Genomic DNA, 48,212 nt, shown 5'->3' with positions numbered 1-48,212 from the left:
AAATCGTGATTGTTTATACAAAGGCAATCACATTACAGTTCTTAGCGAACAAAGATAATGATAAGAATCATACAAACAATAGTTTCTTTTCCTTTTTTATCTCTTTGCGGGTATTCTTATCCATTGATTATCTTTCCTTGTACGAAACATACTTATCTCTTGACAAAACCCTTTAATCAAGAAACAACAAAGGATGTACTTTCACAGTGCACCCTTTGTTATATGATAACCTAATTAATCTACATTTGTCTAAACATCACCTTTTAGTGTCCTTCCATTAGGTAAGGAAGGAACGAATTGTTACTAATCAAAAACGAATCAATACTTAATTATGGAAATTATAATTGAGAAAAGGCTTGGTTAAGGTCGTTCTTAATATCTTCTATATGTTCTATACCTGCAGATATTCGCAATAAACCAGGCACGGCGCCTGATGCGACTTTATCCGTCTCGGATAGTTGTTCGTGGGTGGTTGCTGCCGGGTGAATGATTAATGTTTTCGCATCTCCTACATTTGCCAAATGACTTATCAGCTTGAGTCCGTCTATTACTTTATCGGCAGCTTCACTACCGGCTTTTAACTTAAAAGAAAGCACTCCTCCAAATCCGTTTTTCAGGTATTTCTTTGCTAATACATGATATGGACTGCTTTCCAAACCAGGATAGTTTACATATTCCACTTCCGGACGTTGCTCCAACCATTTCGCCAGCTCTAACGCATTTGCAACATGGCGTTCTACGCGAAGAGACAAGGTTTCAAGCCCTTGCAAAAGAAGAAAAGAGTTGAAAGGACTAATCGTCGTACCCCAGTCACGTATTCCTTCAACTCTTGCGCGCAAGGTAAAGGCAATATTACCCGTAGGACTATCGAAACCGAAATGATCCCAGAACACCAATCCATGATAACTTGGAGAGGGCTCTGTAAAAACAGGAAATTTACCATTTCCCCAATTAAATTTTCCACTATCCACAATCACTCCTCCTAACGCAGTGCCGTGTCCACCGATCCATTTTGTAGCACTTTCCACCACAACACTCGCGCCATGTTCTAATGGACGAAAGATAGCACCTCCAGCTCCGAAAGTATTATCCACAATCAAAGGAATGTCATGTTTATCCGCTACTGCAGCAATCGCTTCGAAGTCGGGTATATTCAGATCCGGATTTCCAATCGTTTCCAAATAAATCGCTTTAGTCTTCTCATCAATCAGCTTTTCAAACTCAGCCGGATCATCGGATGGTGTGAAACGCACTTCAATTCCCAGACGCTTAAACTGATTCTTGAACTGATTATAGGTACCACCATATAAATGAGAGGTGGACACAAAATTATCTCCAACTTCCAATATATTATTTATTGCAATAAATTGAGCTCCTTGTCCGGAGGATGTAGCCACAGCCGATGCTCCACCTTCTAAAGCCGCAATACGTTTTTCAAACACATCGGTGGTCGGGTTCATCAGGCGAGTATATATATTGCCGAATTTACGAAGACCGAATAAATCCGCCCCGTCTTTGGCATCGTCAAATACATAAGATGTAGTTTGATAAATAGGTACCGCTCTCGCATGTGTTGTTGGGTCAGTTACTTGTCCGGCGTGAACCTGCAATGTCTCAAATTTAAAGTTTTCTATAGCCATAATTCTTTACTATTTAATATGGCACAAATATATATTGTCATCAAAATGCAAACAATCACATAAACATGGCATTCCATATACCATATATAAGGTAGATAAACTCAATATGTAATCCGAATCTGGCTAAGGTCAAAGCGATTATTAGTTTGCGTCACCGGATAATTTTCATCATTATAATCATAAGTCCAGACAACTTCAGTAACAGCATCATCTTCCGGCGCAACCTCGTCTATGGTTACACCCAATATATTATTCACATGGCAATCAAACAATTTGTTATAATCTCCAAAATAAGCTCTATTTCTATAAGCTCTATATGCATAATACCAAAGAGGCAAATCTATTTTCGAAATTGCTCCGGGCTTATCGTCATATTCGTAAGTATATGTAGCAACCTTCTCATTTGTTTCCTTATTATAAATGGTTAGCTTCAGCAGACTTTCCATTGTCGGATCGTAAGCAAAATCTCCATAATACAGCCCCTCCTGAAGCGGGCTCTCTGCTTTATCTGGATCAGAAGAGTAAAATCCTAATTCGGTTATTCTCATGGGTAGCCCTCCGAAAACATCAATTTCCCATTTATAAACATCAAAACTGGGTTCACCTGAAGATTCAATCCGGATTTTATTATTATCCATTTTCTGAAATTTCGTAAAGGCATGTCCATCTGCCACAGCCTTATCCTCCGGAGCATAACTCACGGAAACAAGATCATCATTTTCGTATTCATATGACGCCACAGAACCTTTAATTTCTTTAATTTCAGAAAGTTTATCTCCGTCATAATAGAAATAAACTTTGGAACCGTCCTCTTTCTGAATCATACTCGGTTTCCCGTTTTCTTTAGTAAGCTTTAGATTATCGTCGTTTTTATCACAAGACAAAAAACATATAAAAGAGAGAATTAAAAGGGATAGATTAACAGCTGCTCTCATCAGATTATTTTTTAAGTTATACATTAGAGCCTGTTTAAATTTTTATAGGATATTTCTTGAGGGCTTGTTTCGGTCTTCTTTCGTCTTCTTTTTTGCTTATCTGCATCTCCGCATTCAATCACATAGCCCGCTATGCTCATTCATGCGGATATACAACTAAACAAAAAATAAAACGAAATAAGCCACGAATAAAAATTTAAACAGGCTCTATATTAATAGAGATGAAGAAAAAAAGCGACATGCTGCATTGATAGCAAAGATATACTATTCATTTTTTGTACTTTTAGGCCAATTAAATAATTGGATAATCAGAATTTAAATAGATGAAAAAACAGATGAGGCCGGAGACGCTCTGCGTTCAGGCAGGTTGGCAACCTAAAAAAGGAGAACCACGCGTTCTGCCTATTTATCAAAGTACGACTTTTAAGTATGAAACAAGTGAACAAATGGCTAAGCTTTTCGATCTGGAGGAAAGCGGTTATTTTTATACCCGACTACAAAACCCGACAAACGATGCCGTAGCTGCTAAAATAGCCGCTTTAGAAGGAGGAGTAGCCGCTATGCTGACTTCTTCAGGACAGGCCGCCAACTTTTTCACGATATTCAATATTTGCGGGGCGGGAGATCATCTCGTCAGCGCAACCGGAATTTATGGAGGGACGTACAATCTATTAGCCGTCACATTGAAAAAATTAGGTATTGAATGTACTTTTATCGACCAGGATGCTTCTGAAGAAGAGATAACAAAGGCATTCCGTCCCAACACCAAGCTTTTGTTTGGTGAAACAATCTCAAATCCGGGTGTAATGATACTTGATATTGAGAAATTTGCGCGAATAGCTCATTCTCAAGGTGTGCCTCTTGTTGTTGACAATACGTTTGCAACACCGATCAATTGTCTCCCTTTTGAGTATGGCGCCGATATCGTTACACATTCCACGACTAAATATATGGACGGTCACGCGACGAATGTTGGCGGTTGCATTGTGGATAGTGGTAATTTCGACTGGGAGGCATACGCTGAAAAATATCCGGGGCTATGCCAACCCGACCCTTCTTATCATGGATTAACCTACACAAAAACATTTGGGAAACTGGCTTTTATCACAAAGGCAACCAGTCAGTTGATGCGTGATTTAGGCTCAATACAATCGCCACAAAACGCATTCCTGCTTAATCTGGGTCTGGAAACGTTACACTTACGTATGCCTCAACATTGCAAAAACGCTCAGGCAGTAGCCGAATGGTTAGAAAAAAATGAAAAAGTCAAATGGGTTTGTTATCCGGGACTAAAAAATAACAAACACTACCACCTTGCGCAGAAGTATATGCCGAAAGGAACATGTGGCGTAATGTCGTTCGGACTGAAAGGAGATCGCGAGACTGCAACCCGGTTCATGGACAGTCTTGAGTTAGCCGCAATTGTTACTCACGTGGCTGATGCTCGCACTTGTGTTTTACATCCCGCCAGCCACACACACCGACAACTAAGCGAACAACAACTAATTGAAGCGGGCATCGCCCCTGATCTGATTCGTCTGTCTGTTGGTATAGAAAATGTGGAAGATATAATTGCCGATTTAGAACAAGCCTTGGAAAAAATATAACAACCTATTGTAAAAGACGTACTGTTTGTACGTCTTTTACATTTTTCCGAAACATTTCAAAAAAAAGCCTCCATCAATTTCCCTAAAAAAATTGATGGAGGTAATTTTTTCCGCTTTACTCTTTCGCAAGGTCTAATCACGGTGTATTTCTATTATTTTATCACTAGTTCACTTCCATTTATTTCGCCCTCACAGGTTACTTACTTTATTAGAAAAGCTAAGAAGCTACTTATCAAATTTGCTTAACTATTGTTTCATTTTCTGTGTCTGTTATCATATTCCCTTATTTATCATCCACAAGGATCAACAATAACAGCATTTCATTTAGCAGTTAGAATTGGAACAAGAAGTTTATAATCAAAACAATTCTAACTATTTTAATAAAGTTCTAACTAATCTTATATTCTATTTCGAAGATATGCTGCTCTCAGCATTTTTTCTTTTATGACAACAAAGATATAACAAAGTTTCATTATTCCAAACATAAAAGTGTTTTATTTTCGTTTATAGAGTTTTTTAATTCTTCCCGAAACACACACAAACTTATTACAAGGAAATACATATACGACATCACAGCTTTATTTTCAAAGCCAGACATCCAACAACAACAAATATACAAGATAATTTATCGATAGCAAAAAACATCAAAACAAAAACCCGTAAATTTCATTAATTGAAATTTACGGGTTACAAAAGTATCTAAATCCCCTTAAATAGATAAACTTTTACCAAGTCTGGCGATCCAATTAATAAATAGACGGTGAAATAGTCCCAGCGGAATCTCTCCCTGAAGCAAGTCTTCACGAAATTCCCTTAACACAAGCCAGTCAGACTGCTTTACCCAGTATTGGAAATCAGCATTCACCTTGTGATTATCAGACAGTTCAAGCAAAGCATCCATATCAAAAGTATCCGAAACAACCCCTGCTCCCGACTGCATTGCATCGAACGCATTGCATGCTTGTTCAATATGCGTAGGAATCATCAACACGGGTTTCCCAAGGTACATGGCCTCACAAACAGACTCAAAACCAGCTGTTGTTGCATAGGCCTTTGATCTGGCCATATAGTCTACAAACAATTTGTCATCCAGTTGATGAAAAGACAATTTATCGTCATAATCCTCTTTTTTTGAAACTCCTTTTTTGTCCCAGAAAAAATGCAACACAACATCCGGATTCTTTTCATGCCAATTTTTTACTTCTTCGGCAAAACCGCTATTCAAAAGGTAACCATGTAGATAATTTCCTTTTTCGGCTTTCGCGGCAAGCACTTCACTTCTTAAAAGAGGAGGAACTACAACCATACGTGCATTAGGCAATTCCCTCATTTTACGAAAAGAAAGAGCCAGAATTTTTGTTGCTCCAATAGTGGTCATACGTGTAAAAAAACGAAGAGAAGCTAAATGCAAACGGGCTTCATTCGGGAATTCAAAATCGGGATGAAGAAAAAGATATTGATGAGCTATACTAATCATATGTGCCTTAGGAGGTAACAAGAGATAAGCCAGACCGGTCAGCAGTTCATAAAAGTTAACCACAACCTCTGCTTCAGTTTCTTTAATCATGCGCCGGACAAAACGAATCCCGGCAATGTATTTGTGTTGCCTAAGCAAATTATATGCGATAGTCTTCGGCATATTCACCTGCTTATTTTTTGCTGTAGGAAGAAAGTTGGGACTTTCGAAGGAATAAACAGGAGCCTCTATTTTATCTGTAAAGAAAGAAGGGATACGACGAGCCGGACTTTTACCGACTAAAACGCCGACAATTGTATGCCCATCCTTCAATAGTTTTTGCCGTAAGGACAATGCTTGCGTCAGATGTCCCCGACCTTCACCTTGTACAACAAATAGTATCTTCATATTACTGCAGCGTAAGCTGATTGACGTGTTAGTAAATCTTCAGAAGAAAACGCATTCACATTATTATAGTCAACTACAGACCACTCGCCTTGTTCATCCTCCACTAAAGCAGTTAGACTTTCCACCCAGTCTCCCGAGTTTAAATAATGTATTGCCCCATAGTGCATATTAGCCGGACGATGGATATGTCCACAAATCACCCCGTCTGCTTTTTTATCTCTCGCCAGTTTAACCAACGCCTGCTCAAAGTCCGAAATATAAGACACCGCATTTTTTACTCTATGTTTAATCGCTTGTGACAATGAAAAATAGGACTTTCCACGTTTTTCGCGCATCCGGTTGTAATGCTTATTCAGCCATAGTAGAAACGTATAGCCAACGTCACCCAACCGGGCAAGCCAACGCATATTTGTGGTCACGGTATCAAAGACATCTCCGTGTGTCACATAATAACGTTTTCCGTTATCTTCAAGCATATAGTCTTTTACGATAGAAATATTAGAGAAAGTCAGTGGAGCAAGATTATCTAAAAAATCATCATGATTCCCGCGTACATATATAATTTGGGTATTCCGGGTTTCCATCATTTTCATTAGAACTTTAAAAAAGCGAGTATGTTCCTGCTTCCATTTGCGCCCAGGCTTCTGGAGTTGCCACCCATCGATGATATCTCCGTTCAGGATCAATTTATCGCAGTCAATGCTATTAAGAAAATCGGTCACTTCCTGCGTATGGGAATGTTCACTTCCTAAATGAATATCGGAGACCACTACTGTGGGATAATATTTCTTTCTGTCCATAAATCGTCTTAGTTAAGATATTGACAAAGAAACACTTCTCCTATTACAGAGTTAAGACAAAGAAATGAAAAAGAGATGTAAAAGAGGGTGCGTTATCCACACCCTCTTTTAAACAAGTGTCAAAATCAATCCTCTTCCTGAGAGGCTTCGTATTCTTTCAATAACTTATCCTGAACATCAGCCGGAACAAGTTCATAGTTTGCAAACTTCATCACAAACGAAGCACGTCCTCCGGTTATCGAACTTAGCGAAGTAGAATAATTGGACATTTCCTTCAATGGCACTTTCGCCTGAAGTTTTTCATACCCTTTCTCACTACTCATTCCCATAATAAGCGCTCTTCGTCCCTGAAGGTCACTCATTACATCACCCAGAAAATCGGCAGGCACAGAAACTTCCACATCATAAACCGGTTCCAGAATCTTAGGCCCGGCTTCTTTAAATGCTGTACTAAATGCATTACGTCCTGCAAGCATAAACGAAATTTCATTACTATCTACCGGGTGCATTTTTCCATCATACACAAGTACGCGTACATCCCGCGCATACGATCCGGTCAATGGACCTTGTTCCATTCTTGCCATAATTCCTTTTAATATAGCCGGTAGGAAACGAGCATCAATAGCTCCACCAACAATACAGTTAACGAAGACCAGTTTTCCGCCCCAGTCTAAATCCAAAATCTGCGTATCACGTACATTCATCTTATATTCCTGACCTCCGAAACGATACACATCAGGTGCAGGCATACCTTCATAATATGGTTCAACAATCAAGTGAACTTCACCGAACTGACCGGCACCACCGGATTGTTTCTTATGGCGGTAATCAGCACGTGCAGACTTTGTGATCGTTTCCCGATACGGTATTTTAGGTTCGATAAACTCGATCGCAAGTTTTTCATTGTGCTCAATACGCCATTTCAACGTGCGAAGATGGAATTCCCCCTGTCCCGAAACAATCGTTTGTTTCAATTCTTTTGATTGTTCCACAACCCATGTCGGATCTTCCTCACGCATACGCGTTAATATTTCACTCAATTTTTCAGAGTCTGCTTCATTAACAGGCTTAATCGCACGACGATATTTCGAGTTCGGATATTTCACAAAGTCAAACGTATAATCTGCACCTTTCCCGTTTAAAGTATTACCGCGACGTACATCTTTCAACTTTACCGTAGCGCCAATATCTCCTGCCATCATTTCGGGAACACCTGTTCTGTTTTGTCCCGCAGGAACAAAAAGCTGAGCAATACGTTCTTTAGAACCACGATCCGAATTCAGCAGATCGTCTCCTTCTTTCACCTTTCCGGATAGCACTTTAAAATAAGATACTTGTCCGATATGAGGCTCAACCATTGTCTTAAAGAAGAATAAACTGGCCGGTCCCGTTGAGTCTGGAGTTATTTCCTTCCCGTCTGTTGTCACCAAACGAGGCATTTTGTCCGTACAAGGAACTACATTCCCCAGAAACTCCAGCGTACGGCGCACGCACATATCACGAGCTGCAGAAACACAAAAGACAGGAAACATGCCGCGTGCCACTAATCCGGCACGGATGCCTGCACGCATATCATCCTCATTTAATGTTCCTTCTTCAAAGAATTTCTCCATCAACATATCATCATGTTCAGCAGCTGCCTCAACTAATATTTTATGCAAGTCCATAGCCTTGTCGGATTCTTCCGCAGGTATATCCAATACTTCAGGAACACCACCTTCGGGTTTCCAGCGATACATCTTCATCTTCAGGACATCCACGACAGCATTAAAATCAGCACCGGTATTTACAGGATATTGAACAGCAACAACCTTATCCCCATAGCGCTCTTTTAACTGGACAATCGTTCCATCATAGTCGGCCTTATCATTATCCAACTGGTTTACAACAAATATAACCGGCTTATGAAACTTTTCTGTATAACGGAATTGATTGATCGTCCCTACTTCTACTCCATATTGTGCATTCAATACCATTAAAGCCGTATCCGTCACATTCAACGCCGATACCGCGCCTCCGATAAAGTCATCCGATCCGGGGCAATCAATAAAATTCAGTTTCCTATCTTGCCACTCTACACTAAAAACGGTTGAGAACACTGAGTATCCATACTCCTTCTCAACCGGGAAATAATCGCTCACAGTATTTCCGGCTTCGACTGTTCCGCGACGTTTTATAACTCCACCCTCGTAAAGCATCGCTTCAGCGAGAGTGGTTTTCCCAGAGCCAGAACTTCCCAATATTGAGATGTTCTTAATTTCATCCGTTTGGTAAACTTTCATGATATTAGATTTTATTTTGTTTAACTAAAAGAATATTCCCAACAACAGAGCCTGCAAATTATATATTGTTATGGAGAATAACAATTTAAGATCGCTGTTTGAGAACATGTTTTTCACATATGCACTATTCACAAAATGAATAACAGAGTCATAAGGGCAAGGTAAATATATACTAATATACCCCCTCCAACGGAGATCAATTTTATCACCTGAAAATCAACATAAAAATCCACCTAAAATTATAAAGGATATTTTTGCAAAAATATCCTTTATAATTGGAAAAATAACCTTTATATTTTTTTATTCATTCTATCTTTGCACGAAAACGAAAAACGGAATGGCCGGACTTTATATACATGTTCCTTTTTGTGCAAAGCGGTGTATTTATTGTGATTTCTTCACCAGCACAAATCAAAGTACTAAAGCTGCTTATATAGATGCGGTCTGCAAGGAACTCGTTCTGCGGAAAGATTATCTAAATGGAGAAGCTGTTCAGACCATTTATTTCGGAGGGGGAACGCCTTCGCAACTTTCCGCTAAAGATTTTGAACGCATATTTAATGTTATCCATCAATATTATAATACGGCAAATTGTAATGAGATTACAATAGAAGCCAACCCGGATGATATGACAGAGGCGTATGTTACGTCTCTCAGACAACTCCCCTTCAACAGAGTTAGCATGGGCGTACAAAGTTTTCAGCCGGAAGATCTGGTTTTTCTGAACAGGCGCCATGACCGCCGGCAGGCAATTGACGCTGTAGCGATCTGTAAAGCGAACGGGCTTCCGAACATCAGTATAGATCTTATATACGGATTGCCCGGACAAACTCCGGAACAATGGAATCAGAACCTTGAAGAAGCAATTGCTCTGAATGTACCTCATCTTTCCGCCTATCATCTTATATACGAAGACGGAACGCCCTTAAACAAATTAAAAACATCGGGAAAAGTTATTCCTGTCAGCGAAGAGTTAAGCGAAGATTTCTTCGGTCTTCTGATAAAAAAATTAAGAATGGCCGGTTATCTGCATTACGAAATCTCCAATTTCGCCTTACCTGATTGCTTTTCCAAACACAACAGTTCCTATTGGAATGAAACGAAATATTTAGGAATAGGCCCCTCCGCCCATTCGTATGATAAAGAAAGCAGACAATGGAACGTGGCTTCAATGAAACATTATCTGAACGGCATTTCGGCCGGAACGCCGGATATGGAAAAAGAACTTTTGGACAATAATACCAAATATAATGAATACATCATCACCGGATTAAGGACAATGTGGGGAATCAATTTAGAAAAGATAGAAGAAGAATACGGAGCAGAAAAGAAACTTTTTTGCCTGAAACAAGCTGACACCTACATAAAAAACGGACTGATTTTAGAAAAAAACGACTCATTACGCCTTTCTTCGGAGGGAATTTTCATCTCAGATCGCATCATGAGTGATCTTTTATGGGTCTGACTTATGTACAAAACCCATGCTTTATCCAACAAACCTGCCGTTTTTAAGTACATTTAAGGTTAATTATCTTCACAATTATCGAAAAATAGCTTGTCGTATCAAACTATTGTATATATTTGCGCTGTGTAAAATGATGTGAAGGTGCCTTATTTATATATAATATCGGGATGCAATGGTGCAGGGAAAACGACAGCTTCTTACACTATATTACCAGAGATGCTTAAATGTAAGGAGTTTGTAAATTCAGACGAAATTGCCAAGGGGCTTTCCCCCTTTAACTCCGAGAACATTGCAGTTGCTGTTGAGGCAGGTAGAATAATGTATAAACGGATAAAAGAATTAATCGCCGCACAAGAAACTTTCGCATTGGAAACGACTTTAGCCACTCGTTCAGTTGTAAAACTGATGCAAGAGGCACAAAAAGCTGGTTATTATGTTACATTGCTTTATTTTTGGCTTAATACACCTGATTTAGCAGTAGAACGGGTAAAAATGAGAGTAGCAGCAGGCGGACATAACATTGAAGAAAGTACTATCCGCAGACGCTACGAAGCAGGAATACACAATTTGTTTGAGCTCTATTTACCGGCCAGTGATTATTGGATGATAACAGATAACTCAATGACTCCAATGGAAATCGTAGCCAAAGGATTCAAAGATCAAAAGAAAGAAATTTTTAATCCCTTTGTTTTTAAAAAACTTGAGAATCATGAATGAGAAAGAACTTAGAGAATTTGATGAGAATATCCTGAAAGGGGCAAACATCGCTTTCCAACGCTTGGTCACAGAGAAGAAGAAGGTAAATGGTGAGTTGGTCTTTTCACGTAATGGGAAAATATTCCGTGTCAAAGCTTCAGACTTAGACAAGTTCACGTTTTAAAGATTTTATTAGAAATACAAAAAAAGCGGGTAATTCTGAATTGCCCGCTTTTTCCATATATACACATCTGTTTCACTCGCTTAATTCCATTTCGTCCAGCAAATAACCGGCTCCGGCATATTTGTCTATAATAAACAGAACATAACGGACATCTACAATAATACTGCGCTGGTAATCCGGCAGGTATTGGATATCTCCTCCTACTCCTTCCCAGTTACGGTCAAAATTGATCCCAATCAGTTCTCCGTCCGCATTCAGAACAGGGCTGCCTGAGTTACCACCCGTACTGTGTGTTGAAGCGCTAAAGGCTACAGGCATCCGTCCGTCCGGCAAGGCATATCTGCCGAAGTTTTTTTCAGCATACAGTTTTTTTAATTGATCCGGCACTACAAATTCCCAATTGTCCGGGTCTTCTTTTTCCATCACCCCATCTAAGGTTGTTTGGCACTGATAATAAACCGCATCACTTGGTGAATATCCTTTCACTTGCCCGTAAGTAAGTCTTAATGAGAAATTAGCATCCGGAAAATTCGCTTTATCACCATACATTTTCAAAAGCCCTTCTACATATTTACGATGAGCCTGGGCATATCCTGCATCAAAATCAGCTAAAGCTTTTGTCAATGCTGTTTTTTCTTGCTGAACTGCTACGGCAAACTGAATCATAGGATCTTTTTCCAACGCTTTTACAGAGGGAGAAGACTTAAATTTTTCGAAGTTTCTCTCGTTACCAAAAATTGACTTTTCAAACAAGTGATCTACAAACTTATTCACATCTCCTTTAAAACGCTTATCGATAACGGCAAACCATGCCGGCTGAGAGGTCGGAGACACTAATCTGCGGTATTCCGACAACATTATCTTTGCTATTTTACGGTCCACTTCCGGCGAATAGTTTTTATCGTAAAATTTCAGGTAAGCAAGTTCAAATAAATGAAGTTGCTTTTCTTGTTCTGATTTGTTTTTTGAACGCAAAGCATCACACAAGGGTTTAATTTGAGTGGGAACACGAGCAAACTCTATTCCTCGCAACAAAGCTTCATCCAACATCCAACCACGAAAACGAAGATCTTTTCGTTCATAAACAAGTTGCTCCAGACTTAGCAAAGCTTCTTCGTAATCTGGCTGACAATTTTTCTTTCCCCATTCGATAAGCCGGTCTTGTTCCGCTTTCTTTACTTCCTCCAGATGATGTTTATTGATTGCCCAACTACTACCTATGGCATTTTTATAGGCATTCGTAGAACTGGCATATTTACTTGAATACTGAATACGTATTGCCGGATCATTAAGCATTTCTTCAAGCATAGCTTCCTGCCTCAATTCACGAATATTTATACGAACCGTATTATCAATATCCCGTCTTTCTTCGACCTCCCATGACGTATAATATTTATTTGTACGTCCGGGGAATCCCATCATCATGGCAAAGTCATTTTCCTGTACCCCTTTCAAGGATATTTTCAACCATCGCTTCGGACGAAGCGGCACATTTTTGTCTGAATATTCAGCCGGTTCACCATTTGCATCCGCATAGACACGGAATACGGAGAAATCTCCCGTATGGCGAGGCCACATCCAGTTATCCGTATCTGCTCCGAATTTTCCGATTGAAGAGGGAGGTGCTCCCACAAGGCGAACATCGGAATAAATTTTCTTGGTAAACATATAATACACATTTCCACCATAGAAGGCTTTGATTTCTACATCAACACCCGGATTGTTTTGAAGGAAAGCCTCCCCTATCCTCTCTTTAGCTAATCCGTTAAGATACTTGGGCGATAAGAAATTCATACCTGTCGGGTCTTCGTCTTTCGCAAGCCTTCCTTTGACGTAATCGGTAACATCTTCTATTTTATCTATAAACGTAACCTTTAATCCCGGATTAGGCAATTCCTGTTCACGGGATGCTGCCCAGAAGCCATTCGAAAGATAATCATGTTCCAACGTACTATGCATCTGTATCTGACTATATCCGCAATGATGATTAGTCAACAGCAAACCTTCAGGGGAAACCATCTCTCCTGTGCATCCGCCGCCAAAGATGACCACTGCGTCTTTCAGAGCCGATGAGTCGGGACTATAAATGTCATAGTCTTGCAATTTTAAACCTAACGCCTGCATTTCTGCAAACTTCTGTTGCTTCAACAATGGCAATATCCACATTCCCTCATCCGCTTTCACCGAACAAGACAAGATGGCTGCAACAATCACCAACAATCCTTTTTTCATACGTTTATTCTTTTATTTTTCTTCTGCACTCCATTCATTATAGGGTCGTTTAGACAACATGGCATTATAGTAACGTACCTGACCGGTCACTTCCTGTCCCAACCAGGAAGGATGAACAAACGGTTCATTTTCTTCTTTCAATTCGATCTCAGCAACTACCAGTCCTTCATTACATCCATCAAAAACATCGACTTCCCAGACATGCTGTTCATGGGGAACAAGATAACGTATTTTATCAATAACGCCAGGCTCACAGAGCTTTAATAATTCCTCTGCCTCTCTTACCGGAATATGGTATTCAAATTCAACTCGTGCAATCCCATCCTCACCCGAAGGACCTTTGATTGTCAGATATCCTTTTTCGTCACGAATGCGTACACGCACCGTCCGTTCGGGTACGGAGGTAAGATAACCTTGCACGATCCGACCGCCGGATGTCACATGTTTGGAGAAATCTCCGCTAACAAGGAACTTTCGTTCTATTTCCTTAGCCATATCACTTAATCGTTACCATTGTAGCACCAAAACCGTATTCACGGAACGAAGCATCCTGATAATAGTACGTTTTGTATTTTGTTTTCAACTCTTTCTCGATGGCATTCCGCAGTACACCATCTCCTTTCCCGTGTATAAAGACAATCTTCTGTCCTTTTTTGCCGGCATATTGTTTCAGTACTTCGTGAAACTTATCCAATTGATAGGTCAACATGTCGGTATTCGTTAATCCGGCCGTGCTATCCAACAATTCATCAATATGCAAATCCACCTCAACAACAGCAGCTGCGGGTTGTTTTTTCACGATTCGTTGTCGGGCACGTCTGTCTTCTTTGCTTTTCTCCATCATAGCCTCCTGTAGTTCTACGGTAGAGACCAGTAATTCTTTCTCAGGAATATCTTCACGTACAACCGGAAAAACTAACGCATCTTCTTCAAAGAAGTCGTTTTCCATGAAACAATGTATCTTATAAAATTTCACCGTATCGGGGCGTAATTCAACTGAAGCTGCATTTTTCAAAGCAAAAGGTTTATCTTTTTTGAAAGCGACAAACTGCACACAGATGCGCTCCAGTTTATTTAACTCCCCTTTCTCAAACTCTTCCATGAATATTTTGGTATTCGGCTCTACTATACCGTTATACCGACTTATCCAACTATTATTCTCTCTGTACATATAATTTATGAACAAATAATAATTGCTGCTATTAATAAAGTAAGCTTCATATCCCGTTTGCTGAAAAGCTTTCGGGTCAACCGGCAGATAAGCCAAATAAATATTCAATCGTTCTCCTTCAGGAGTTTCCTCTATCAGTTCTTCTTCCGGTTCAGGCTGCCTCACTACAACCTCCTGAACAGGAGGTTTCGGCTTATTTGAACTATGAACCTGAGGAGCGCCATCGTCTATTATAACACATTCACGAATAAAAGTCGGCACTTCAAAACCGTCTTCGTCTTCCACAAGCACTTTGTCTTTCCCAGCAAACCCTGTTACAGTACCGCCTCCTACACTATTCAGGAAACGCACCTTATCTCCTACTTTTATCCCCATATCGTCTCGTTCTATGATTGTTATACGGACAAAGTTCACTAATTTTGCGCAGATAATAAAACAATGACTGTAAAAACTAAGCATATACGTATAGCGGAATATAACTATCCGCTACCCGATGAACGCATTGCCCGATTTCCATTGGCCAAGCGTGACGAATCCAAGCTCTTACTCTATAAAAACGGAGTAATTAATGAAAGTCAGTTCAAACACCTGCCGGACTTTCTTCCGGAAGGTTCTCTGATGGTTTTCAACAACACGCGCGTCATTCAGGCACGTATGTTATTCCATAAAACAACAGGCGCTAAAATAGAATTATTTTGCCTCGAACCGATTAGTCCGCATGACTATGCGTTGGTGTTTCAGGAAACAGAACGCTGTTCATGGCTATGTTTAGTAGGTAATTCGAAGAAATGGAAAGAAGGCACGTTGGAGAAAGAGATCATGTCGGGCGAAAAACGAACGATCATTCGTGCGGAAAAGAAAGACAGTTATGGTGAGAGTCATCTGATTGAGTTTTCGTGGGATAACCCTGATTTTACATTTGCAGAAATTCTGGATGTTGCCGGGATTTTACCTATTCCTCCTTACCTCAATCGTGAAACAGAAGAGAACGACCTCAAAACTTACCAGACGGTATATTCTAAAATAAAAGGTTCGGTTGCCGCCCCTACTGCAGGACTTCATTTTACAGATGAAGTATTAAAAGACTTGGACGAAAAAGGTTTTGGCAGAGAGGAGGTAACCCTCCACGTAGGAGCAGGTACTTTCAAGCCGATCAAAAGCGAAACAATCGAAGAACACGAGATGCATACTGAATTTATTTCGGTAAACCGCTCTGCGATTGAAAAAATCAAAGCAAAAGCAGGAAATATTATTGCCGTCGGCACCACCTCTGTCCGTACTTTGGAAAGTCTGTACTACATCGGAGTCATCCTCTCTAAAAATCCAGAAGCAGAAGGAGAAGAGTTAACCGTCAGTCAATGGATGCCTTACGAGGAAGAGAATAACACATTAAGTGTGAATGATGCATTGCAACATATATTGAACTATTTAGACCGGCATAAAGCGGACAAACTGCTGACGGCCACACGTATTATTATTGCTCCTGGATACAATTTCAAGATAGTGAGAGGCATTATCACTAATTTTCATCAACCTCAGAGTACATTATTACTGCTCATCTCTGCTTTTGTGAAAGGAAACTGGAAACCGATTTACGAATATGCACTCACACACGATTTCCGTTTTCTAAGCTATGGCGATAGTTCCTTGCTCCTATAAGCAATAAGAGTTGATTTCAAGCGTTATAGAATAATAAATTAAGCGTATTAAATGACCTTGCGTACAATTATATCCTATATACTTTTACTCACTGCATTAGCAGGAGGATTGGCTTCATGTAAGACTGCCAAACTTTCTGATGCTGAAGAAAAACAACGGATCGGAGAATACTTTGAAGCGGCAGCCATCTATCGCAAGGTGTATGCTAAGACGAAACCTGTCAAACGTGACCTTCGCGGGTATATTGCGTTTCGTATGGCCGAATGTAACCGACTGATCAATAATACCCCACGTGCCACAAGCGCTTATCTGAACGCTTTAAGATATGAATATCCGGATAGTATAGTCTATCTGCGTGCAGCACAGATGGCACATAAAAGCGGGAAATATACAGACGCGCTTAAATATTATGACGAATATCTTAATTATAAGCCGGATGATCAATTAGCCATTAGCGGAATCAAAGGAGCTGAATTAGCCTCTGAATGGAAAAAAGATCCGACCAAATATATTGTACGACGGATGGATAAGTTTAATTCCCGTCGTTCGGAATTTAGCCCGATGCTTTATGGTGACAAATACGATCAACTTTATTTCGCCTCTTCCAGAAGCAAAGACAAGGAAGCAAAAACGAGTGCAATTACAGGATTAAACAACAATAATTTCTTTCTCGTAAAACAAAACGAGAAAGGAGAATGGACCGCCCCTGAAGAGTTAGAAGACGCGGTTAATACTGAATTCGACGAAGGAACACCGTCTTTTTCGCCTGATGGAAACACAATGTATTATACCTATTGCGCTCAAGATCCGGAAGGCAACAGAACCTCTGAAATATACGTATCTTCACGTAGCAGCGCATCTTGGGGAAAAGGGACAAGGGCATCTATTGTGAAAGATTCTGTAACTGCCTTAGGACATCCGGCAGCGTCACCTGATGGAAAATACCTATATTATGTTTCCGATGCTATAGGAGGATATGGGGGTAAGGACATTTTCCGCTCCCGTTTGATCGGGAACGATTTCGGACCAATGGAAAATCTGGGGCCTGAGATAAACACACCTGGCGATGAACTATTTCCTTATGTACGCGATTCTGTAACGCTTTATTTTGCATCCAACGGGCATCCGGGTATGGGCGGTTTAGATCTATTCAAAGCAACGCAAGATAGTACAGGAAAGTGGACTGTTGAGAATATGAAGGCGCCGGTCAATTCTATGGCTGACGATTTCGGAATAACTTTCGAAGGAAAAAAAGAAAAGGGTTTTTTCAGCTCAAATCGTAATGACGCACGAGGGAGTGATCATATTTATTCTTTTGAATATCCGACATTTATCGTTTATATTGAAGGGTTGGTTTATGACGTAGATGAATACCCAATCGAAGATGCAACGGTCCGTATCGTAGGGAAAGACGGTTTGAATGAAAAAGCAATTGCCAAAAAGGACGGTAGTTACAAAATTGAATTAGAAAGAGACATCAAATACGTCATGATGGCAAGTGCGCGCGGCTACCTCAATCAATTTTTCGAATTAAAAACCGATCCGGAAGAAAAGAGTGAGACTTATTTTGTGGATTTCTTCCTCTCTCCGATCAGTAAACCGGTAGTGATAGAAAACATCTTCTACGATTTTGATAAGGCAACTCTCCGTCCGGAATCAAAACAAGCGTTAGATGAAATGATCAAGATGCTGAACGATAATCCCAACGTCACCATTGAGCTTGGTGCACATACCGACCGCAAGGGAACAGAGGAATACAATGAACGTTTAGCCCAACGCCGCGCACAGTCAGTTGTTGATTATCTGATTGCAGGAGGCATAGCCGCCGACCGCTTAGAAGCAAAAGGATACGGGGAAAGTGTTCCTAAGACCATCAATAAGAAAATGGCTAAAGAAATCGACTTTCTGAAAGAAGAAGACGTACTGACCGAAGAGTTCATCCTCACTCTTACCCCCGAACAACAGGAGATTGCGGACCAGATCAACCGCCGTACCGAATTCAAAGTTCTAAGAACGAATTATAATCTATTCTGATATTACTACGACCCTCTACCACTAAATTCCCTATCTTATACTACAACCCCTAAATCCCCTGAAGGGGACTTTCAACACTCTGCATAGAAGTCCCCTTCAGGGGATTTAGGGGTAGAGGGGATTTAGGGGTAAAAGTACCACCTTTACTTATACTCCTGCCAGCTTTTTATTTGAATTTCGCTTTTATCAATGCTACAGAATGCATCTATAAAGGCACTTGCCAGACGGGCATTAGTGATCAACGGAATATTATGATCGATCGCTGCACGGCGAATACGGTAACCGTTCGTAAGTTCACGTTTGGTATGATCTTTCGGAATATTTACTACTAAGTCGAATTCGTGATTCGTAAACATATCCATGATGTTCAGATCGCCTTCTTCATCCGGCCAGCAAACGGCTGTTGCTGGAATTCCGTTATCATTCAGGAATTTTGCCGTTCCGCGAGTCCCGTAAATCTGATAGTTTTTTGAAGCTAACTGGCGACATGGGTCAAGTAGTTCCACTTTACTTTTTGCTTCTCCGGAGGAAACGAGAACATTTTTCTCCGGCACGTGATTTCCTACAGCTTCCATTGCTGAAAGAAGAGCTTCGTTGAAATCGTCACCGATACAGCCTACTTCCCCTGTTGAACTCATATCAACTCCTAATATCGGATCGGCCTTATGCAGACGTGCGAACGAGAATTGAGAAGCTTTTATACCTATCCAATCGATATCAAAGGCACTCTTATCCGGACGAGAATAAGGCGCATCCAGCATAATGCGGGTAGCGGTCTCGATAAAGTTACGTTTCAAAACTTTAGAAACAAACGGAAAACTACGTGATGCACGCAGGTTACATTCGATCACCTTTACATCGTTGTTCTTTGCTAAGAACTGGATATTGAAAGGGCCACTGATATTTAATTCTTCAGCAATCTTTTTACTCACTCTCTTCACGCGACGTGCTGTCTCAAAATAAATCTTTTGTGCAGGGAATACCAATGTAGCATCTCCTGAGTGGACTCCGGCAAATTCGATATGCTCAGATATGGCATATTCGACCACCTCACCATTCATGGCTACGGCGTCAAACTCGATTTCTTTCGCTCCCTGAAGGAATTCAGAAACAACAACCGGATATTCTTTAGACACACTGGCGGCTAAATCCAGAAATTCCAACATCTGTTCTTTAGTATAACAGACATTCATCGCCGCACCACTCAACACGTATGACGGACGAATCAGAATAGGGAAACCGACCTTTTCGATAAATGCATCAATTTCTTCCATGCTGGTCAACTCCGCCCATTGCGGTTGATCAATACCTAACGTATCAAGCATAGCAGAGAACTTATGGCGATTTTCAGCCCGGTCAATAGATAACGGAGAGGTTCCCAGTATAGGAACTTGCTGACGATTCAATTTCATCGCCAGATTATTCGGAATCTGTCCTCCTACAGAAACAATGACTCCCTTCGGAGTTTCCAGATCGATCACGTCTAAAACACGTTCAAAGGAAAGTTCATCGAAGTAAAGACGGTCACACATATCGTAATCCGTAGAAACCGTTTCCGGATTGTAATTGATCATAATTGATTTGTAACCCAATTTACGTGCCGTTTGAGCAGCATTCACAGAACACCAGTCGAACTCCACCGATGAACCGATGCGATAAGCACCCGAGCCAAGAATAATCACACTCTTCTCGTTCTTATAATAAGGTATATCATGCTCCTTACCATCATAAGTAAGGTATAGATAATTTGTCAGTTCAGGATGTTCAGAAGCAATCGTATTGATTCGTTTCACTGTAGGCAGAACCCCTGTCTTCTTACGCAGATTACGGACACGGATACTTTCTTTTTCCAGATTTCCTGCCGGATTCTCCACAAAACGGGCAATCTGGAAATCAGAAAAACCTAAACGTTTTGCTTCTTTCAATACGTCTTCAGGCAACTCTTCAATCACCTTATACTCTCCTATCTTACGACTATAATCTACAATATTTTTAAGTCTTTCAAGGAACCAGGGCGTAATTTTAGTCAATTCATGAATACGTTCTACAGAATAACCTTCTTCAAAAGCCTTTGCCACAGCAAAAATGCGTAAGTCAGTCGGATTAGCTAATTCTTCATCTAAATTCTCAAACGCCAGTTCTCTGTTTCCTACAAAACCGTGCATCCCCTGCCCGATCATACGAAGGCCTTTTTGCATGATCTCCTCAAAACTTTTGCCGATAGACATGATCTCACCCACAGATTTCATGCTTGAACCAATCAGACGGCTTACACCCGCAAATTTAGTTAAATCCCAACGTGGTATTTTCACAATCATATAATCCACCACAGGTGCTTTATAAGCAGAGTTTGGTGTTCCCATTTCTCCGATCTGATCCAAGGTATATCCCAACGCCAATTTCGCTGCCACAAAAGCCAACGGATAACCGCTCGCCTTAGATGCCAACGCTGACGAACGGCTCAAACGGGCATTGACCTCAATCACACGATAATCATCCGTTTCCGAATTAAACGCATATTGAATATTACATTCACCTACTATACCTAAATGACGGATCGTTTTTACAGAAAGTTCCTGCAGCAGATCTAATTCCGTTTTATCTAAAGAACAGGTCGGAGCGACTACGATACTCTCACCTGTGTGAACACCCAGCGGATCCACGTTCTCCATGCTCACAACCGTAAAGCAATGATCATTCTTATCACGGATCACTTCAAATTCTATTTCTTTCCAGCCTTTTAACGACTCTTCTACTAAAATCTGCGAAGAATAAGCAAAGGCACTTTCCGCCAGGGTGCGAAGTTCGGCCTCATCCTTACAAATACCACTACCTAAACCACCTAAAGCATAAGCCGAACGAATCATAACAGGGAAGCCTATTTTACGTGCTGCAGCAACAGCATCAGCCATACTTTCCACCGCCTGACTAACCGGAGTTTTTACATCGATTTCGTTCAGTTTCTTCACAAACAAGTCACGATCCTCAGTGTACATGATCGCCTCTACGGAAGTACCCAGTACCTTCACTCCATACTTTGCTAAAATACCCGAAGTATAAAGTTCAGTACCACAATTCAACGCAGTCTGACCACCAAAGGCCAATAAAACACCGTCCGGATGTTCTTTTTTGATAACCTCTTCCACAAAAAAAGGCGTGATCGGCAGGAAATAAACCTTGTCCGCTACGCCTTCCGAAGTTTGAATAGTTGCAATGTTCGGATTAATCAATACCGTGCTAATCCCTTCCTCTCGTAATGCCTTCAGTGCCTGAGAACCGGAATAGTCAAATTCACCCGCCTGACCGATTTTCAGCGCGCCGGATCCCAATACGATCACCTTTTTAATTTCAGTCGTTGACTTCGTAGTCATGTTTTTGATTTTATAGAATGTTATACTTACAAATACAACCAAGCAGACGCAACTCATCCTTACTCTCAAAAAAACGAGAATATGATCACAGAGTCCGTCATGTTAACCGCATACCGGCTACAAATATACAGCTTTCCCACATGTAAACCGATCGTTTGTTTTCGAAAAACCATTTGAAACAATAAAAATGCTTTATTTCTATTCCTCTTTTATTAAAAAACGTATCTTCGCCGAAAAGAGAGCGTTTTGTTTACAAAAAAAGAAAGAGAATATCTATGAAAGCAAAAATTTTACCCCTGTTAATCATAACATTACTAATCACTTTATTTTCATCTTGCGAAGGACGAGACGGGATAGACGGTGTTGGCTCATGGGACGTGTTTGAAATAAAAATTGAAGGACGGCAATGGGAATGGGATCCGGAGAGAGAACTGTTTTATTTCTATTATGAAGATCCAGGCATCACCTCATTTATTGCAACTGACGGGTTAGTTCAGGCGGCAATCCGGTATGATGATACCTACTTTCCACTACCATATACCCGTCATTTGTATGACGGAGGCTATCTTACAGAAACAGTAAATTACGAATATGGTGCCGGGTGGATTCGTTTTAATTTCAGCGCAAGTGATTTATTCGATACAGTTGATGATTACCAGAATTATCAACCGGGTACTCACTTTATCAAAGTCACTTTACTTTGGTAAAACCGATAAAGAAAGTTCGTATCCTCTTTAAAAATTCATAAGGAAATCCGTGAGATTCGTTTCGCCATCCAGGTTGAGTCGTTTACGGAGCCTGTAACGACGCAATTCCACAGCGCGAACGGATACATTTAACAAAGAGGCTATTTCTTTCGTCGATAAATTCATACGAAGCAGACAACAAACCCGGATATCACCGGGAGTAATATCCGGATACGTTAGCCGTAAACGGTCTGTAAAATCCCGGTGCGCACTATTGAAATAAGTTTCAAAGGCGTTCCAGTCCTCCTGATCATCCAGACTCTTTGCTATAGAAGAACGCAGTTTTCTGTACATCCTGTCGGGATAATGATCACCCAGATTCTTTTTTTGCTGATCCAACTCATCTATCAACGACTGCATTAAGTTGTTTTTCCGAACATGTGCAGATGTTTGTCTTGTTAACTCATCGTTTTTATTCTGAAGTTCGGTTTCCAACAATTCATTCTTCAATTTCTGTAATCGTTGTTGTTCTTTTCTTCGTTCAGCTTCCAGCCGCTCAAGAGTTTTCTTTCTTTGAATCTTTATATAGCGGAATGTAGCCAACCAAGCAAGAAGAGCAATGATAACGAGATATAAGAAACCAGCCCACCAGGTTTCGTACCAGGGAGAACGAATGGTTAACATTACCGTTATTTCGGGAAATGGGCCGCGTATAGCGTATGTCCTGATATGAATATTGTATTTTCCGGGAGGAAGTTGTAATAAATTAATACGTCCGTTTTTCTGCCAGGCAGACCATTCAGGGGAAATGCCCTCTATCAGATAACTGATCTGCTGATTTAATGTGAATACGGAAGTTCCCGCATAGAGGGTTAACTCCATGAAATCATGTGGCAATGAGATCTCTAATTCTTCAGGAGAAAGAGACTGCCTTTGTCTTTTCTTATCCGTAAACTCAACTCCGGTCAGATGAGGAGGGGCAAATGTCTGCAACCCCTCTTTTAATATTCTCCTGCTGTTCAGAACCACGACTCCCTGCATAGTAGAAACTAAGTGAAGCGTATCATTCAACGGGATAAAAGACTTCCCGCGATTCACAAGATTCAAATTATAATTATCAAACAAGATACGACATTTCAAATGTGGCTTCCTGTTTTCAATATGAAACAAGCCTGCTTCATTTTTCTGTACAAGCCAGCAGCTGTATTCTGATATAGGATAAATCCGGTTTGTTCCCGCAAATGATCCTAACCCTTCCATATCGTCTAAAAGATCTTTTAATTGTATCTTTTTTCTTTCTTGCACCGGCGGAAATAACATCTGTGCCTCACTGTCAGAAAGACGGAGAAACGCATCATTAGGAGAAAGCGTACGTTTAAAATAACCCGAATTACTCTTCAGATAAAGTTTATTCCCTTCAAGGAAAGCCTGTTCTGGCTTCCCTGTGAAACTACGTTCCCCAAACAATCGAATAGGAGGATTAAGCGTTAATAAGGCCAAGCCATTATCCATAGCAATCCACAAACGTTTATCCTGTTGTACCAGTAAATCATGTATTTGATTATCCTGAAGAAGATTATCTGCAGTAAGATGAAGCAAGGTAGAGCCTTCGGAGTTGAGAACATACAGCCCTTTTCTGGAAGTACCCACAAAATAAAACTGATCAATTTGTGCTGTTGCAGTTATTTGTCCCTCCTTAAAAGAGAACGGAAGTGCCTGTATTGAAGAATCTTCAAACGATTCGCCAGAGGACTCAAACTGTAGTTGCCCGTATTCATTTCTTTTCCATTCACATTGAATGCCAGAACCGGCAGTAAAAGTCCGCCCGTTTTTTGTAAAAATACGAGATATAACCTTTTGTTCGGGTAGCTCATGTATTCTCCACGAATTGCCATCAAAGGTTAGTAACCCCGAATTATTCGCCACGTAGAGTATCCCTTCCTCCGAAACAGAAAGCCCCCAATTCTGACAACTGGCTTTATAATCTCCTACAGTGTAGTTCTGAACAAAAACAGACGGCACATTATCTTCGGCCAACAGTCTGAATGTCAAAACAAAAAGAGATAATAATATTCGTAAGCCATTCATACATATGCCATGCAGGAGTGTTCGGCTTTTCTCAGTGGGAGTAATCAACATCTTTACTACAAATAAAATATCTAAACTCAACGTGCATAAAGATAGTACCTTTAATGAATATCTTTTTTGATAACTGTCAAAAAGTTTTTCTATAACTATGAAAAAACTTTTCCACAACTGTGGTAAAGTTTTTCCACAGTTGTGGAAAAAGAAAGAGTATGTTAATACGACAAAATGTAATTATAAAAGAATATAAAAAGATTACAAGATAAAATATAAACTCGTTTCTTTGATCAGAATAGTATAGTAACAAACTTTATGTGCGGTATAAGTTCTGAAGAATTTGAACGGAATTTCAAATCTTTATATAAACCTTTATGTCTGTTTTCTTTACGCATAACAACGAATCCGGATGATGCGGAGGACATTGTCCAACAAGCTTTCTCCGACGCGTGGACTAAGTGTAAAGAGGGAGAAACGATCGATAACTTTAAAGCGTATATGTACAGAACGGTAAGAAACCGCTCTTTGTCCTATCTATCTCAAACTCACCTTATCCAAACAGCAGAAGAGTTTCCGGAAACAGAAGATCTTTCTGAAGAAGAGCAGATTTACGAAGCGGAACGAAACGCCCGATTATGGGAAGCTATTGATAAGTTGCCACCGGCGAGGAGAGATATTTTTCTTATGGCTAAACGCGACGGCATGAAATATCAGGAAATCGCGGATAGTCTCCAATTGTCTATTAAAACAATTGAAAACCAAATGGGAAAAGCACTGAAAACACTTCGTGAAACGGCCACGCGGATTTACACCTTCTTTTTTTGCCCCGCTTAAAAAAAAGAATAAAAGTGAATAGGGGTATTTCTCTTTTTTCTGTCTTAGTAGTAAGACACGGCTATTATGCCTATAATAATATTGGGAATGAAGAAAATTATTGTTTTACTTTTAGTTCTGTTAAGCGTAAATGAGATCCATGCTCAGTGGTCGATATCGCCCGAAGCCGGTATAACTGCCGTTAAAGCTGCAAAACTTGAAGATTGGAGTGCAAGAATAAAAGCCGGAGTCGCTGTTGAATATGATTTCAATCACCGGTTTAGCTTAAAATCGGGTCTGTATTATGCTGACAGAGGTTATTCCTATTCATTCATACTCTTTCAGCAAATAGATGGAGAAGCCAATACTGCTCCGGTATTTTCTGAAATAAAGCCCAATTACGGCTACCTTCAGTTGCCTGTAATGGCTAAAATCGGATGGGACATTGGTGAAGATATACGTTTTAATGTAGCAATCGGGCCTTATTTGGCTTACAGACTGTATGCCGGAGGAGATCAGTATTTTTACAGTAATCTCTATCAAGAACGCGATGAAGAGTATGGGTATGGCTGGAGTTCTTACTCCATTTATTCACACTCGATACCGGGTATAGATTCCGGCTATACATTCGATTGGGGAGCAAGTCTTTCTGTTGGCGTGGAGGTAAAAAACTGTGTGATGAATATCGGCTACGATGCTGATCTGGGAAAGAAATTCAGCGGCGATGAAATAAAGACAAAATATTACACTATATGTTTGTCTTTAGGATATAAGTTCAGAGTATAAATACAATGATAAACAAACACGAAGATAAATTTGAGCAACGGATTCGTTTTGTCGCAAAATATTACCGCAAGGGTGCGATAGATGCGGATAAGGCGTGGACAAAATTCGCAGAGAGAGAAAAGGTAAAACAAAAATACTTCTTGTTCCGCTACCGTCATGCCGTTGCCGCCGTTATCCTATTGTGTTTGACAATGACAACATGGTATTTTATGACAAATGAAAAAGAAGAATGGTTAGTTTTAACTACGGCCTCCGGACAGGTAAAAAATGTATTCCTTCCGGACAGCTCTATGGCTTTGATGGCAGAAAATTCCACAATAAAATATGATCTGATTGCTTTTAAGAAGGGGAGCCGTGAGGTTGAGATGAAAGGAAAAATTTTCTTTCAGGTGAAGAGAATGGAAAGCTCCCCTTTTTCTGTATCGACAGTAAATACGGTTGTTACAGTATTAGGAACCAGTTTTCAGTTGGATGAAAAAGGAGATCGTACGGAATTGTATGTAAATACCGGAAAAGTTGCTTTTGCTGATAAAGACGGAAAAGAAGAATTAATCCTGACAGCGGGAATGTCTGCTGTGTATAAGAAAGACGAAGCATCCATGATAAGCGAACCTAAAGACAACACGAATGCGTTGTCATGGAAAACGAAAGAATTACATTTCAATAACACGCCACTGAAGGATGTAATCGGGGATTTGTCCGAATATTATCATGTAAAAATCATCAATCGTTTAGAGAATGGGAATAAACACCTGACAGCATCGTTTAACAATTTGCCATTAGATGAAGTGTTGCTAATTATTAATCAGACATTAGATGTACACTTAGTGGTAGAATAAACTTGATGTGTTATGCGTATTTTTTGTTTGTTTTTATTGTTTAACTGCTGTATTTCTGTTTCATACACGCAAATCAGAGGGGCTGTTCCGACGATCACTATTGATATGCGGGAAAAACCATTGAGGCATATCCTGACTGAAATAGAGAAACAAAGTGGTTTTTTCTTCTCTTATGAAACAAACTTATTAGACGATCTACCCCTTGTTTCATTTCAAGCTAAAAACGAAGCATTTACTTATTGCCTGAAACGTTTGTTTCAGAATCAGACGCTTTCTTATCGTATTACGGGGCAATATATTATTCTGAAACATAAACCGAGAATATATACTGTCAGCGGTTTTGTCAGAGATTCGGCTTCGTATGAAAATTTACTTAGTGCAACAGTTGTGGAAAAAAATTCCGGCGAGGGAACCTTAACGAATAGTTTTGGTTTTTACAGCATAAATCTGCCACCGGGAGAAGTAGTTTTGAAGGTTTCCTATGTTGGTTATCAAGTTCGCGAATTTAAATTCCGGATAGAAAAGGACACGCTTCTTGACTTACCTTTGGTCAGATCCGGATCATTAAAGGAGGTTGTCGTTCGCGGAGTCAGTCCTTCTTCTTCTGTTTTATATAGTAGATCCGGAGTAACAGATGTGCCTCCGAGACAAATAAAACAAACGCCGGCATTGTTGGGGGAAGCTGATTTAGTAAAAACAATCCAACTATTACCGGGAGTGACAGCCGGAATGGAAGGGATGAGCGGCATTTATGTGCGGGGAGGCAATGTGGATGAAAATCTTTTCTTATTAGATGGCAACCCGGTTTACCATATGAATCATATGCTCGGTTTCTTTTCCGCATTTAATCCGGATGCAATAAAGAAAGTCACCTTTTATAAAGGAAGCTTTCCTGCCGAATATGGGGGAAGGCTTTCTTCCGTAGTAGATGTTCGTATGAACGATGGTGACCGTCAGGAATATCACGGAAATTTATCAATCGGGCTTCTCTCCGCCCGGGCAAATCTGGAAGGGCCGATAGTAAAAGGACGAAGTTCTTTTCACGTCTCCGTGCGGCGTACGTGGTTGGACTTGATAACGTGGGGGATACTCTCTTCACAGAACAAAGACAGAGATGATATAAGCGTAGGGGGATATCATTTTTTTGATATTAATACGAAGGTAAATCATTCTTTCTCTGATCGCAGCCGGATGTATCTTAGTTTTTACATGGGACAAGACAGTTATCATGAAGGAGAAAAAAGCAAAGTAAGAGACGATCTGACGGATCTGAAATGGCGCTGGGGAAATTTGCTTGCTTCTGGAGGATGGACTTATGTATTCTCTAATGGGTTATTTGGAAATTTCATAGCCGGTTATTCTCGATACAGATCACGGATTTTAACAGAAGATGTGAAAGTACATCTATTAAAAAAAGACAAGATTAAACAGATCAATAGTGTGACGGGCAACTACAGTTCCGAGATGGAGGATATTAGTTTTCGTACGTCTTTTGACTATAGGCCGGAATCAAAACACAACTTTAAGTTCGGCTCAGACTATCGTATGCATGTATTCAATCCCGAAAACAACAAGTTGAAGACCTTATACATCGACTCTCTCGTGATGCAGAATACAAACACCATCTTTTCTCATTCGCGATTATTAGGACACGAAATCTCACTTTTCGGTGAAGACGAAATACGTTTGTCTGAGCGCTTGAACGTAGTGGCCGGTTTGCGTTATACGCTTTTTAATGTGGAAGGAGAAACGTATCATTCATTTCAGCCACGTGTCTCTGCGAGATATTTATTACATGAAAAGGTGGCGATTAAAGCGGCCTATAGCAAAATGAATCAATATATTCATTTGCTGTCAAACGGAAATGTAACTCAGCCAACCGATATCTGGGTTCCCGTAACGAAGCATATCCGCCCAATGTATTCGCAACAGTTTGAAGTTGGCGGTTATTATCAACCGACTAAAGAATATTCTCTTTCCCTTGAGGCATTTTATAAATATCGCGACAATCTGATAGAATACAAAGACGACAGTTTCGCTTTAACGGCATTCTCCGAATGGGAGGAACGGGTTGCCTTAGGGAAAGGATATGATTATGGAATAGAATTACAAGCTACAAAAACAGCAGGAAAGACAACCGGTAGTGCTTCATATACGCTATCCTGGTCGGATTGCCGGTTTCCGGATGGTTCGGTAAACAAAGGAAAACGATACCCTTCCCGCTTTGATAACCGGCACAAAATAAATTTAACGTTATCCCATAAATTATCCCGGAAAGTAGAGTTTACAGCGAATTGGATGTATGCCGGAGGGAATAGAATGACCGTTCCAGATCAGATCTATATAGTTGACACTTCATTGGGGACAAATAGTAATCATCCTTTTTTAAATCAGCAATTTGTTGCTGTAGCGAATGACAGAAATAATTATCGATTGCCTGCATTTCACAGATTAGATGTTGGCGTAAATTTCTACCGGTATAAGAAAAAAGGACGGATGGGCATCTGGAATATAAGCATATACAACCTTTATAACAGGATGAATGTATTTAATGCCACAACAACTCTTATTCCACATATTAGCTCCGGCTCTTCTGTTGTTGACGTAGAATTAGAGAAAACTACGCTTTTTCCTATCTTACCCTCTGTTTCATATACCTATAAATTTTAGTGCAATGAAAGGATATAAGCAACTTTATTTCTGGTCTTTTCTTCTGATTTTCCTTTCTTGTGTGAAGGAAGATACTATTAAGATAAAAATAGGCGAACCCAAATTGGTATTGAATGCAGGCATTAAACCGGGACAAGAGATAACAGCCTTTTTGACTCAGTCTGCTGCTGCAGGAAGCTCTCTGCAAGATTTGGAACTGAAAACACCTCCTACCATTCGTGTTTATATCAATAACGAATTCAAAGGAAATATGATAAAGGAAAAGGAAGAGGAGACTGATGGATATTACGGCGAACTAATTAAAGGGCTTTATTCACTTCCTGAAATAAAACCTGCAACCGGAGATAGAGTAAGATTGGAGGCAGAAGCGATCGGGTTCGAAACGGTTTCAGCGGAAATAAAAATTCCGGAAGCTCCTGAGATGCTCTTGGTTGATACTGTTCGCTATTTGTCAGGCTATTCTAACCAAGAAAAAATGCGTTTATACATTAAGCTAAAAGACAAACCTCAGGAGAATAATTATTATCGGGCGATACTGAAGAGTCAAATGTCGGACGAAGGAGATGGATCTGTAACTCCCCGCACGAACCAATTCTACGAAGAATATGTGTATGATTACGGGAGTTATAACGTAATGGTTGATTATGAAGATATTGTGTTCACGACTGATCTGCCGATGCATATATTAAACGGTTCCAGACAGAATTACTATGGTATTTTTTCAGATAATTTATTCAACGGAAAAGAATATATTCTACGGCTTTCTTTTTCTACCTATTTTTACAATTACACAACAAAAGAAGAAGATAATAAGGCTAAATACCGGCTTAGACTAATCTCCATAACAGAAGATTATTACAATTATTATAAACAAAGCAATCTGTTATCGTTTAGCGTTGGCAGTATTCAATTGGCTCCTTCAAGAGAATTTCTGAACACTTATTCTAATGTAAATAATGGATTCGGACTTGTCTTTGCGTATAATGAATCAATTCAGGATATTATTGTAAATCGCAACTTAATGGAAGATGGGGAAGAGTAAAAACTGTCGTTCCCATTTATTTTTCATCGGGTTAAATTCATATTGCATTCCCGCACCAATACTTAAATCCTTGTTAAGTCTAAATTCTAAAGCACCACCGATATTATTATGATAGAAAAGAGGATTCATCGCCATATGCGGGTTGCTCCATTCTTTGTTTGCGTAGCCGGCATATTGTCCCCAAGCTCTCACTTTAAGCCAGTCTGTGGCCTGAAAACTTGCATGCGTATTTGCTCCTGAAACTAATCCGGGACTCATATTGAACGGCGTGAAATAGCGCGCGACATACCCACCACCTCCAATTTCCCAAGGTCCGCTATGCCAGGTTAAGTCGGGGTTGATTGAAGTCTGTCCTCCTAATCCCATCCATGTTTGCTGTTGGCCGGCAACTGAAAACATAAGATTTTCATTTAAGGGAAAGAACTCCACTTCTTCAAAATCAAAAACGGTAGGAGAAACTCTCTTTTTCATAAGAGCAAATTCATCATAATAAGGTTTATATGCCCCCGACATTACTTGCATGTCCATTGGCCGTTCATCCAGTTTTGTTGTAGTCCCCGGTTCGTACGTCTTAAGCTGTTCAGTAATCATACGAGTAGAAGCCGGCGTATAAGATTTATATGAAAACTCAGGTATATTAAAATTAAACTCAACATATTTAGGCAAAGCAATAATCTTACCCTCCTTATTTAACATAAAAGTAAAATCAGACTGGGCGTACAAAAACAACCCTCCCCACAACAAGAAAAACAAAACAAAGCATATTCGTTTCATAATCATCAACTTTTCTCATGCAATATACATATTTTGTTTTAAGGAGCAATACGTTTAACAACCATAAAAAAAATACTTTTTACCTTAAGAGTATAAACTCCTGAGTTTATACTCTTAAGGTAAATTTCTCTCCGGTTTTTCTTTCAAAGCTTTGAATAAAATCTATAAAACCAATTTTTGCACTTGTTAGAGACACTAGTTTGCCTTCAAAAGAGGTTTGAATATACAAACATTCGTCCTTTCGTAAGTCTTTACTTTTTAGAAATAACTCATTCACACATTCGCTCATCTTTTCTATGAGATCCTTGATTTTAGAATCTTTTTTGTCAGACGAACTTACTACCTGAATTAAATCCAACATACTTGCATGGGTTCTTAACATTAGCTCAATTAATTCTCTGTTTTTTAATGAATCTACTGACTGTTCCATTAGATATTTTATTAGATTAAGAAATTGATAAACACTTTTTGGTATAGATAATAAATAAAAAAGCGTGGGAACTGTATTCTGTTTATCTATCAATCAGGTTCTCGCAAAACCCTTTGGTATGGATAAACAACAGTAGCCCACGCCAATATATATATTATCTATGTTCAAGATAAGTATATACCAAAGACGTGAGCGTTGTTGCTATCATCCTCATACCATTTCAAAAATTTGCGAGATTTGACTGATAAGGATAATTTCAATAACGTACTCTTAATTCTATGTCTTACTGCATGCTAACTCTTTAACATACGGTATCAATGCAAATATATGTTTTTTTTAACAGAAAGTTAATTCTGTTTCTCTCCTTTCTTTAACGTTCTATTAATTTGTAAGAAATACAGTGGCACATAAGCTCTTATATAATAAGAAAAACAATCAAACAGTTATATTGCTGTAACTGCTTGATTGTTTACGATCTTAAAATCGGATCTGGGCCGATTATTTGCTTCACAACATATACAACTGTGATACAGCTGATTGTGAATTTAAAAAATACTGAAAGGAATTACTTTCTATTGAACCTTTTCAATAGTATAATAAATCTTATCCGAAGCACAACGAGTGGTATAAAGCTTAATTGTATATGTTCCCGCTTCATCTATTTTAAGATTTTCACCATCCTGAGATAGATCATCTTTGGTTCCGCCTAAATTAATTCCCCAATCCTTGTTTGCAACAAACTTCAACTCTCCTACATTTAATTCGGCTGTAATCGACCAGGATTCATCTGCCGGATTCCAAATCATATCCGGAGCAACTGTTGCATCCCAAGCGGCCGATGTAGCAGGGCCGACAATTCCCCATGAAACGGCTGATGCAGTTAGTTTTCCATCCGGAAGATTTGCTTCAATATAATAAAATCCGGGAACAGTCATATTGATATTAGTACCTTCATCATTTATAAGACCGTCACTGACAGTTGTAAAATCATTCCAATTATATTCAGCATCCCAATTACGCGCTTTTGTAAACTTAAAGTTCTCATTCAGATAACTGAAACCCGTATATACGCCATCATAGCCGGGTGAACGAAGCGCGGGAGCATTTTCTACAGCCCAGGAAGCTGTTATAGATTGATGGTTGCCCGGAATATAAATGAACTCTTCAAAAGACAGTTCTTGAATAGTATAGGTGTAATCCATCATATTCAGAGTCATTTTATACATTCCCGCTTTCAATATCAGACCAGCCTTTGCGTCTTTATTAGTTAAAGTACCATCCGGGCTCGTATCCCCATCTGTCTCTACTCCGACAACACCCGGATTAGCCCAGAAATCGTCCGTATCAATATTGCTTTTGGGAATAATTTTCCAATATTGGTTGTCTGCGGTAGCCGTAAAGACCAAAGTGAAGACCGGGTCTTCGTAAACATCCTGACCGCTATGGTTGAATGCTTTCATGCCATCGGCACTCCAACCGGAGGTTATTGTATTTCCATCGGTATCTTTTATATCCAACATGTCTCCTACCAAATAATAGGCATCGGAGATATCCGGTGCAGCCAAAGTTACATTCACGGCCACCGGATCAGATTTCAAAAGAAATCCATGACCTTCTTTCTTTACATTGGCATAAACGACAACTGATAAAGCACGTTCTACCGGACGTTTGCCGTAAAGTGCTACAACAGTATTGGTTAGCTCTGCAGTATTTACATGTCCATTCATATCAACAGCCAATTCTTTTGTGCCGTCAATCATTGCCTTATAAGCAGTAACTTCTGCTCCGCTTGGAATATCTGCAGTTGCAGAAAACAAGGCTATAGTTTCCGACTCCACATCTGCCATATTGATAGAAGATACGGAAGTTGCCGTGAGCGACATATCAACAGGTTCCTCCGCATCAAAACCTTGTGGGGCTGCCCAATCGTCATAATCTCCTTTACAACCACTTAATACGAGAGCTGTAAAGAACAAACTATATATTATATTTTTCTTCATATTCGTTTCTCTTTATAATTCCTGAATTATTTGCTAAAGAAATGATAGTAACCGTCAATATCATTCAGTATAACCACATAACTTCCTGCAGTTACCGGAACATTGGCTCCCCCATTTACACCAAATCCATAAGGAAAAGTATCAGCTCCCCAGTTAGGAGTCCAGCCGGAATACAAGAATTTTGCTGTTGTGTCTCCACCGGTCGCATCCAGTTCATATTTCCAGATATGATTTATTACCCCTTCAACTGTGTTTACAGGAGACATTGTGGTTTCCTCTCCCCAACCATTGAAATCGCCTGAAATGAATAATTTGTCATAAACATTTCGGGGCTCATCTGTTGCAACAATAGAGAGTACATTCTCTTTTGTATTCAAGGAAATCTTATAGTATCCGCTTACAGGAACAAAGAAGTCACTGCCTTCTCCATCGGCATCTTTCAGGCGAGGTTTGTTAAAGTCTCCCCCATCGGCTCCCCATTGATCATCCCATTCACCGGGAACTCTTACAATTTTGAAGCCCTTGTCAGAAGGGAAATAACCAATGTAAGTCAAATCTCCTTTACCTGTTACATCATCGTATTTAGCTCCTTCAACAGGCGATAATGGAATAACACCGGTACCTATTTCACTACCCCAGGAACCATCACCAATACAACCGCCAATCAAATACCACAATTCCGGATCTGCGGCGACTAATGCAATATAATAAGGGTCGATCGATAGTTCTATAACATTTGAATAGCATTCATATCCAGCAGCCAGTGCTGCTTTCATTCTTATGTACAGCGGCATACCGTCAGCAGGAAGCTGTCCCTCATCTGTAAAATTGCCTAATTTCATTACCGCCTTGTTCACTAAATCAGCCGCAGCTCCAAACTCGCAAACAGTAACAGAGCCGTCTAATTCAACATATGTTGCATCATCCAATTCTACCGAAGTTGCCTCATTCCAAGTACCGGAAACTGAAAGTTGCGCGTAATACGTAACAGGCGCGGTATAACCATATTCCGGCTGTTTATAGGTGAGTCTGATAGAATCAGTATTTTCCAAATCATAGACATTGCCTCCTAATGCAGGCATATTCAATTCAAAAGTGCTTGGTTGCTGTATTGTCGGATTAGAATCTATATCATCCGAACATGCAGCAAATATTGCTAACCCTGCTAAGAGCAAAGTGAATAAACCTTTTTTCATATTCTGTTCTTTTTTATTAATAACCCGGATTCTGAATTAAATTGGAGTTGTTCGCCAAATCGTTTTCAGGAAGAGCAAAAATCGATCTGTTAGCACTAAACTGTGCGCCTTGATAAGTACCTCCCATCCATTCCCATTTGTAAGATGCTTGCCCGGCATATTTATTAAAACGAACCAAATCCATACGACGACGACCTTCAAACCAAAATTCTCTTGCCCACTCATCGCAAATATCGTCTAATGTATAAAGATTACGTTGGGCAGCATTAGCACGGGATCGAAGCACATTTATTTTCTCCTTTGCGTCCGCATTAGTACCATTCAAACGCGTTGAAGCTTCGGCATAAGTTAAGTATGCTTCGGCAACACGAAAGAGAGAAAGGTCGGCATTAACATAATCAACCACCTGATTAGACTGTCCATCCGAACGGACATTGCGGAACTTTACACAAGCAAAGCCTGCGGTTGCGTCCGTTTCATCTTCAATGGAAGCAGAAAAGCCGTTTCCATAGAAAAGAGCACGATCATCATTAGCCGGTGCCGTCATTTCAGCAATCGTCTTTCCTGCAGGTGGAGTTGTTGTATAGAATTTATCAAGCAAAGGTTTACGAACCCGGACACATTTCCCCCAACTACAATTCGTTCCCGAAGGAATAGTGGCATCCATTGTTGAACTATAAGAAGCAAGTATCAAAAAATTCATTCCGCCATAACTTTTTGTTGTAACGCCATCAAATAGTATTGGAAAAATAGTTTCATATTGCGCTCCATTCGTGTTATTGTCTGCTAAGAAAAGCATTTGATAAGCAGAATAAACCTCACCGGTTACAGGATTTGTCGCTCCGGTTGTACACAAACGGTAATATCCGTTATTAATGACTTTTTGCGCATAATCCATCGCATTCTGCCATTGAGCAGTACCCGTATAAACTTCCGCATTCAAATAAAGCCGAGCCAATAAGTTCCACGCGGCGACCTTATCCACGCGGCCATACGTGTTTTGTCCGGCTTCCGCCATATCGGTTTCGCATTCCTTCAGTTCTTTTTCTATATAATCGAAATACTGAGTGCGGGTATAACGTTCTGCTAATTCAGAAGAAACACTCTCCGTAAATGCGGCATTTCCATACAAATCCATTATATAGTAATACTGTAATGCACGTATAAACCGGATTTCCGCCCGTTCCATAGATGATGTTCCATCATCAGGAACTTGTTCCAGGAAGAAATTACATAATGTAACCGTAAAATAAAGCCGATAATAAAGTCCGATAGAAAATGCAGCGCTTGCCCCGTAAGAATTATGAAGCATTTCATCCATACCGGTATCTGTGAGCCAGATCCAGTGAGCTTCATCTGTGGTCAGTTCATTCAGATTCCACGCCATACGGAAAAATTCCGAACGCCCCTCGTCCATATCGGCAATATCCGCATTCCCGCTCGGACCGGTCTGGCCGGTCAAACAGAAACTTGCATATATCTTATTAAAAAGTGCATCTTGATCTAAAGTCATTGTTTGCTGCGGATTGATAGGATCGACATCCAGATCGCCGACACAAGACGAGAACCCCGTCATAAGCATCAGAGCGGCAAGCAGAATAAATGATTTTATATTTTTGAATTTCATATTACTCTTATTTTAACAGATTAAAAATTAAGGTTAACACCAAAGATTCCCATGAAAGGGCGAGGATAAATGCTACCATCATACCCTCCGTTAATTTCAGGATCCAGACCTTTATACTTGGTTATCGTAAAGACATTCTGAGCTGTGAGATAAGTACGTCCGCTGATTTTTAATCCAAACAGTTTTTCAAAAGAATAGCCCAACGTAATATTATCACATTTTAAGAAAGAAGCATTCTGGATGAAATAGTCGGAAAGAGCATCCAACGCATCTGCTTTACTCCAATTTTTGGCTAATGACATTTGCGGTACATTATGCCATGCATTGCCTGAGTAAATACCTGTAACCGACAAATCCGAACGATTACATTCTACAGCATTATAGGCATAATTACCCAAATTGGTACGAAGAGAGAAGCTAAAGTCCCAATTCTTATAAATCAGTTTTGAAGTCAGACCCATTAATACATCCGGATCGGATTTCTTATAGAAATAACGGTCATTATCATTGATGATACCATTTCCGTCACGATCCACAAATTCACCTTCTATCGGCTGACCTTTTTCATCGTACACTTGCTGATAGGTGTAATAGGCAGAAACAGCCTCACCTACGGAATATCCTTTGATACCATTAGAACCACTATCTCCAACGGCAATACCACCATGACGTATGATATATTTCTCACCCGTACTCTTCACCAGTGCATCAATCTCATTTGTATTATGAGTAAGATTGAAACCCAGCTCCCAACGCCAATCTCTCTGCTGAACAGCTCTCCATGTCATTGCAAACTCAAAACCTTCATTATGCAAGGAACCAATATTACTCGTCACTTTATTTTTGAAGTTTGAGCCGGCTGCTACATAAACGTCATTGATCAGATCTTTCGTCTTACGATAGTAATAATCTAAATTGGCCGTAATTCTGTTATCCAGAAAGCCTAAATCAACTCCAACGTTATAAGTAGTCGTCTTCTCCCAGGTCAAATCACTGTTATAAGCATCCGGACGATACGTGCTGCCTTCACCTAAAAGAGGATAATAGGCACCCTCTGAATTGGGTGTATAGGAAGCAAAATAGGTATAATCTCCAATACCTTCTTGTTGCCCTGTAATACCATAGCCCGCACGAAACTTAAAATCGGAAATGGCGTCCACATCCTTCATAAAGCCTTCTTCTTTTATCTTCCAAGCCAACGCGGCGGAAGGGAATAATCCCCAACGATTTTTCTTAGAGAAACGAGACGAACCGTCATCACGTAAAGTGAACGTCACTAAATAGCGATCAAACAAAGAATAGTTCATACGCCCGAAGAAGGAAATCAAATAGTTTTCAGTCTTATATAATGTGTTCTCCGACGGATTGTAGATTTCTCCGGCATGTTCCATATTGGTGTCCGGATAAGTTCCATAGTAATAATAATCAGACTCTTTATTGAAATGTTGCCATTCATAGCCGGCCATGATATCAAAATGATGTACTGATCCAAAATCTTTCATGTATTGGGCATACATATTCAAAGACAGGTTGTACGTATCTTGTGAATCCCAACCGACACGTCCGTAATAATAATTGTCCGTATCAAAACGACTGTATTTTTTATTCGTCTTGCCACTGGCAACGTCCATACCTCCGTTCACATGTAAATGGAGATCTTCGAAGCCGTGTATTTTATAGTCCAGCTCGATATTACCCATCAACACTTTCGACTTTCCTTTATCCGTACGGTTCTTTAACAAACCTACGGGGTTAGGGGTAGCCAACGTATTAATATTATGTTTCCATTCATAGTCTTTCCAATCTACAGTTTCAGGCCATTCCCAATATCCACCGAAGTTTTTATCGTAAAATTCTGTTCCGCCATAAACCGGTTTGGTAGGATCCATCGAAGTCGCAGCTCCAATAGCGTCTGTGTTGGCGTAACTTGTTTCTGAATACATCCCCTTTGCATTGAAGTTTACTTTCAAATGATTATCAAGAAGGGACGGGGAGAGATTTAAACTGGCCGTATAACGTTCAAAACTTGATGTTTTCAAGATACCCTGCTGATTGGTGTAACCCGCAGAAACACGATAAGGCATATTCTTCAAACCTCCGGAAACGGTGATGTTGTGGTCTGTATTGACCGCCGTACGGTAAATTTCATCCTGCCAATTCGTATCCGCGAAAACATGTTCGCCTTGCGCATTCGTATAACCCAATGTCTGATACTCCGCACTTGCAATAAATTCTTCATCAGAATAACCATAGGTGTTTTGCACAAGGTCCATATACTCTTTGGCATTCAGCACATCGAGTTTATTGGTAACCATACTGACCGACACATTACCATTGTACGATATACGAGGCTTCGAATTACTTTGTCCCTTTTTCGTTGTAATTAAAATAACACCGTTTGACGCCCGAGATCCGTAAATAGCCGTAGCTGAAGCGTCTTTCAACACCGTAAAACTTTCGATATCCGCCGGATTAACCAAAGCCAAGGGGTTTGAAAGTCCTTGTACGCCGTAATTATCCATGGCAAGTCCGTCGATAACAATCAACGGATCATTACTGGCATTCAATGATGAACCACCACGAATACGGATAGTAGCCCCACCACCCGGTTCGCCACCATTATTAACAACATTAACACCGGCAATCTTACCTTGTATCATGTCCTGAGCGGATGTTGTTAAACCTTTGTTCATTTCGTCCGGTTTAATTGCTGTAACAGATCCCGTCAAGTCGTTCTTCTTAGCGACACCGTAACCAATAACCACAACTTCATCCAGTAATTCAGTGTCTTCCTCCAAAGTCACAACAACATTGGGGGCGGCTGCAACTTCCTGAGTTTTATAACCAATAAAAGAAATAACCAAAGTAGAACCTTTCGGAACATTTATCGAGAAATTACCGTCAAGATCAGTAATTGTTCCATTTGTGGTATTTCCTTTTTCTACAATACTTGCGCCTGTCACTTCACCCAAGGCATCTTTAATATGCCCTTTCACGGTGATGTTTTGTGCATAAACGCCTATTGACAAGAATAGCCCTAAAATTAGGGAAAGAATCGTTCGACTGATTCTAAGATTAACTTGCTTCATGCATTCATTAAATTAATGTTAACAATAATTTTCTATACTATCATTCTAAAACAGAAATAATTAGTTTTCCCGCTTTCAAGCCTTTAGCCTTAGCCTCAAAGACAATCTCGCCGGCTTGTTCGTTGCTTTGTACAATAGCCGTCAGTTGTCCGCTAAAAGCAGGCATCTGAGGCAAATGAAACAAATCAAGACTGGTCGGGTCGCCATTTGCAGCCGCGCGATACTTGCCCGTTCCTTTGACCGTAAAAGACACCTTATGATTGGCAGCCGGACAGAGATTTCCATCCTTATCAACCACGCGTACCGTAATATACGCCAAGTCTTTCCCATCTGCAGAAAGTTGAGCGCGGTCTGTCACGACCTCCAGATGGTGAGGTTTACCGGCTGTACGGATTATTTTCTCTTCGGATGGTGCACCGGAAGCATCATAAGCCACCACCTTTATTTCACCCGGTTCATAGGGTACATCCATCCAAATCAGGCGATAGCGGCGCTGTAAAGCCAACGAATCCTTGCCGACCAAAGCACGGCTTTCTTCGGATGTGAGTTTGCGTTGTTTCCCATAGCTCTTGCCGTTGACAAACAATTCGGCTGACGGATAATTCGTATAAACAAAAACCGGCGTATTTTCTCCTTCTCTTCCCGGCCATGTCCAATGAGGAAGTATGTGCAGGGTATTCGCCTTCTTATTCCAAAGACTGCGATACAAATAGTAACGATCTTTCGGAATACTTGCCAGATCTATAATACCAAACAGTGAACTGTGACTGGGCCAGGCATCCGTATCATACGGAGAAGGTTCCCCCAAATAGTCAAAGCCTGTCCACACGAACTGTCCGATCGTCCAGGCATAATCGTCTGCCAAAGCAAAATCCTTATCCGGCACATTAGACCAAGAGCAATACTCCAAGTCATAACCTGACGATTGATGATCGTCATATTTAGCATCGGCACGTTTCAATACAGGGAATTTATAAACACCACGAGAACTAACGGTTGACGAAGTTTCAGAACCAAGCACAATGTTTTGTGGCAGTTTCTGATAAGCCTCCATATAACGATGCGCACGATAATTGAATCCCGGCACATCTATCATAGCAGCGAAGCCATTGGCCAACACACAGGAAACCTGATCCATACCGCATGTCACCGGACGTGTCGGATCTTCGCGATGACAAATATCCTGTAAGAAAGAAGCAACCTTATACCCCTCCGGACTACATTGAGTCGGAACTTCGTTACCGATACTCCACATCACAACACTTGCATTGTTACGGTAATGGCGCAACATATTTACCATATCCCGTTCCACCCACTCATTAAAATAGCGATGATAACCATTCTCGCATTTAGCAATATCCCATTCATCAAAAGGCTCTACCATTACCATAAAACCCATCTCGTCGCAAAGCTCTATCAATTCAGGAGCGGGCATATTGTGCGCAGTACGGATAGCATCGCACCCCATATCCTTCAGTAACGTGAGTTGACGGCGAAGGGCTGCCGTATTAATAGCCGCACCCAACGGCCCTAAGTCGTGGTGGTTGCATACACCCTGAAATTTGCGATGCTTACCGTTCAGAAAGAAACCCTTATCCGCGACAATCTCGATGCTGCGAATACCGAAACGGGTGGTATATTCATCGGTTTGTTTGTCGCCAACATAAATTTTAGAGATAGCTTTATATAAATGAGGAGTCTCGGGCGACCAGAGAGAAGGAGCATCAATCAAAAAGTTCTGCTCAAAAGGTTGCCCGTGATTTATCTTGCGAATATTGTCTTTTGCGGCAACCACATTCCCTTCCGGAGAAATAATATTCGTAACAATACGTACCTCCCTGTTTTCCGCTCCGACAACCGTAGTCAACAGTCGCACAGAAGCGTAATCGTCTGCCACATGCGGGGTTGTAAGTTGTGTGCCCCAAACCGGTACGTGAACTTGCTCCGTTGTAACCAAACGTACATTACGATATAAGCCTGCTCCTGGATACCAACGGGAAGATTGCGGTTTATTTTCCAGACGCACAGAAAGCGTATTCAGTTGTCCGTCCTTATATATATAAGGTGTCGCATCAAAATGAAACGAATTATAGCCAAAAGGCCAGAAGCAAGCCTCCTGTCCGTTGACATAGATACGCGCTTCACTCATAGCGCCATCAAAGATGAGTGTCACTTGCTTATCAGTCGGGGCCTGAAACGTAGTGCGATACCAGCCTACACCTACATATGGCAATCCACCGGTACGTCCGGTTTTAACAGAAGCCTGTTTTTCAAAGTTCTGCATAACCGCCACATGCTGTAAATCATTACTTCGATCAAAAGGACCAAAGATAGCCCAGTCATGAGGGACATTAACTGTTTCCCACTTGGTATCGTCAAAGTCAGCTTGCGATGCATCAGGCATATCACCTTTAAGGAACTTCCAATTTTTATCAAGGAAAATTTCCGCACGTTGCCCCATAACCAACAACGGGAAAAGAAGGCAACAAAGTGAAGTCAATAGTTTCTTATTCATAATACAATAGTTCTGTTTTATTTGAAGGCATCCATTATTACAGTAGGACGTCCATCTTCTGTAAATGCTCCCAAACGATATTGACTGGGTTTGCATTCCGGCTCCCAATAGAATACCCCTTTACAACGACCGTCAGTATTCTCCATACATTCTTTCAGGATTCGGTCTAATTGTCTTTTCCCCTCTGCCAGGACAGCTGATGTTGCCAGATTTCCACTGGCATCAGCACATTCCATTCCGGTTTCCACAATCATTACATCACAATTATACTTGGTACTTACCTTCTGTATATTCGCGGTGCAATCCGTAATAACCGAATCGGCTGTTGTATAACTAAAACTGGTGTTTTGCATTGCCCAATAAGGATAGAGAGACATACCGATCATATCCCATTTGGCTCCATTGTTTTTCAGAATATCCAGATTCCAATTATATAGTCCGTTGCTAAATCCATTGTCTAAATGAGCGATTACAATAGCCTCCGGGAAGACCTTCTTTACAGCATCATACCCGGCGGAAAACAGTCCGGCATATTGTTTCGGATTCTTGTCTGCCTGTCCCATATCCCATAAAAATCCATTGCTTGTTTCATTGCCTACCTGTACCCACTTCGGAGTGATTTGGTTTTCTTCTAATAATTGCAACACCTCATTCGTATGGTTTGCAACAGCTGTTTTCATCTGTTCATAGGTATATGATTTCCATGCGGCCGGGATATTCTGCTTACCCGGATCTGCCCACCAGTCGCTATAATGAAAATTCACCATAATGTCCATACCGAGCGCTTTAGCTCTCTTGGCCTTCACCAGCAAATCCTCTTTATTACACCAGTTATCATGTTCTTCAGGATTCACCCAAACCCGCAGACGGACCGCGTTAAGTCCAAGTTCTTTCATCAGTTCAGTACATTCTCGTTTCTCTCCTGCGGCATTAAAAAAATTATATCCCTTAGCTTCATACTCGGTCATCCAACCGATATCGGCTCCTTTTGCAAATACAATTTCCGTAGTCTCATCATTATCATCAGATTTATCATCCTGAGATTCTGTTTTACCTTCATTACTACATGCAAATAAAGCAAAAGCAAGACTAAAGAACAGCGTAAAATACGTCATGTGTTTCATGGTTGCACTAATTATAATATGTTTTTTCAAGTAATCAAATTCAGGCTTTACCCGATACCGGCAAATGTAGAACAACACCTGTTTTTCCCAAAGCAGATTTCGGACATAAGAGGATAAAAAACAGACAAACCCTCACTGGAAAGGCTCAAATGATGGTTGGATGGATAAAAAGAGTATTATACCCGTTGGCGGAATTAAATCAGTGTATATTTCATGCCGGTTCAAAAGCTTGGCAAAAAGCTAAAATTTGATTCATAGTAATAAGAAAAAAAATATAAAGGTTATTTTTCCAATTATAAAGGATATTTTTGCAAAAATATCCTTTATAATTTTAAACCTATTTTTCTATTGATTTTCAACACCAAAAACAAAGCCTTACAAAAGGGGAATATATTAGTATATATTTGATCTTCTCTATGGAGCTGTTATTCATTTTGTGAATATTCCATATACGGATATTGTTTGGGAGTAAGTCCAAATTCAGACTGAAAGCATTTGGAGAAATAAGAGTGATTCGAGAAGCCCACCATATACATTACTTCTGCTACCGTAAACTTTTTTTGCTTCAATAGCATGGCTGCTTTCTTCATACGAATAGACTTGATGTATTCTACTGGCGTTATACCTGTTAGTTGTTTTAATTTACGATACATCTGTTTGTTACTTATCGCAGCCAGATCACAAAGCATATTCACATTCAGTTCGGAATCAGAAATATGTTCTTCAATCAGACGGGTAACGTTTGCTAAGAATTTCTCATCTTGAGAAACGGCCTCCATCGCCTTTGGGGTAGCCAACATTTCCATACGTGCTTTATCCTCGTGAACCTGTTTATTGTAAAGCAGTTGTTCTACCCGCAGAAGCAGAATGTCCGGTTCAAATGGTTTGGCGATAAATGCCTCTACGCGTAACTGAAGACTTTCGAGTTCTGTTTCCTTATCACTTTTTGCCGTTAACAGAATAACCGGAATGGTACTCGTAGGGATATGCTTCTTTAAACGGCGCACCATTTCAAATCCATCCATAATAGGCATCGTCACATCCGATATTATTAAATCAGGTAATAACTCCAGGGCAAGCTCCAAACCTACTTTACCATTTTCCGCAACACGACAATTATATTTGGCCTGCAGAATCTGGTAAATGAACTCTGCCACTTCTGCATTGTCGTCAATAATCAATATATGAGGAGCATCCGGAGACAAGGTGGCCAACGAAGAATCGGAAGTATCTATATGTGTAGCCTGCTCTTTATTCCCTACCGGCAGTGTAAGAGTTATAGTTGTACCTGTATTCTCTTCTGAAATCAGTTTCACGCTACCACCATGCAATTCCGTATATGTTTTCACCAAATAAAGGCCAATTCCCGTTCCTTCTTTTTTTCCTGCTGTTTTTGATGACTGAAAAAAACGTTGGAAAACATAAGGTTGATCTTGATAAGGAACTCCGATACCAGTATCTGAAACAGAAATACGGATGTCCTTCCCTCCTTCAGAGCCAAACAGAGAAAGGGTTATAGTTCCACCTTCCGGTGTGTATTTCACCGCATTTGATAAAAGATTATCTAATATAGACTCTAATTTGATCGCGTCCATCTGTATATACAGACATTCCTGATCGGAATGAAAAACAATATTAAGCTGTTTTTCTTTTATTTTCCCCTCCGTATAAAGCGCGAGTAAATCCCGGACAAAGGAAACCAATTCAATTTGTGATAAAATCAACAAAGCGCTATTGCCACTATCCACTCTGTTAAAATCCAGCCCTTGGTGAATCAATGAATTAAGTTTTATGGCATTACGCTGAACCTGTTCTAACTGCTTCTTTTCTTCGGGATTCTTGATTTCAGGCAGCATTTTACTGATGGGTGCAATAATCATGCTTAAAGGCGTCTTGAGATCGTGGGAAAGATTGGTGAAAAATTCCATTTTAGCACGCGACTGTTCCAGAATCTTTTCTTTCTCCAACCGTTCCAGCTTGAAACGGTTCTTTACCCGAAAAAAGTTAACAGTCCAAATAATCAGTACGCAGCATAGCAGGAAATAAAAGGCCTTCGCCCATTGTGTATAATACCAAGGAGGAAGAATATGGATATCCAGATGATATACTTTCTCAGACGGTTTCCCATAAGCATCCAACTTACTTACTTTCAATTGATAATCGCCATAAAACAAATTATTATAAGTAAGACGGTTGGCATTTGGAGCCAGAAAATTCCACTCACTATCTACTCCCTCAAGGCGATACACAATCCGGCTTTTTTCTTCCTTTGAATAAGGTAAGTCGGAAAATTCAAAAGCAAGGTTATTTTGTTTGTAGTTCAATCTTATCTGCTCTACACGGCGAATACTCTGATTAGCCTGTTCTACGTTGGGCTTATAAAGTTGGTTGTTTACATAAAGGGCGGTCAACAATAATGGCTGTTCAGGGTATTCAGCTAACAACGCATTGGGTGAGGAAATCGCAAATCCATCTGCAGTACCCAAGTATAACTTCTCCTCCTTCTTATCAAAGAACAAACTGGTAAATCGTTTATCACTAACACTTAACCGGCGTACTTCCAACGTCTGCTGATCCACAACCCATAATCCGTCGGTAGTGGATATCCATATTTTCCTGTCTGCCTCAACCATAGATAACACTTCGTAATGATTGAATGGATCAAGAGGGAGTACACCTATACTATCTCCCGAAGATGTTGCCCGCATTACTCCTCCCGGAAAGCCGATCCAAACCCAGCCATCATCACTACATAATACATAATTGGGCTTTTGTTCTTCCTGTATTTTGCCCGAAGTGATAGACGAGATCCTGTTTGTAGAAGGATTTATCTTATCTATGCAATTAGCACTGCTTAAAAGAGCTAACACATTGCCGTCTTTATCTGGGATTAGCTGATTAATAAACATGCCCGACAATCCGTTATCGGTACGGTATATCTTCTCTGCCATATACAGCTCGTTAGAAGAATTTGTAAGACGCTTCTTATCGACTACAAAAATTCCCCCCAGACAGGTAGCTATCCAAAACTGCCCGTCCGAATCTTCATAAAGATTATATGCCCAATTTGCATTGTAACGATGGGTGCTGTCCACTATATTATAATGTACGAATTGCTTACTTTCCGGATTATAGCGGCTGATACCTCCATCTGTAGCCACCCAAAGTTGTTGTTCACGATCTTCATAGAGATGCCTTACCCGGTTATGAGACAAGGGATATTTAGGATCACCCATCTTATACCATATCGAATTCTGTCCTTCACCCAGAGGGTCAGTAAAACGAATTAACCCGTTAGTCCCTCCAAACCAATAGGTCCCATAAACATCACGTAGCATGGAATAGAATTGATTACCCTCACCGGTTCCGGTAATCTGCGAAATTGAAATGTAACGCAATATACTGTTATGCCTTGACATGGAAATACCATAATCCGTACCCAACCAGATATTATGTTCGCGATCCGCGAAAATTGTCCAGATAATATTATTGGAAAGAGATTGCGGGTTACGAGAGTCATGTACGAGATGGGATAGAGATTTATCTTCCCGGTAAATATACAATCCGTTATCAGTACCGACCAATAATTGTCCGTTTCTATCTAAAGCTAACGATTTGATTGAATTATCATGAAAGACATCAATACGTTGCGTTTGTCCGTCTGCAAGTGCATATCTGAAAAGACTACCTTCAGTACCAATCCAGAGACAACCGCGCGTGGTATCTTCCAAGAGAGAGTTAACAAACTGATTACTTCTCCCTTTAATAACAGGAAGTTCTATTGGTTCTACTCTTCTGACAGCGGAATTATAACGACAACAACCGTTATACGTACCAATATATAGATTATTATCAGACGCACTGATCAGGGAGTAGATTGTCTGATGCGGCAATCCCTCTGTAACAGCAGTAAGTTTTTGGGAAACCGGTGAATAGGTATAAAGTCCATTCAGCGTGCCAAGCCATAAGAGGTCATCATAGAACGTCAGTGTACGGATATCTGTAGGAAAATCAACCTTAGGATCCTCATAAGTATCTGTTTTATAATTATAAATCAGCAGACCGTTATCAGCTCCCAGATAGAGATACGTACTATCTGCCACTACGCCACAATAAATCCAGGTGTTAACACGTTCGCCGAAAACGAAGTGAGGTTGTGAGGAATAACCATCATAACTAAATAATCCCTTGTTGGTACCGATCCAAATCAACCCTTGTGTATCCTGCAGGAAACAACTGATAAAAGAGGCTTCCGCCCCTAAGCTGATATTGTGGAACAACCTGTAATCAGACTTCTGACCTGACAAACGGCAAGGATAACATAGTTGTAACAGTGTTAAAAAGAAAAGAAGACGTCTGATCATACACAGTATTATATTATAAAGTCAGATAAAGATAAAATTTATCTGTAATAAAAACAAACGTTGTTTCGTGGCTACACGGGTTTATCTCTTGATTTAATTCCAACCTCAGGAAACCTTCAAACGGTATAAACGACCCTCCAAACAGACAATAAAAAAAGCAGCCACATCTCTGTAACTGCTTCATAATTTATGAGCCGAAAGCCGGACTCGAACCGGCGACCTATTCATTACGAAT

At 40.3% G+C, this 48,212-nt stretch carries 31 protein-coding genes; 12 read left to right on the top strand and 19 right to left on the bottom strand.

Features of this window, described 5'->3' with window-relative positions:
- Positions 1–338: 338 nt before the first annotated feature.
- A complete protein-coding gene (locus PHT93_RS08295; protein WP_300241686.1) occupies positions 339–1,640 on the bottom strand; it encodes an O-acetylhomoserine aminocarboxypropyltransferase/cysteine synthase in 1,302 nt (433 codons plus the stop codon).
- Positions 1,641–1,741: 101 nt separating this feature from the next.
- Positions 1,742–2,599, bottom strand: coding sequence for a hypothetical protein (locus PHT93_RS08290; protein ID WP_300241684.1), 858 nt, complete (start codon positions 2,597–2,599; stop codon positions 1,742–1,744).
- Positions 2,600–2,898: 299 nt separating this feature from the next.
- Between PHT93_RS08290 and PHT93_RS08285 the strand changes: the two genes are divergently transcribed.
- Positions 2,899–4,182, top strand: coding sequence for an O-acetylhomoserine aminocarboxypropyltransferase/cysteine synthase family protein (locus PHT93_RS08285; protein WP_300241683.1), 1,284 nt, complete (start codon positions 2,899–2,901; stop codon positions 4,180–4,182).
- A 709-nt stretch (positions 4,183–4,891) separates the two neighbouring features.
- On the opposite strand, the gene PHT93_RS08280 is transcribed toward PHT93_RS08285, so the two are convergent.
- The 3 genes from PHT93_RS08280 to PHT93_RS08270 form a co-directional block, all read right to left on the bottom strand.
- The gene (locus PHT93_RS08280; RefSeq protein WP_300241681.1) at positions 4,892–6,046 is read right to left on the bottom strand and encodes a glycosyltransferase family protein; all 1,155 of its coding nucleotides are present in this window, start codon (positions 6,044–6,046) and stop codon (positions 4,892–4,894) included.
- The gene (locus PHT93_RS08275) at positions 6,043–6,846 is read right to left on the bottom strand and encodes a UDP-2,3-diacylglucosamine diphosphatase (RefSeq protein ID WP_300241679.1); all 804 of its coding nucleotides are present in this window, start codon (positions 6,844–6,846) and stop codon (positions 6,043–6,045) included. The genes PHT93_RS08280 and PHT93_RS08275 overlap by 4 nt, the downstream gene beginning before the upstream one ends.
- Positions 6,847–6,971: 125 nt before the next feature.
- Positions 6,972–9,128, bottom strand: coding sequence for an elongation factor G (locus PHT93_RS08270; protein ID WP_300241677.1), 2,157 nt, complete (start codon positions 9,126–9,128; stop codon positions 6,972–6,974).
- 337 nt (positions 9,129–9,465) lie between these two features.
- On the opposite strand from PHT93_RS08270, the gene hemW reads away from it, so the two are divergent.
- The 3 genes from hemW (at position 9,466) to PHT93_RS08255 (ending at position 11,473) form a co-directional block, all read left to right on the top strand.
- Positions 9,466–10,593: a radical SAM family heme chaperone HemW gene (gene hemW, locus PHT93_RS08265; protein WP_300241675.1), complete on the top strand. Its 1,128-nt coding sequence runs from the start codon at positions 9,466–9,468 to the stop codon at positions 10,591–10,593.
- Between the two features lie 141 nt (positions 10,594–10,734).
- Complete coding sequence (locus PHT93_RS08260; protein WP_300241673.1) at positions 10,735–11,310, top strand: zeta toxin family protein; 576 nt, start codon at positions 10,735–10,737, stop codon at positions 11,308–11,310.
- Positions 11,303–11,473 carry a hypothetical protein gene (locus PHT93_RS08255; RefSeq protein ID WP_300241670.1) on the top strand — a complete coding sequence of 57 codons (171 nt, stop codon included), beginning with the start codon at positions 11,303–11,305 and terminating at the stop codon, positions 11,471–11,473. The genes PHT93_RS08260 and PHT93_RS08255 overlap by 8 nt, the downstream gene beginning before the upstream one ends.
- Positions 11,474–11,545: 72 nt before the next feature.
- On the opposite strand, the gene PHT93_RS08250 is transcribed toward PHT93_RS08255, so the two are convergent.
- Genes PHT93_RS08250 through PHT93_RS08240 form a run of 3 tightly spaced genes read right to left on the bottom strand, consistent with a single transcriptional unit; the run spans position 11,546 to position 15,251 of the window.
- Positions 11,546–13,705, bottom strand: a complete 2,160-nt coding sequence (locus PHT93_RS08250; protein ID WP_300241669.1) for a S46 family peptidase — start codon at positions 13,703–13,705, stop codon at positions 11,546–11,548.
- 12 nt (positions 13,706–13,717) lie between these two features.
- Positions 13,718–14,200: a CYTH domain-containing protein gene (locus PHT93_RS08245; protein WP_300241667.1), complete on the bottom strand. Its 483-nt coding sequence runs from the start codon at positions 14,198–14,200 to the stop codon at positions 13,718–13,720.
- A gap of 1 nt (position 14,201) precedes the next feature.
- Complete coding sequence (locus tag PHT93_RS08240; RefSeq protein WP_300241665.1) at positions 14,202–15,251, bottom strand: DUF2027 domain-containing protein; 1,050 nt, start codon at positions 15,249–15,251, stop codon at positions 14,202–14,204.
- A gap of 63 nt (positions 15,252–15,314) precedes the next feature.
- Between PHT93_RS08240 and PHT93_RS08235 the strand changes: the two genes are divergently transcribed.
- Together PHT93_RS08235 and PHT93_RS08230 are read left to right on the top strand one after the other, a co-directional pair.
- Positions 15,315–16,535, top strand: coding sequence for an S-adenosylmethionine:tRNA ribosyltransferase-isomerase (locus PHT93_RS08235; RefSeq protein ID WP_300241663.1), 1,221 nt, complete (start codon positions 15,315–15,317; stop codon positions 16,533–16,535).
- A gap of 51 nt (positions 16,536–16,586) precedes the next feature.
- Entirely contained in the window at positions 16,587–18,569 is a 1,983-nt protein-coding gene (locus tag PHT93_RS08230; protein ID WP_300241661.1) for an OmpA family protein, read from the top strand.
- A gap of 143 nt (positions 18,570–18,712) precedes the next feature.
- Here PHT93_RS08230 and carB read toward each other — a convergent pair whose 3' ends face one another.
- A complete protein-coding gene (gene carB, locus PHT93_RS08225; protein ID WP_300241659.1) occupies positions 18,713–21,940 on the bottom strand; it encodes a carbamoyl-phosphate synthase (glutamine-hydrolyzing) large subunit in 3,228 nt (1,075 codons plus the stop codon).
- 275 nt (positions 21,941–22,215) lie between these two features.
- On the opposite strand from carB, the gene PHT93_RS08220 reads away from it, so the two are divergent.
- Positions 22,216–22,647 carry a hypothetical protein gene (locus PHT93_RS08220; RefSeq protein ID WP_300241657.1) on the top strand — a complete coding sequence of 144 codons (432 nt, stop codon included), beginning with the start codon at positions 22,216–22,218 and terminating at the stop codon, positions 22,645–22,647.
- 27 nt (positions 22,648–22,674) lie between these two features.
- Here the strand turns inward: PHT93_RS08220 and PHT93_RS08215 are convergent, their stop codons facing one another.
- A complete protein-coding gene (locus PHT93_RS08215; protein ID WP_300241655.1) occupies positions 22,675–24,714 on the bottom strand; it encodes a transcriptional regulator in 2,040 nt (679 codons plus the stop codon).
- A 309-nt stretch (positions 24,715–25,023) separates the two neighbouring features.
- Between PHT93_RS08215 and PHT93_RS08210 the strand changes: the two genes are divergently transcribed.
- The 5 genes from PHT93_RS08210 to PHT93_RS08190 all read left to right on the top strand — a co-directional run bounded on the left by PHT93_RS08210 (position 25,024) and on the right by PHT93_RS08190 (position 30,858).
- Positions 25,024–25,542, top strand: coding sequence for an RNA polymerase sigma-70 factor (locus PHT93_RS08210; protein WP_300241653.1), 519 nt, complete (start codon positions 25,024–25,026; stop codon positions 25,540–25,542).
- 87 nt (positions 25,543–25,629) lie between these two features.
- A complete protein-coding gene (locus PHT93_RS08205) occupies positions 25,630–26,307 on the top strand; it encodes an outer membrane beta-barrel protein (protein WP_300241651.1) in 678 nt (225 codons plus the stop codon).
- 5 nt (positions 26,308–26,312) lie between these two features.
- Complete coding sequence (locus PHT93_RS08200) at positions 26,313–27,146, top strand: FecR domain-containing protein (protein ID WP_300241649.1); 834 nt, start codon at positions 26,313–26,315, stop codon at positions 27,144–27,146.
- A gap of 12 nt (positions 27,147–27,158) precedes the next feature.
- Positions 27,159–29,816, top strand: coding sequence for a TonB-dependent receptor (locus PHT93_RS08195; protein ID WP_300241647.1), 2,658 nt, complete (start codon positions 27,159–27,161; stop codon positions 29,814–29,816).
- A 4-nt stretch (positions 29,817–29,820) separates the two neighbouring features.
- On the top strand, positions 29,821–30,858 hold the full coding sequence (locus PHT93_RS08190) for a DUF4249 domain-containing protein (protein WP_300241645.1): 1,038 nt from the start codon (positions 29,821–29,823) through the stop codon (positions 30,856–30,858).
- On the opposite strand, the gene PHT93_RS08185 is transcribed toward PHT93_RS08190, so the two are convergent.
- The 9 genes from PHT93_RS08185 to PHT93_RS08145 all read right to left on the bottom strand — a co-directional run bounded on the left by PHT93_RS08185 (position 30,835) and on the right by PHT93_RS08145 (position 47,977).
- Entirely contained in the window at positions 30,835–31,632 is a 798-nt protein-coding gene (locus PHT93_RS08185) for a hypothetical protein (RefSeq protein ID WP_300241643.1), read from the bottom strand. The genes PHT93_RS08190 and PHT93_RS08185 overlap by 24 nt on opposite strands.
- A 106-nt stretch (positions 31,633–31,738) precedes the next feature.
- Complete coding sequence (locus PHT93_RS08180; protein ID WP_300241641.1) at positions 31,739–32,062, bottom strand: hypothetical protein; 324 nt, start codon at positions 32,060–32,062, stop codon at positions 31,739–31,741.
- Positions 32,063–32,634: 572 nt separating this feature from the next.
- Positions 32,635–34,062: a DUF5115 domain-containing protein gene (locus PHT93_RS08175; protein WP_300241639.1), complete on the bottom strand. Its 1,428-nt coding sequence runs from the start codon at positions 34,060–34,062 to the stop codon at positions 32,635–32,637.
- A gap of 26 nt (positions 34,063–34,088) precedes the next feature.
- Positions 34,089–35,258 carry a SusE domain-containing protein gene (locus PHT93_RS08170; protein ID WP_300241637.1) on the bottom strand — a complete coding sequence of 390 codons (1,170 nt, stop codon included), beginning with the start codon at positions 35,256–35,258 and terminating at the stop codon, positions 34,089–34,091.
- 16 nt (positions 35,259–35,274) lie between these two features.
- Positions 35,275–36,885: a RagB/SusD family nutrient uptake outer membrane protein gene (locus PHT93_RS08165; RefSeq protein WP_300241635.1), complete on the bottom strand. Its 1,611-nt coding sequence runs from the start codon at positions 36,883–36,885 to the stop codon at positions 35,275–35,277.
- A 20-nt stretch (positions 36,886–36,905) separates the two neighbouring features.
- Positions 36,906–39,974, bottom strand: coding sequence for a TonB-dependent receptor (locus tag PHT93_RS08160; protein WP_300241633.1), 3,069 nt, complete (start codon positions 39,972–39,974; stop codon positions 36,906–36,908).
- A gap of 40 nt (positions 39,975–40,014) precedes the next feature.
- Positions 40,015–42,489: a glycoside hydrolase family 2 TIM barrel-domain containing protein gene (locus tag PHT93_RS08155; RefSeq protein ID WP_300241631.1), complete on the bottom strand. Its 2,475-nt coding sequence runs from the start codon at positions 42,487–42,489 to the stop codon at positions 40,015–40,017.
- A 17-nt stretch (positions 42,490–42,506) separates the two neighbouring features.
- Entirely contained in the window at positions 42,507–43,613 is a 1,107-nt protein-coding gene (locus PHT93_RS08150) for a glycosyl hydrolase 53 family protein (RefSeq protein WP_300241629.1), read from the bottom strand.
- Positions 43,614–44,038: 425 nt separating this feature from the next.
- The gene (locus PHT93_RS08145; RefSeq protein WP_300241626.1) at positions 44,039–47,977 is read right to left on the bottom strand and encodes a hybrid sensor histidine kinase/response regulator transcription factor; all 3,939 of its coding nucleotides are present in this window, start codon (positions 47,975–47,977) and stop codon (positions 44,039–44,041) included.
- Between the last annotated feature and the right edge of the window lie 235 nt (positions 47,978–48,212).

It is taken from the genome of Massilibacteroides sp., assembly GCF_028705895.1.
In the GTDB taxonomy this organism is placed as follows: Bacteria; Bacteroidota; Bacteroidia; order Bacteroidales; family Tannerellaceae; genus Massilibacteroides.
This window is presented reverse-complemented; position numbering and strand designations above follow the sequence as displayed.

Coding starts and splice junctions, on each gene's coding strand:
- PHT93_RS08295 (WP_300241686.1), bottom strand. CDS start 1,640: ATGGCTATAGAAAACTTTAAATTTGAGACATTGCAGGTTCACGCCGGA.
- PHT93_RS08290 (WP_300241684.1), bottom strand. CDS start 2,599: ATGTATAACTTAAAAAATAATCTGATGAGAGCAGCTGTTAATCTATCC.
- PHT93_RS08285 (WP_300241683.1), top strand. CDS start 2,899: ATGAAAAAACAGATGAGGCCGGAGACGCTCTGCGTTCAGGCAGGTTGG.
- PHT93_RS08280 (WP_300241681.1), bottom strand. CDS start 6,046: ATGAAGATACTATTTGTTGTACAAGGTGAAGGTCGGGGACATCTGACG.
- PHT93_RS08275 (WP_300241679.1), bottom strand. CDS start 6,846: ATGGACAGAAAGAAATATTATCCCACAGTAGTGGTCTCCGATATTCAT.
- PHT93_RS08270 (WP_300241677.1), bottom strand. CDS start 9,128: ATGAAAGTTTACCAAACGGATGAAATTAAGAACATCTCAATATTGGGA.
- hemW (WP_300241675.1), top strand. CDS start 9,466: ATGGCCGGACTTTATATACATGTTCCTTTTTGTGCAAAGCGGTGTATT.
- PHT93_RS08255 (WP_300241670.1), top strand. CDS start 11,303: ATGAATGAGAAAGAACTTAGAGAATTTGATGAGAATATCCTGAAAGGG.
- PHT93_RS08250 (WP_300241669.1), bottom strand. CDS start 13,705: ATGAAAAAAGGATTGTTGGTGATTGTTGCAGCCATCTTGTCTTGTTCG.
- PHT93_RS08245 (WP_300241667.1), bottom strand. CDS start 14,200: ATGGCTAAGGAAATAGAACGAAAGTTCCTTGTTAGCGGAGATTTCTCC.
- PHT93_RS08240 (WP_300241665.1), bottom strand. CDS start 15,251: ATGGGGATAAAAGTAGGAGATAAGGTGCGTTTCCTGAATAGTGTAGGA.
- PHT93_RS08235 (WP_300241663.1), top strand. CDS start 15,315: ATGACTGTAAAAACTAAGCATATACGTATAGCGGAATATAACTATCCG.
- PHT93_RS08230 (WP_300241661.1), top strand. CDS start 16,587: ATGACCTTGCGTACAATTATATCCTATATACTTTTACTCACTGCATTA.
- carB (WP_300241659.1), bottom strand. CDS start 21,940: ATGACTACGAAGTCAACGACTGAAATTAAAAAGGTGATCGTATTGGGA.
- PHT93_RS08220 (WP_300241657.1), top strand. CDS start 22,216: ATGAAAGCAAAAATTTTACCCCTGTTAATCATAACATTACTAATCACT.
- PHT93_RS08215 (WP_300241655.1), bottom strand. CDS start 24,714: ATGAATGGCTTACGAATATTATTATCTCTTTTTGTTTTGACATTCAGA.
- PHT93_RS08210 (WP_300241653.1), top strand. CDS start 25,024: ATGTGCGGTATAAGTTCTGAAGAATTTGAACGGAATTTCAAATCTTTA.
- PHT93_RS08205 (WP_300241651.1), top strand. CDS start 25,630: ATGAAGAAAATTATTGTTTTACTTTTAGTTCTGTTAAGCGTAAATGAG.
- PHT93_RS08200 (WP_300241649.1), top strand. CDS start 26,313: ATGATAAACAAACACGAAGATAAATTTGAGCAACGGATTCGTTTTGTC.
- PHT93_RS08195 (WP_300241647.1), top strand. CDS start 27,159: ATGCGTATTTTTTGTTTGTTTTTATTGTTTAACTGCTGTATTTCTGTT.
- PHT93_RS08190 (WP_300241645.1), top strand. CDS start 29,821: ATGAAAGGATATAAGCAACTTTATTTCTGGTCTTTTCTTCTGATTTTC.
- PHT93_RS08185 (WP_300241643.1), bottom strand. CDS start 31,632: ATGAAACGAATATGCTTTGTTTTGTTTTTCTTGTTGTGGGGAGGGTTG.
- PHT93_RS08180 (WP_300241641.1), bottom strand. CDS start 32,062: ATGGAACAGTCAGTAGATTCATTAAAAAACAGAGAATTAATTGAGCTA.
- PHT93_RS08175 (WP_300241639.1), bottom strand. CDS start 34,062: ATGAAGAAAAATATAATATATAGTTTGTTCTTTACAGCTCTCGTATTA.
- PHT93_RS08170 (WP_300241637.1), bottom strand. CDS start 35,258: ATGAAAAAAGGTTTATTCACTTTGCTCTTAGCAGGGTTAGCAATATTT.
- PHT93_RS08165 (WP_300241635.1), bottom strand. CDS start 36,885: ATGAAATTCAAAAATATAAAATCATTTATTCTGCTTGCCGCTCTGATG.
- PHT93_RS08160 (WP_300241633.1), bottom strand. CDS start 39,974: ATGAAGCAAGTTAATCTTAGAATCAGTCGAACGATTCTTTCCCTAATT.
- PHT93_RS08155 (WP_300241631.1), bottom strand. CDS start 42,489: ATGAATAAGAAACTATTGACTTCACTTTGTTGCCTTCTTTTCCCGTTG.
- PHT93_RS08150 (WP_300241629.1), bottom strand. CDS start 43,613: ATGAAACACATGACGTATTTTACGCTGTTCTTTAGTCTTGCTTTTGCT.
- PHT93_RS08145 (WP_300241626.1), bottom strand. CDS start 47,977: ATGATCAGACGTCTTCTTTTCTTTTTAACACTGTTACAACTATGTTAT.